This window comes from Janibacter sp. DB-40, assembly GCF_029510815.1.
Classification (GTDB): domain Bacteria; phylum Actinomycetota; class Actinomycetes; order Actinomycetales; family Dermatophilaceae; genus Janibacter.
In genome coordinates this window covers 1,417,270-1,473,415 of sequence record NZ_CP120360.1, presented here as the reverse complement: position 1 = coordinate 1,473,415, position 56,146 = coordinate 1,417,270, and the positions used below count along the sequence as shown (strand labels likewise).

Annotated in this window: 54 protein-coding genes (2 of these 54 running past the window's edge); 20 read left to right on the top strand and 34 right to left on the bottom strand. The window is 71.4% G+C overall.

Annotated features, from left to right (window positions below; genetic code table 11):
• From lpdA to PVE36_RS06895, 3 genes are all read left to right on the top strand, one after another.
• Nucleotides 1-37, top strand: the final stretch of a protein-coding gene (lpdA, locus tag PVE36_RS06905) for a dihydrolipoyl dehydrogenase (protein WP_277455475.1). It extends 1,373 nt beyond the left edge of the window; only the last 37 of its 1,410 coding nucleotides appear in the window; its start codon lies beyond the left edge, outside the window; it ends in the stop codon at nucleotides 35-37.
• 219 nt (nucleotides 38-256) lie between these two features.
• Nucleotides 257-2,182, top strand: a complete 1,926-nt coding sequence (sucB, locus tag PVE36_RS06900; RefSeq protein ID WP_277455472.1) for a 2-oxoglutarate dehydrogenase, E2 component, dihydrolipoamide succinyltransferase — start codon at nucleotides 257-259, stop codon at nucleotides 2,180-2,182.
• A gap of 1 nt (nucleotide 2,183) precedes the next feature.
• On the top strand, nucleotides 2,184-3,092 hold the full coding sequence (locus tag PVE36_RS06895; protein ID WP_277455471.1) for a TIGR01777 family oxidoreductase: 909 nt from the start codon (nucleotides 2,184-2,186) through the stop codon (nucleotides 3,090-3,092).
• 3 nt (nucleotides 3,093-3,095) lie between these two features.
• Here PVE36_RS06895 and PVE36_RS06890 read toward each other — a convergent pair whose 3' ends face one another.
• Together PVE36_RS06890 and PVE36_RS06885 are read right to left on the bottom strand one after the other, a co-directional pair.
• On the bottom strand, nucleotides 3,096-4,088 hold the full coding sequence (locus PVE36_RS06890) for a hypothetical protein (RefSeq protein WP_277455470.1): 993 nt from the start codon (nucleotides 4,086-4,088) through the stop codon (nucleotides 3,096-3,098).
• Nucleotides 4,089-4,315: 227 nt separating this feature from the next.
• Nucleotides 4,316-4,759 carry a hypothetical protein gene (locus tag PVE36_RS06885; protein ID WP_277455469.1) on the bottom strand — a complete coding sequence of 148 codons (444 nt, stop codon included), beginning with the start codon at nucleotides 4,757-4,759 and terminating at the stop codon, nucleotides 4,316-4,318.
• Between the two features lie 104 nt (nucleotides 4,760-4,863).
• Between PVE36_RS06885 and PVE36_RS06880 the strand changes: the two genes are divergently transcribed.
• The 7 genes from PVE36_RS06880 to PVE36_RS06850 all read left to right on the top strand — a co-directional run bounded on the left by PVE36_RS06880 (nucleotide 4,864) and on the right by PVE36_RS06850 (nucleotide 12,668).
• A complete protein-coding gene (locus tag PVE36_RS06880) occupies nucleotides 4,864-5,709 on the top strand; it encodes an aldo/keto reductase (protein WP_277455468.1) in 846 nt (281 codons plus the stop codon).
• A 75-nt stretch (nucleotides 5,710-5,784) separates the two neighbouring features.
• Entirely contained in the window at nucleotides 5,785-6,510 is a 726-nt protein-coding gene (locus PVE36_RS06875; protein ID WP_277455467.1) for a peptidase E, read from the top strand.
• 4 nt (nucleotides 6,511-6,514) lie between these two features.
• Nucleotides 6,515-7,171 (top strand): lipoyl(octanoyl) transferase LipB, encoded by a 657-nt coding sequence (lipB, locus tag PVE36_RS06870; protein WP_277455465.1) that lies wholly within the window; start codon nucleotides 6,515-6,517, stop codon nucleotides 7,169-7,171.
• A gap of 113 nt (nucleotides 7,172-7,284) precedes the next feature.
• Entirely contained in the window at nucleotides 7,285-9,423 is a 2,139-nt protein-coding gene (locus PVE36_RS06865; protein WP_277455464.1) for an acyltransferase family protein, read from the top strand.
• A gap of 105 nt (nucleotides 9,424-9,528) precedes the next feature.
• Nucleotides 9,529-10,584: a lipoyl synthase gene (lipA, locus tag PVE36_RS06860; RefSeq protein ID WP_277455462.1), complete on the top strand. Its 1,056-nt coding sequence runs from the start codon at nucleotides 9,529-9,531 to the stop codon at nucleotides 10,582-10,584.
• 36 nt (nucleotides 10,585-10,620) lie between these two features.
• Complete coding sequence (locus tag PVE36_RS06855; protein ID WP_277455461.1) at nucleotides 10,621-11,343, top strand: DUF4191 domain-containing protein; 723 nt, start codon at nucleotides 10,621-10,623, stop codon at nucleotides 11,341-11,343.
• Nucleotides 11,344-11,390: 47 nt separating this feature from the next.
• Entirely contained in the window at nucleotides 11,391-12,668 is a 1,278-nt protein-coding gene (locus PVE36_RS06850; RefSeq protein WP_277455459.1) for a M18 family aminopeptidase, read from the top strand.
• 139 nt (nucleotides 12,669-12,807) lie between these two features.
• On the opposite strand, the gene PVE36_RS06845 is transcribed toward PVE36_RS06850, so the two are convergent.
• The 8 genes from PVE36_RS06845 to PVE36_RS06810 all read right to left on the bottom strand — a co-directional run bounded on the left by PVE36_RS06845 (nucleotide 12,808) and on the right by PVE36_RS06810 (nucleotide 21,962).
• Nucleotides 12,808-13,953 (bottom strand): aminoglycoside phosphotransferase family protein, encoded by a 1,146-nt coding sequence (locus PVE36_RS06845; RefSeq protein ID WP_277455458.1) that lies wholly within the window; start codon nucleotides 13,951-13,953, stop codon nucleotides 12,808-12,810.
• Complete coding sequence (locus tag PVE36_RS06840) at nucleotides 13,950-15,215, bottom strand: aminoglycoside phosphotransferase family protein (RefSeq protein WP_277455456.1); 1,266 nt, start codon at nucleotides 15,213-15,215, stop codon at nucleotides 13,950-13,952. The genes PVE36_RS06845 and PVE36_RS06840 overlap by 4 nt, the downstream gene beginning before the upstream one ends.
• Complete coding sequence (locus PVE36_RS06835; RefSeq protein ID WP_277455454.1) at nucleotides 15,166-17,007, bottom strand: ABC transporter ATP-binding protein; 1,842 nt, start codon at nucleotides 17,005-17,007, stop codon at nucleotides 15,166-15,168. The genes PVE36_RS06840 and PVE36_RS06835 overlap by 50 nt, the downstream gene beginning before the upstream one ends.
• Nucleotides 17,004-18,200 (bottom strand): glycosyltransferase family 4 protein, encoded by a 1,197-nt coding sequence (locus tag PVE36_RS06830; RefSeq protein WP_277455453.1) that lies wholly within the window; start codon nucleotides 18,198-18,200, stop codon nucleotides 17,004-17,006. Before PVE36_RS06830 ends, PVE36_RS06835 begins: the two co-directional genes overlap by 4 nt.
• Entirely contained in the window at nucleotides 18,197-19,474 is a 1,278-nt protein-coding gene (locus tag PVE36_RS06825; RefSeq protein WP_277455452.1) for a glycosyltransferase, read from the bottom strand. The genes PVE36_RS06830 and PVE36_RS06825 overlap by 4 nt, the downstream gene beginning before the upstream one ends.
• Nucleotides 19,474-20,706: a glycosyltransferase gene (locus tag PVE36_RS06820; protein ID WP_277455450.1), complete on the bottom strand. Its 1,233-nt coding sequence runs from the start codon at nucleotides 20,704-20,706 to the stop codon at nucleotides 19,474-19,476. The genes PVE36_RS06825 and PVE36_RS06820 overlap by 1 nt, the downstream gene beginning before the upstream one ends.
• A gap of 76 nt (nucleotides 20,707-20,782) precedes the next feature.
• Entirely contained in the window at nucleotides 20,783-21,499 is a 717-nt protein-coding gene (locus PVE36_RS06815; protein WP_277455448.1) for an SGNH/GDSL hydrolase family protein, read from the bottom strand.
• A 52-nt stretch (nucleotides 21,500-21,551) separates the two neighbouring features.
• Nucleotides 21,552-21,962, bottom strand: coding sequence for an RDD family protein (locus tag PVE36_RS06810; protein WP_277455447.1), 411 nt, complete (start codon nucleotides 21,960-21,962; stop codon nucleotides 21,552-21,554).
• A gap of 209 nt (nucleotides 21,963-22,171) precedes the next feature.
• Here PVE36_RS06810 and glnA point away from each other — a divergent pair, with 209 nt between their 5' ends.
• Complete coding sequence (gene glnA, locus PVE36_RS06805; protein ID WP_277455446.1) at nucleotides 22,172-23,596, top strand: type I glutamate--ammonia ligase; 1,425 nt, start codon at nucleotides 22,172-22,174, stop codon at nucleotides 23,594-23,596.
• A gap of 187 nt (nucleotides 23,597-23,783) precedes the next feature.
• Nucleotides 23,784-24,173, top strand: a complete 390-nt coding sequence (locus tag PVE36_RS06800) for a hypothetical protein (protein WP_277455445.1) — start codon at nucleotides 23,784-23,786, stop codon at nucleotides 24,171-24,173.
• Nucleotides 24,174-24,176: 3 nt separating this feature from the next.
• Here PVE36_RS06800 and PVE36_RS06795 read toward each other — a convergent pair whose 3' ends face one another.
• The 8 genes from PVE36_RS06795 to PVE36_RS06760 all read right to left on the bottom strand — a co-directional run bounded on the left by PVE36_RS06795 (nucleotide 24,177) and on the right by PVE36_RS06760 (nucleotide 34,203).
• A complete protein-coding gene (locus PVE36_RS06795; RefSeq protein ID WP_277455444.1) occupies nucleotides 24,177-25,547 on the bottom strand; it encodes an FAD-binding oxidoreductase in 1,371 nt (456 codons plus the stop codon).
• Nucleotides 25,548-25,584: 37 nt separating this feature from the next.
• On the bottom strand, nucleotides 25,585-26,976 hold the full coding sequence (locus PVE36_RS06790) for an FAD-dependent oxidoreductase (protein ID WP_277455443.1): 1,392 nt from the start codon (nucleotides 26,974-26,976) through the stop codon (nucleotides 25,585-25,587).
• 2 nt (nucleotides 26,977-26,978) lie between these two features.
• Nucleotides 26,979-27,857 (bottom strand): ABC transporter permease, encoded by an 879-nt coding sequence (locus tag PVE36_RS06785; RefSeq protein WP_346780627.1) that lies wholly within the window; start codon nucleotides 27,855-27,857, stop codon nucleotides 26,979-26,981.
• Entirely contained in the window at nucleotides 27,854-28,711 is an 858-nt protein-coding gene (locus PVE36_RS06780) for an ABC transporter permease (RefSeq protein WP_277455442.1), read from the bottom strand. The genes PVE36_RS06785 and PVE36_RS06780 overlap by 4 nt, the downstream gene beginning before the upstream one ends.
• Nucleotides 28,708-29,874, bottom strand: coding sequence for an ABC transporter ATP-binding protein (locus PVE36_RS06775; protein ID WP_277455441.1), 1,167 nt, complete (start codon nucleotides 29,872-29,874; stop codon nucleotides 28,708-28,710). The genes PVE36_RS06780 and PVE36_RS06775 overlap by 4 nt, the downstream gene beginning before the upstream one ends.
• Before the next feature lie 41 nt (nucleotides 29,875-29,915).
• On the bottom strand, nucleotides 29,916-31,124 hold the full coding sequence (locus PVE36_RS06770; protein WP_277455439.1) for a spermidine/putrescine ABC transporter substrate-binding protein: 1,209 nt from the start codon (nucleotides 31,122-31,124) through the stop codon (nucleotides 29,916-29,918).
• A 26-nt stretch (nucleotides 31,125-31,150) separates the two neighbouring features.
• Nucleotides 31,151-32,683: a gamma-aminobutyraldehyde dehydrogenase gene (locus tag PVE36_RS06765; RefSeq protein WP_277455438.1), complete on the bottom strand. Its 1,533-nt coding sequence runs from the start codon at nucleotides 32,681-32,683 to the stop codon at nucleotides 31,151-31,153.
• Between the two features lie 182 nt (nucleotides 32,684-32,865).
• A complete protein-coding gene (locus PVE36_RS06760; protein WP_277455437.1) occupies nucleotides 32,866-34,203 on the bottom strand; it encodes an aspartate aminotransferase family protein in 1,338 nt (445 codons plus the stop codon).
• 112 nt (nucleotides 34,204-34,315) lie between these two features.
• Here PVE36_RS06760 and PVE36_RS06755 point away from each other — a divergent pair, with 112 nt between their 5' ends.
• Nucleotides 34,316-35,902: a PucR family transcriptional regulator gene (locus tag PVE36_RS06755; protein WP_277455435.1), complete on the top strand. Its 1,587-nt coding sequence runs from the start codon at nucleotides 34,316-34,318 to the stop codon at nucleotides 35,900-35,902.
• Nucleotides 35,903-35,930: 28 nt separating this feature from the next.
• On the opposite strand, the gene PVE36_RS06750 is transcribed toward PVE36_RS06755, so the two are convergent.
• Together PVE36_RS06750 and PVE36_RS06745 are read right to left on the bottom strand one after the other, a co-directional pair.
• Nucleotides 35,931-37,679: a SpoIID/LytB domain-containing protein gene (locus tag PVE36_RS06750; RefSeq protein ID WP_277455434.1), complete on the bottom strand. Its 1,749-nt coding sequence runs from the start codon at nucleotides 37,677-37,679 to the stop codon at nucleotides 35,931-35,933.
• A 236-nt stretch (nucleotides 37,680-37,915) separates the two neighbouring features.
• Complete coding sequence (locus PVE36_RS06745; protein ID WP_277455433.1) at nucleotides 37,916-39,109, bottom strand: acyl-CoA dehydrogenase family protein; 1,194 nt, start codon at nucleotides 39,107-39,109, stop codon at nucleotides 37,916-37,918.
• An 82-nt stretch (nucleotides 39,110-39,191) separates the two neighbouring features.
• On the opposite strand from PVE36_RS06745, the gene PVE36_RS06740 reads away from it, so the two are divergent.
• The 3 genes from PVE36_RS06740 to PVE36_RS06730 are packed head-to-tail and all read left to right on the top strand — an operon-like array spanning nucleotide 39,192 to nucleotide 42,243.
• Nucleotides 39,192-39,884: a TetR/AcrR family transcriptional regulator C-terminal domain-containing protein gene (locus PVE36_RS06740; protein WP_277455429.1), complete on the top strand. Its 693-nt coding sequence runs from the start codon at nucleotides 39,192-39,194 to the stop codon at nucleotides 39,882-39,884.
• Nucleotides 39,881-41,095: an L-2-hydroxyglutarate oxidase gene (gene lhgO / locus PVE36_RS06735; RefSeq protein WP_277455427.1), complete on the top strand. Its 1,215-nt coding sequence runs from the start codon at nucleotides 39,881-39,883 to the stop codon at nucleotides 41,093-41,095. The genes PVE36_RS06740 and lhgO overlap by 4 nt, the downstream gene beginning before the upstream one ends.
• The gene (locus tag PVE36_RS06730; RefSeq protein ID WP_277455426.1) at nucleotides 41,092-42,243 is read left to right on the top strand and encodes a CoA transferase; all 1,152 of its coding nucleotides are present in this window, start codon (nucleotides 41,092-41,094) and stop codon (nucleotides 42,241-42,243) included. Before lhgO ends, PVE36_RS06730 begins: the two co-directional genes overlap by 4 nt.
• A 105-nt stretch (nucleotides 42,244-42,348) precedes the next feature.
• On the opposite strand, the gene PVE36_RS06725 is transcribed toward PVE36_RS06730, so the two are convergent.
• From PVE36_RS06725 to PVE36_RS06715, 3 genes are read right to left on the bottom strand one after another with little or no spacing between them, the layout of a single operon-like run.
• The gene (locus PVE36_RS06725; RefSeq protein WP_277455424.1) at nucleotides 42,349-44,382 is read right to left on the bottom strand and encodes an FAD-dependent oxidoreductase; all 2,034 of its coding nucleotides are present in this window, start codon (nucleotides 44,380-44,382) and stop codon (nucleotides 42,349-42,351) included.
• A complete protein-coding gene (locus PVE36_RS06720) occupies nucleotides 44,379-45,500 on the bottom strand; it encodes a hybrid-cluster NAD(P)-dependent oxidoreductase (protein WP_277455422.1) in 1,122 nt (373 codons plus the stop codon). Before PVE36_RS06720 ends, PVE36_RS06725 begins: the two co-directional genes overlap by 4 nt.
• A complete protein-coding gene (locus PVE36_RS06715) occupies nucleotides 45,497-46,834 on the bottom strand; it encodes an aromatic ring-hydroxylating dioxygenase subunit alpha (protein WP_277455421.1) in 1,338 nt (445 codons plus the stop codon). The genes PVE36_RS06720 and PVE36_RS06715 overlap by 4 nt, the downstream gene beginning before the upstream one ends.
• Nucleotides 46,835-46,929: 95 nt before the next feature.
• Between PVE36_RS06715 and PVE36_RS06710 the strand changes: the two genes are divergently transcribed.
• The 4 genes from PVE36_RS06710 to PVE36_RS06695 all read left to right on the top strand — a co-directional run bounded on the left by PVE36_RS06710 (nucleotide 46,930) and on the right by PVE36_RS06695 (nucleotide 51,015).
• Nucleotides 46,930-47,862: a LysR family transcriptional regulator gene (locus PVE36_RS06710; RefSeq protein WP_277455420.1), complete on the top strand. Its 933-nt coding sequence runs from the start codon at nucleotides 46,930-46,932 to the stop codon at nucleotides 47,860-47,862.
• A gap of 11 nt (nucleotides 47,863-47,873) precedes the next feature.
• Nucleotides 47,874-48,965, top strand: a complete 1,092-nt coding sequence (locus PVE36_RS06705; RefSeq protein WP_277455419.1) for a DUF4236 domain-containing protein — start codon at nucleotides 47,874-47,876, stop codon at nucleotides 48,963-48,965.
• A gap of 76 nt (nucleotides 48,966-49,041) precedes the next feature.
• Entirely contained in the window at nucleotides 49,042-49,818 is a 777-nt protein-coding gene (locus PVE36_RS06700; protein ID WP_277455418.1) for an NAD(P)-dependent oxidoreductase, read from the top strand.
• A 27-nt stretch (nucleotides 49,819-49,845) separates the two neighbouring features.
• A complete protein-coding gene (locus tag PVE36_RS06695) occupies nucleotides 49,846-51,015 on the top strand; it encodes an MFS transporter (protein WP_277455417.1) in 1,170 nt (389 codons plus the stop codon).
• Between the two features lie 18 nt (nucleotides 51,016-51,033).
• Here PVE36_RS06695 and PVE36_RS06690 read toward each other — a convergent pair whose 3' ends face one another.
• The 11 genes in view from PVE36_RS06690 to PVE36_RS06640 are tightly spaced (at most 40 nt apart) and all read right to left on the bottom strand, a layout consistent with a single transcriptional unit that may run on beyond the window.
• Nucleotides 51,034-51,348, bottom strand: a complete 315-nt coding sequence (locus PVE36_RS06690) for a gas vesicle protein K (protein WP_277240515.1) — start codon at nucleotides 51,346-51,348, stop codon at nucleotides 51,034-51,036.
• Entirely contained in the window at nucleotides 51,345-51,569 is a 225-nt protein-coding gene (locus tag PVE36_RS06685) for a gas vesicle protein (RefSeq protein ID WP_277240513.1), read from the bottom strand. Before PVE36_RS06685 ends, PVE36_RS06690 begins: the two co-directional genes overlap by 4 nt.
• Nucleotides 51,566-52,315: a GvpL/GvpF family gas vesicle protein gene (locus PVE36_RS06680; protein ID WP_277455414.1), complete on the bottom strand. Its 750-nt coding sequence runs from the start codon at nucleotides 52,313-52,315 to the stop codon at nucleotides 51,566-51,568. The genes PVE36_RS06685 and PVE36_RS06680 overlap by 4 nt, the downstream gene beginning before the upstream one ends.
• A complete protein-coding gene (gvpJ, locus tag PVE36_RS16210; protein ID WP_346780626.1) occupies nucleotides 52,308-52,694 on the bottom strand; it encodes a gas vesicle protein GvpJ in 387 nt (128 codons plus the stop codon). The genes PVE36_RS06680 and gvpJ (PVE36_RS16210) overlap by 8 nt, the downstream gene beginning before the upstream one ends.
• Nucleotides 52,687-53,175 carry a gas vesicle protein gene (locus PVE36_RS06670; protein WP_277455413.1) on the bottom strand — a complete coding sequence of 163 codons (489 nt, stop codon included), beginning with the start codon at nucleotides 53,173-53,175 and terminating at the stop codon, nucleotides 52,687-52,689. The genes gvpJ (PVE36_RS16210) and PVE36_RS06670 overlap by 8 nt, the downstream gene beginning before the upstream one ends.
• Nucleotides 53,175-53,432, bottom strand: a complete 258-nt coding sequence (locus PVE36_RS06665) for a gas vesicle protein GvpG (protein WP_277455411.1) — start codon at nucleotides 53,430-53,432, stop codon at nucleotides 53,175-53,177. Before PVE36_RS06665 ends, PVE36_RS06670 begins: the two co-directional genes overlap by 1 nt.
• Before the next feature lie 6 nt (nucleotides 53,433-53,438).
• Nucleotides 53,439-53,594, bottom strand: coding sequence for a GvpL/GvpF family gas vesicle protein (locus tag PVE36_RS06660; RefSeq protein ID WP_277455409.1), 156 nt, complete (start codon nucleotides 53,592-53,594; stop codon nucleotides 53,439-53,441).
• Entirely contained in the window at nucleotides 53,561-54,175 is a 615-nt protein-coding gene (locus tag PVE36_RS06655; RefSeq protein WP_277455406.1) for a GvpL/GvpF family gas vesicle protein, read from the bottom strand. Before PVE36_RS06655 ends, PVE36_RS06660 begins: the two co-directional genes overlap by 34 nt.
• A gap of 2 nt (nucleotides 54,176-54,177) precedes the next feature.
• Nucleotides 54,178-54,612: a gas vesicle protein GvpJ gene (gvpJ, locus tag PVE36_RS06650; RefSeq protein WP_277455405.1), complete on the bottom strand. Its 435-nt coding sequence runs from the start codon at nucleotides 54,610-54,612 to the stop codon at nucleotides 54,178-54,180.
• A 40-nt stretch (nucleotides 54,613-54,652) separates the two neighbouring features.
• The gene (locus tag PVE36_RS06645; RefSeq protein WP_277455401.1) at nucleotides 54,653-55,843 is read right to left on the bottom strand and encodes an SRPBCC family protein; all 1,191 of its coding nucleotides are present in this window, start codon (nucleotides 55,841-55,843) and stop codon (nucleotides 54,653-54,655) included.
• 11 nt (nucleotides 55,844-55,854) lie between these two features.
• On the bottom strand, nucleotides 55,855-56,146 hold the 3' portion of the coding sequence (locus tag PVE36_RS06640) for a hypothetical protein (protein WP_277455400.1). The gene runs 653 nt beyond the window's last position; only the last 292 of its 945 coding nucleotides appear in the window; its start codon lies off the right edge, out of view; the stop codon is at nucleotides 55,855-55,857.

Sequence of the window (56,146 nt, the reverse complement as noted above, 5' to 3'; positions counted from 1 at the left end):
GCTCGCCGCTGGACGACCGCTGCACGCGCACGCATAGGCTGTACGGCAACACACGAGCGACGCGGAGACACATGAGCACCGAGACCTGCTCCACCCACCCGGGCAGTGCCCGGGTGCGGGTGCGTCGGGCCGCGGTCCGCCCCGTCCTGCGGCGACGTCGGGATCGGGCCGATACATGGCGAGCCCGTGAACCATCTGGACAAGGACTCATGAGAGTCTGTGACGTATCCCATCTCGATAGAAGGAGCAGAGGCGCATGTCTGAGCGGGTGACCATGCCGGCGCTGGGTGAGTCCGTGACCGAGGGCACCGTGACGCGATGGCTCAAGAACGTCGGTGACACGGTCGAGGTGGATGAGCCTCTGCTCGAGGTCTCCACCGACAAGGTCGACACCGAGATCCCCTCGCCCGTGGCGGGGACGATCCAGGAGATCCTTGCCGAGGAGGACGACACCGTCGAGGTCGGAGCCGACCTCGCGGTCATCGGTGACGGTGACGCCCCGGCCTCGTCCGGCGACGACTCCACCGACGAGTCCGAGGACGAGGAGACCGAGTCGTCCGAGTCGGAGCCCGAGGAGTCCGCTGACGAGGAGCCCTCCGAGGAGCCCTCCGAGGAGGAGCCGGAGCAGTCCGAGTCCTCCGAGGAGTCTGAGTCCTCCGAGGAGTCCGAGGAGACGGAGTCCGCGCCCGCCGCGGAGAAGTCGTCCGGTGACGGTGGCGACGGGACGACAGTCTCGATGCCCGCGCTGGGTGAGTCGGTCACCGAGGGCACCATCTCGCGGTGGCTGAAGTCCGAGGGCGACGAGGTCGAGGTCGACGAGCCCCTGCTCGAGGTCTCCACCGACAAGGTCGACACCGAGATCCCCTCCCCCGTGGCCGGCACGCTGACCAAGATCCTCGTCGAGGAGGACCAGACCGTGGAGGTCGGCGCCGACCTCGCGATCGTCGGTGGCTCCGGTGGCGGATCCGCCCCCGCGGAGGAGCCGAAGGCCGAGGAGTCCAAGAAGGAGCCGAAGCCCGAGCCGAAGGCCGAGGAGCCCAAGAAGGAGTCCAAGCCCGAGCCGAAGGCCGAGGAGCCCAAGAAGGACTCCAAGCCCGAGCCGAAGGCCGAGGAGCCCAAGAAGGACTCCAAGCCCGAGCCGAAGGCCGAGGAGCCCAAGAAGGACTCCAAGCCCGAGCCCAAGGCCGAGGAGCCCAAGAAGGAGTCCTCGAGCGGTGGCCCCTCCGACGCCGCCGCCTACGTCACGCCGCTGGTGCGCAAGCTCGCCGCGGACAACGACATCGACCTCGCGCAGATCGAGGGCACCGGCATCGGTGGTCGCATCCGCAAGCAGGACGTCCTCGACGCCGCCAAGGCGAAGAACCAGCCGCAGGAGGCTGCTCCGGCCGAGCAGGAGGCCCCGGCCGCATCCGCGCCGGCGGCACCCGCTGACGGCGCCGCCGTCCCCGCGGGCCTGGAGTCCAACGTCCCGCAGTCCAAGCGCGGAACCCGCGAGCCGATGTCGCGCCTGCGCAAGGTCATCGCCAAGCGGATGGTGGAGTCGCTGCAGGTCAGCGCCCAGCTGACCACGGTCGTCGAGGTCGACATGACCAAGGTCTCGCGCGTCCGGGACGCCGCCAAGGCGGAGTTCCAGCGTCGCGAGGGCACGAAGTTGTCGTTCCTGCCGTTCATCGCGCTGGCGACGGCCGAGGCGCTCAAGGCGCACCCCGGTGTCAATGCCAGCGTCGAGGACGAGGAGATCGTCTACCACAAGGACGAGAACCTCTCGATCGCCGTGGACACCGAGGGCGGTCTGATCACCCCGGTGGTCAAGAACGCCGGCGACCTCAACCTCGCCGGGCTCGCCCGCGCGATCGCGGACGTCGCCGACCGCACCCGCAACAAGAAGATCACGCCGGACGACCTGGCTGGTGGCACCTTCACCATCACCAACACCGGCAGCCGCGGGGCGCTCTTCGACACGCCGATCCTCAACCAGCCGCAGGTCGGCATGCTCGGCACCGGGTCGATCGTGCGCCGTCCGGTCGTCGTCAACTCGGAGGACGGAGGCGAGACCATCGCCATCCGCTCGATGATGTACCTGGCGATGTCCTACGACCACCGGGTCGTCGACGGTGCCGATGCCGCTCGTTTCCTCGGGACCGTCAAGGCCCGTCTCGAGGAGGGCAACTTCGAGGCCTGACATGCCCACATCCCGACAGCGCGTCGCCATCACCGGTTCCTCCGGCATGATCGGCGGCGCGCTGTCGCGTTCCCTGCGCGAGCGCGGCCACGACGTCCTCCACCTCGTGCGCCGGGAACCGACCGAACCCCACGAACGTCGGTGGAACCCGGACGCGGGTCACCTCACTCCCGGAGACCTCGCGGACGTCGACACGGTCGTGCACCTGGCCGGAGCCGGTGTCGGCGACCACCGCTGGACACCGGAGTACAAGGCCACGATCCACGCGTCACGCGTCGACGGCACCGACCTGGTCTCGCGGGTGCTGGCCGAGGGCGCCGGACCGACCCGGCTGGTGACCGCATCCGGGATCGCCATCTACGGCGATCGCGGCGACGAGGTCCTCACCGAGCACTCGACGCCGGCGACGACCTTCCTGGCCGGCGTCGTGCGCGACTGGGAGGGTGCGACCACCCCGGCGAAGGACGCGGGCATCCCCGTCGCGCACGCCCGCACCGGCATCGTCCTGACCCGGACCGGCGGAGCCCTGACGCCGATGCTGCGCGTCGGCCGGCTCGGCATCGGCGGGCCACTGGGGTCGGGACGGCAGTTCATGCCGTGGATCACCCTCGCCGACACCATCGCCGCCTACACCCGACTGATCGAGGACGACTCGATCACCGGCCCGGTGAACGTCACCGCGCCGCACCCCGTGCGCCAGCGCGAGCTGGCCCGGGCACTCGGCAGACGGCTGCACCGCCCGGCCCTCGTGCCGACGCCGCGCACGGCGATCCGCGCTGCCCTCGGCGAGTTCGCCGACGAGGTGCTCGCCTCCGCCAGGATCATCCCCGAGCGGCTCCAGCAGGCCGGCTTCGAGCACGCCCACCCGCGCCTCGACGACGCGATGGACTGGCTCTTCCCCCGCGACTGACCCTCACCGCACCTCCCGCACCCGCCACGCTCCGGTGTCCCAGACGAGCACGAGCTCGACCTGCTGACCGTGCGACCCCGGATGCTGCTCCTCCCCCTCCGGGCCGGCGACGGTGTAGGCAGCGGCATCGCTGGTCATCCGCAGTACCGCGACCCGTCCCCCGGCCCGCTCCAGCTGCGCCGAGCGCACGGCCAGGTCGACACCGCGGTAGCGCGAGCCGCTGGCGGTGAGCGTCTCGATCAGCTTGCGGTCCTGCTCGGCGGCCGGGGAGCCGGGCGCGTCGAGCCGCTCGAGCACACCGGTGTCCAGGTCGCGGACCATCTGCTCCCGCAGGGCGGTCAGCTCGCGGGCCAGCTGCGTCGGCGCGGTCCGCGGGGCCGACCTGTCGGTGCGGACCCCGGTCGCCGCCTGCTCCGCGCCGTCCGCGGCCACCGTCGTCTCGTGGGTCGCCCCGCCCCTGGCGTCGCCTGCGCTCGAGAGCTGCCAGGGCACGAGGCCCACGAGGACGAGACCGATCGCAACGGCGACGACGAGACCCACCCGGGCCGATACCGATCGCTCCGCGGCGTCCCGGGCGATCGCCCGGGGTGGGCTCAGCGGGGCCTCACGTACCGCCGGCGCGCCACGCGCGCCACGCCTGCCATGCCCCACATGTGCCGCACGCCTCCCACGGGCAGCCGGTGCCGTGACGGGCCCCGGTGAGGCATGCCGGGCCGATCGCGTCGGGGCGGTCGCCCCCTTCGTCCCGGGCCGGCGCTGCCACCAGCGACGGGTCGGGGTGGGCTCGGGCGCAGCCATGAGCTCCCGCTGCCACTGCGGCACCTCGAGGGAGTCCGCGGCGGCCGACTCGCGGATGCGGCGCGTCAGGCCGCTGGCGACATCGCCGGGCGAGGTCATGCGGATCGGCTCGGCGCGTGTGGAGTCGAAGACGGCGCGGGCGACCTCGTCGGCCTCGGGCCGGGCGGGCGGGCTGCTGACGAGGCACGCCTGGATCACGCGGACCAGCTCCGGGGCGTCGGGGACGAGGACCTGCAGGTCGGCACGCTCGGTGACGTGTCCGGGCGGGGAGCCGGTCAGGCACAGCCACGCCAGCGCGCCGAGGGCGTGGACGTCGCTGCCGCGGGTGGGGTCGCCGCCCTCGAGGACCTCGGGCGCGACGTAGCCGTCGGTGCCGTGGACCTCGCCGGGTGGCTCGCCGGTGAGGCGCGAGTAGCCCAGGTCGCTCAGCGTGGGCCGCCCGGTGGAGGCGAGCAGGACGTTGCCGGGGCTGAGGTCCCCGTGGACGATGCCCAGGTCGTGCAGTCCGCCGAGGGCCCGGGCGATGGGCGCGATGATCGTGACCGTCTCCCCCGGTGTGAGGTGGCCGCGCGCTGCGACGACCTCACGCAGGCTCCCCCGGAGAGCAGCTCGAGGACCAGGGCCGTCGCCGGGCCCTCCGGCCCCTCGAGGGCGAGGACCTCGTGGAGGGTGACCACGTGGTCACCCGCCGCCTGCTGCAGCAGGGTGAACTCGCGCACCGCCTCCTCACCGGCCACACCGGACAGGACCTTCACGGCGACGAGCTCGTCGTCGGCCTCACGTCGCGCGCGCCACACCCGGGAGGTCGCGCCGGTGCCCAGGAGTGCGGTCAGGCGGTAGCCGGGAACCTCGGGCGGGATGTCGTCCATACCCCCACGATGGCCGAGAGCCCGGCCCCCACCGTGAGGTTTTCCACATACCTCCTCGGACGCGCTCGTGGAATGAATCGCCGGCAACCGGTGATGTACCACCCATGGACATTCCCACCAGCCAGCTCAACGACGGCCACTCGATCCCCCAGCTCGGTTTCGGCGTCTTCCAGGTCCCGCCCGAGGACACGGCAGAGACGGTCCGCGCCGCGCTCGAGGTCGGCTACCGGCACATCGACACCGCCCAGATGTACGGCAACGAGGAGGGCGTCGGACAGGCGATCGCGGAGAGCGGCATCCCCCGCGAGGAACTCTTCATCACCAGCAAGCTGAACAACGGCAACCACCGGCCGGCTGACGCCGAGCGCTCCTTCGAGGAGACCCTGCGCCGCCTGGGGACCGACCGGGTCGACCTCTTCCTGATCCACTGGCCGCTGCCCACGCGCTACGACGGCGACTTCGTCTCCACCTGGCGGACCCTGACCGGCTTCCGCGAGGACGGTCGCGCCCGCTCGGTGGGGGTCAGCAACTTCCAGCCCGCGCACCTCTCCCGGATCATCGACGAGACCGGCGAGGTGCCCGCGGTGAACCAGATCGAGCTGCACCCCTACTTCGGCAACGAGCAGGCGCGCAGCGCCTCCCTCGAGCACGACATCCGCATCGAGGCGTGGTCGCCCATCGCCCAGGGGAAGGTCATCGACGACGCGGTCCTGACCCGGATCGGCGAGCGCCACGGCAAGACCGCCTCCCAGGTGGCCCTACGGTGGCACCTCCAGCGCGACCACATCATCTTCCCGAAGTCGATGCGCCGGGCGCGGATGCAGGAGAACCTCGAGATCCTCGACTTCGTCCTGTCCGGGGAGGAGATGGCCGAGGTCAGCGCGCTCGACCAGGGTGCGAGCGGACGGATCGGTCCCGACCCGGACACCTTCGACGTGGTGCCCGACTGACCCTCGGTACCGAACGGTGAACACCGGCCCGGGTGGTGACCACCCGGGCCGGACGCCTGCGTCTAGCCTGCGGTCATGACGCGACACCCCACGATCCTCGCCACCTCCGGTGGTTACACCCGACCGGACCGGGGGGATCTCGCCTTCGCCGGGCTCGTCCACCACGCGGTCGAGCTGTCCGGGACGACCTCCCGGCCGAAGGTGTGCACCCTCGGCACGGCGGGCGGGGACCAGCGGTGGTTCAACGCCTTCCTCGCCCAGGCCGGGACCGCCGCCGGCTTCGACCTGACCTGCCTGGACCTCTTCCCGATGCCGAGTGTCGAGGACGTCGAGGGACACCTGATGGAGCAGGACGTCGTCTGGGTCAACGGCGGATCGGTGGCCAACCTCCTCGCGGTGTGGCGGGTGCACGAGCTCGACGTGATCTTCCGCAGGGTCTGGGAGGCGGGCGTGGTCCTCGCCGGTGTGAGCGCCGGGTCGGTGTGCTGGTACCGCGGCGGGACCACGGACTCCTTCGGGCCCGAGCTGCGGCCGGTGACCAACGGCCTCGGCCTGCTCCCCCATGACAACGGGGTGCACTACGACAGCGAGCCCCGCCGCCGTCCGACCGTGCACGCCCTCGTCGAGGACGGGACCCTCGGGGAGACGCACTGCACCGACGACGGGGTCGGTCTCGTCTACCGCGGCACCGAGCTGGTCGAGGCCGTCGCCGAGGTGGACGGCAAGGGTGCCTACATCGTGACGAAGGGGGGCGACGGCCGGGTCGTCGAGGAGCGCCTCGAACCCCGCCGCGTAGGGTGATGCCATGCGCTTCGAGGAGCTCGGCTTCGCCCCCGACACCGTGGACTACCTGACCGCCTGGGAGCACCAGAAGAGGGTGCACGCGGCGGTCGTCGCCGGTGACCTCGAGGACACGACGCTGCTGCTCGAGCACACGACGGTCTACACCGCGGGCAAGCGCACCGAGCCGCACGAGCGGCCGATGGACGGCACGCCGGTCATCGACGTCGACCGCGGCGGCAAGATCACCTGGCACGGCCCCGGCCAGCTCGTCGGCTACCCGATCGCGCACCTGCCGGGACGCCGCGACGTCATCGCCCACGTGCGCCGTCTCGAAGAGATGATGATCCGCGTCGCCGCGGACGTCGGGGTGACCGCCACGCGTGTGCCGGGCCGCTCCGGCATCTGGGTGCCCGGGACCGACGGCAGCCAGGACCGCAAGCTCGGCCAGATCGGCATCCGGGTCTCCCGGGACGTCGCGATGCACGGCTTCAGCCTCAACGTGGACTGCGACCTGTCGTGGACGCAGACGATCGTGCCGTGCGGCATCCCGGACGCGGCCGTGTCCACGCTCGCGATCGAGACGGGGCGCGACATCACCGTCGCCGACATCCTCCCTTCGGCCAAGGCGCACCTCACCGAGGTGATGACGCAGGACCTCCCCCTGACGAAGGGGGCCTGACCCCCCTTCGTCCGTGGCGGGCGACACGGTCGGCCCGTCGGGACACGAAGGTCACAATGAGGTAACGTCGGCGGTTCGCCCGGTATGACCGCTATCCGGAGGACCTCCCCCCGATGACCGCCAGCGCGGAAGCCCCACCCCGACGTGGCACGGACTCCCGACCCGGCGCCCCGTCCGGCCTGCGGAAGGACATCCAGGGCCTGCGGGCCCTCGCCGTCACCCTCGTCGTGCTCTTCCACCTCTGGCCGGGGACCATCAGCGGCGGCTACGTGGGCGTGGACGTCTTCCTCGTGATCTCCGGCTACCTGATCACGACCCACCTGCTGAGGAAGCCCCCGCGCACCAGCCACGACCTCTGGGCGTTCTGGGCGCGCCGACTGCGGCGGCTGCTGCCGGCCTCGCTGGTGGTGCTGGCGACCACCGCCGTCGCCACCCGGCTCGTGGCACCGAGCACCGCGTGGGAGGAGATCTCCCGCCAGATCATCGCCTCGACCCTCTACGTGCAGAACTGGGCCCTGGCCTCCAGCTCGGTCGACTACATGGACGCCGGTGCCATGAGCAGCCCGGTCCAGCACTTCTGGTCGCTGTCCGTGGAGGAGCAGTTCTACCTCCTGTGGCCGCTGCTGATCTTCTTCGTCACCTGGGTGGTCCACCGGCGCAGGACGCGCATCGGCGCCGGCGGCCCGGGCGATGCGGCCGCGGGCGACCTCAGCCTCGTGCGACTGGCGCGCACGCTGATCGGCGCCGTGGTCCTCCTCTCGCTCGGCATCTCCGTCTGGGTCACCGCCGTGCAGCCGGCGGCCGCCTACTTCATCACCCCCACGCGCATGTGGGAGCTGGCCCTGGGCGGTCTCATCGCGACCCTCGCCGGCACGGGCGCTCGCGTGCTGCACGGGATCACGGGCGCGCTCCTCGCGTGGGCCGGGATCGCCGCGGTGCTCCTGTCGGCCTGGTGGTACACGTCTGCCACCCCGTTCCCCGGTGCGGCGGCCCTGGTGCCGGTGCTGGGCACGGCCGCGGTGATCGTCGCCGACTCCGACCACCACCTCTCCCCCACCGCACTGCTGCGCCACCGGCCGGTCCAGTGGCTCGGTGACGTCTCCTACTCGGTCTACCTGTGGCACTGGCCGCTGATCGCCCTCCTGCCGTACGCCAGCGGCGGCGACCTCGGGGTCCTCGACAACGTGGTCGTCCTCGCGGCGACACTCGCGCTCGCCGGGCTGACCAAGGTCCACGTCGAGGACCGCTTCCGCTTCCTCCGCCCGCAGGCACCGGTGCGCTACAGCTACCAGCTCTCCGCCGCCGGGATGGTCGCGGTGGCGGTCCTGGGCTCCGTGGGCTGGACCGAGACCGAGGTCCGCAACGAGGTGGCCAAGAAGGAGCTGGCCGCCGTCGAGCAGGAGGAGACCCCCTGCCTCGGGGCCGCGGCGCTGGCGAAGGGGGCGTGCACCGTCGCTCCCGACGGGGAGGTCGTCCCCACCCCGGAGCTGGCCAAGAAGGACAAGGCCGACATCGACGAGGACGAGTGCTTCCCGGAGGGCAGGTACGACCAGCGGCTGTCGTGCAGCTTCGGCTCCGGCGGGACGAAGATCGCCCTGGTCGGCAACTCCCACGCGCGGCACTGGCTGCCGGCACTGCGCGAGCTGGGCAAGGAGAAGGGGTGGACGATCGACACCTACATCATCTCCCGGTGCGCCGCGACCGACGCGAAGCAGGAGTTCGACACCGACAAGAAGAGCGAGGACTGCCACGACTGGGGCCAGTGGGCCCAGGAGGAGACGAAGGGGGACGCGTACGACCTCGTCATCACCTCCGAGCGCCAGTCGGCTCCCATCGACGGCTACAGCAGGGCCGACAGCGGTCCTCCCGCCACCGAGGGCTACGAGAGCTACCTGTCCACCTGGGCCGAGGCGGGCACCAACGTGCTGGCGATCAAGGACCCGACGAAGCCGACCTTCGACGTCCCCGAGTGCGTCGCGGAGAACCCCGACGACCTCGAGGAGTGCTCCGGCTCGCCCGAGGAGTGGAAGGTCGATCCCGACCCACTGGTCGAGGCCGCGAAGAACGTCGACCACGACAACGTCAGCCAGGTCAGCTTCGACGACCTCGTCTGCTCCTCCGACCGGTGCCGGGGAGTCACCGGCGGGGTGATCACGTACTACGACTCCTCGCACCTTTCGGCGACCTACGTGAAGACGATGGCCCCGTACATGGCCGGCCCCATCGAGAGGGCGCTGGCGAAGGGGGATTGACCCCGGCCGCCCCGAGCACCCGTTGGTCTCCCCCGTCCGCCGCGGCGTACGCTGGGAGTGAGCCCGGCCACCTCCCGGGCCGTCGATCAGTGCCAGGAGAGTTGCGTGACCGTCGCACCCGAAGGACGTCGTCTGCTGCGTGTCGAGGCACGCAATGCCGAGACCCCCATCGAGCGCAAGCCGGAGTGGATCCGGACGACCGCCAAGATGGGCCCCGAGTACAACGCGATGAAGGGCCGCGTCAGCGGAGCGGGCCTGCACACCGTGTGCCAGGAGGCCGGCTGTCCCAACATCTTCGAGTGCTGGGAGGACCGCGAGGCGACCTTCCTCATCGGTGGTGACGTGTGCACCCGCCGCTGCGACTTCTGCGACATCGCCACGGGCCGCCCGACGAGCCTGGACATGGATGAGCCGCGCCGCGTCGCCGAGTCCGTCCAGGAGATGGGCCTGCGCTACTCCACCGTCACCGGCGTCGCCCGGGACGACCAGCCCGACGGCGCCGCGGGCCTCTACGCGGAGACGATCCGGCAGATCCACGCGCTCAACCCCAACACCGGGGTGGAGATCCTCCCGCCCGACTTCGGTGCGAAGCCCGAGCTGGTCCAGCAGGTCTTTGACGCCCAGCCGGAGGTCTTCGCGCACAACCTCGAGACGGTCCCGCGGATCTTCAAGCAGATCCGCCCGGCCTTCACCTACGACAAGTCCCTCAAGGTCCTCTCGATGGCCCGCGAGGCCGGCCTGGTGACCAAGTCCAACCTCATCCTCGGGATGGGCGAGGAGGGGCACGAGGTCGAGCAGGCGATCAACGACCTCGTCGACGCGGGCTGCGACATCCTCACCATCACCCAGTACCTGCGCCCCTCGAAGCTGCACCACCCGATCGACCGGTGGGTCAAGCCCGACGAGTTCCTCCACTGGAGCACGGTCGGCGAGGAGCTCGGCCTCAAGGGCGTCATGGCCGGCCCACTCGTGCGCTCGAGCTACCGCGCCGGTCGTCTCTACGCCACGGCGATGCGCAAGTGGGGTCGCCCGATCCCCGAGCACCTCTCCCACCTCGCCGACGCCATCGACGAGCCGGCCCGCCAGGAGGCCTCGACGCTGGTGGCGAAGAGCCGCGCCCAGGAGATCCTCGACCAGCCGGCCACCGGCACCGACGGCTGACCGGGGCACCCCGGGAAGGAACTAGACTCACCCCTCATGGCCCGTAAGTCCGACAAGCCCAAGAAGCCGAAGCGCGAGAACCCGTTCAAGAGGTTCTGGTCCGTCTACAAGACGATCAAGCAGATCGACCCGCAGGTGAACCTGTGGATGCTGCTTGCCTTCGTCGGCGTGCTCGCCGTCGGCGCGGCCATCGGGCTGATCATGGGTCACATCTGGTCCTCGCTGCTCATCGCCCTGCCGGTCGGCATCCTCGCCGCCATGATCGTCCTCTCCCGTCGTGGTGAGCGTGCGGCCTTCAGCCAGATGGACGGTCAGCGCGGCGCCGCCCTCGGTGGTCTGTCGGCGGTCAAGCGCGGCTGGTACTACGACCAGGAGCCGGTCGCCGCCGACGCCACCAAGCCGAACGACGTCCAGAACGCCGCGATGGTCTTCCGCGCCCTCGGCCGCCCGGGCGTCGTGCTGCTCGGCGAGGGTCCGAAGCACCGTGTGGACAAGCTCTTCGCCAAGGAGAGCAAGAAGGTCAGTCGGGTCGCACCGGGCGTGCCGATCCACACCTACATCGTCGGCACCGGCGAGGGGGAGCTCCCCGCCCGCAAGATCCGCACCACCCTGGTCAAGCTGCGGCCGCACCTGTCCAAGGAGGAGCTGTCGGTCGTCAACAAGCGGCTGAAGTCCCTCCCCGGCCTGCGTCAGGGCATGCCCGCCGGCGTCGACCCGAACAAGGCCCGGATGGACCGCAAGGCCCTGCGCGGACGCTGACCCTGCGAGCACGACCGCACCCGTCCGACCCCTCCAGGAGAGCACCCGTGCCCGCAGCACCGATCGCCCACGCCGAGGACCTCGCCGCCTTCGTCGACGCGTCCCCCTCCAGCTACCACGCGGCTGCCGAGGTGGCCCGCCGGCTGCGCGACAGCGGCTTCACGGCCCTGGACGAGACGAGCGACTGGCCGCGCACCCCGGGCAAGTACCTCGTCGTGCGCGACGGGGCCGTCATCGCCTGGGTCGTTCCCGCGTCGGCGACACCGACGACACCGGTGCGCATCTTCGGCGCGCACAGCGACTCCCCCGGCTTCAAGCTCAAGCCGCAGCCGAGCACCGGCAGGCACGGGTGGCTGCAGGCGGGCGTGGAGATCTACGGCGGCCCGCTGCTGAACTCCTGGCTCGATCGTGAGCTGCGCCTGGCCGGACGACTGGTCCTCGACGACGGGAGCGAGGTCCTGGCCGACTCCGGTCCGCTGCTGCGGCTGCCGCAGCTGGCGATCCACCTCGACCGCGAGGCCAACGAGCGCTTCGCGCTCGACAAGCAGTCGCAGACGCAGCCGGTGTGGGGCGTGGGCGCCGCGGACTCCGCCGACCTGCTCGCCGAGCTGGCGGACTCCGCCGGCGTCGACGCCTCGCGCATCCGCGGGTACGACGTCGTCACGGCCGACAGCGCTCGTGGTGTCGTCTTCGGCCGCGACAACGCCTTCCTCGCGGCGGGGCGCCTGGACGACCTCGCGAGCGTGCACGCCGGCACCGTCGCCCTGACGGCCGTCGGCGACGACCTCGCCAGCGACCACATCCCGGTCCTGGCCGTCTTCGACCACGAGGAGGTCGGCTCCACGACCCGGTCGGGCGCGGGCGGCCCCTTCCTGGAGGACGTCCTCGAGCGTTTGGGGATCGCGCTGGGCGCGGACCGGTCCGAGCGCATGCGCGCCCTCGCGTCGTCGTGGTGCGTCTCGAGCGACGTCGGCCACTCGGTGCACCCGAACTTCGCCGACAAGCACGACCCCCACGTGCGCCCGCTGCTCGGCTCCGGGCCGATCCTCAAGCTCAACGCCAACCAGCGCTACGCGAGCGACGGCGCCGGCGGTGCCGCCTGGCACGGGTGGTGCGAGGCCGCCGGGGTGACCAGCCAGGACTTCGTCTCCAACAACACCGTGCCCTGCGGGTCCACGATCGGCCCGATCACCGCCACCCGGTTGGGGATCCGCACCGTCGACGTGGGCATCCCGATCCTGTCGATGCACTCTGCCCGCGAGCTCGCCGGCACGAGCGACCTGCTCGACCTCACCCGGGTCGCGCAGACCTTCCTCCGCGGCTGACCCCGCGCCCCCCTTCGCAGGAGCCCAAGCAGCTGCGAAGGAGGGGGCCGGTTTTCGCAGGAGCCCAAGCAGTTGCGCGCCCTCCCTTCGCAGGAGCCTAAGCAGTTGCGAAGGGAGGGGGCCGAGTTTTCGCAGGAGCCTAAGCAGTTGCGAAGGGAGGGCGCGTCGGGAGGTCTCCCGGTCGGAAGGCGTAGAGCGCCCGCAGTCGTGCGTGGGTGAGCGCGCGGTACCCGGCCGCCGCTGCACGCGTACGGGCGTCGGGTCGGTACCCGGCGAGGATCTCGTCCTCGACGACGGCGGCGGTCTGGCGCGTCGTCCATCCCTGCTCCACGCGCAGGTCGAGGTGGGCGAGCAGGTTGCCCAGGTCGAGCGCCGGGTCGCCCAGCCCGAGGGTGTCGACGTCGAGCATCCCGACGGCGTCCCCGTCCACGAGCAGCTGCTTGTCGTGCAGATCGCGGTGGAGCAGGCTGCGCCGGGTGGCCGGACCGGCCAGCGTGATCGTCGTCGCGGCCCGCTCCACGTCCCGCCACAGCGTCTCGAGGACGCGTGACCCGAGGGCCTGGTGCGTGCGCGCCAGCTCGATCAGGCCGCGGGTCACGTCCACCTCGGCTGCGAGGTCGTGGGCGGGGACCCCGTCGACCTGCGGGGCGGTGTGCAGGGTACGCACCGCGGCCCCGATCCGCGCGGCGGCCTCGGGGACCCCCTCGACGAGCAGGTCGTGGAGCGTGCGTCCCGGGAGGGTGGACATGCGCACCGTCCCCGCCGTCTCGTCCGCCGCGACGACGCGAGGGACGTCCAGTCCCGGCACCGCGGCGGCCTGCTGCATCCGACGCACGAGGTCGGTGGTGCGCCGCGGACGGACGACCTTGGTGTAGACGACGTCGGGTGGAGGTGGACTCGCCGACGCTCCACCCGCGCGTTCACCTCCACCGGGCGGCAGGTGGGGGACGCGGGTGCGCACGACCGCTCGTCGCTCGGGCCGGTGGACGACCAGCTCCGCGCCGTCGGCGACGAGCGCGGCGAGTGCGGGCAGACGACGGTCCGCTCCCCCGTCCTGCAGCACGAGGTGCTCACCGAGCCGGCGCACCCGCCCGGGGGCGACGGCCTCGGTGGCGGCGGCGACCTGCTCGGCCCCGTCGACGATCCACTGCCCGATGACCCGGCGCCCGTCGGCGTCCATGAGGTCGAGATGCAGCCGGTCGGGACGCGGATGGGCGCGCACGAGTGACAAGCCGTGCTCGGCGACCGTCGCCCCGACCGTGGGGAACGGGATGACCGGGGTCACGCGACGACCCTGCCCGCGGCGAGCGCCCCTGCGAGGGAGACCAGTTCGCGGGTGACATCCGGCCAGTCGGGCTGACCGGACCGGAAGGGTTCCGCGGCCCGGTCGAGTACGGCGAGCGCGGTCCGCGGTCCGAGGTCATCCCCGAGCGGGCCGGACCACGTGCTCGCGTGGCCGGCGACGAGGGGGCCATGCAGCCGCTCGACGAGCTCGGCAGCCGCGGGGGCCCCGCCGGAGGGCAGGGCCTCGAGCCCGGCCACGGCGAGCAGGCTCGCGAGGTCGTCGAGCGGGTTGCCCACCCGTACCCGGTCGAGATCGATCAGCCCGAGGACGTCCCCGTCGGCGATGACCTGGTCGAGGGAGAGGTCGCCGTGGATGATGCTTCCCGGGGACGGGCGAAGGGCGGCGCTCGCCCCCGCCGCGATGGCGTCGGCCTCGTCGACGGCCGGGCCGAGGACGGGCGCGAGGACGTCCAGGCCCGTTCCGGCGGGCTGGCGCTCGACCGGCTCGATCTTGGTGGGCCCGCTCGCGTGCAGCTCGCCGAGGCAGGCGCCGAGGCGACGCACCGTGGCCGGATCGACGCGGCTGTCGAGGGTACGACCGGGCAGGTGGGTCAGGGCGAGGAGCCCACGGCGGTGGGTCCCCAGCACGCGCGGCAGGGCCACCGAGGGGCAGCTCGCGGGGTCGAGGAGTCCGTGTGCGGCCAGCGCCGCCTGATACCCGTCGCGGTCGTAGGCCCGCAGCACGACGTGGCCACCGGCACGCTCGCCCGCCAATGGGACTCGTCCGACCCACCGCCGAGCGGGCTTGTGCGCGAGGGTCTGCACCCTCACGTCGGGATCGACGGGGAGGCCGCGCTTGGTCAGCCACCCGGCCAACCGGTCGGTGCGCACGACGTGGCGCAGCGCTCCGAGGTGCCGGTCGGCCATCGCATCGACGACGAGCAGCCCCTCGCTCGGGTTGTCGAGCAGGACGTCGCCGGGCTCGACGTACTTGAGCGCCTTGGCACGCTTGTCCTCCCGGACCACCGGTCGGGCGGTGGCGATGGCCGCGCGGCCGTCGACGTCGACGAGCGCGATGGCACTCGTGCCCGTCTTGTACCGCAGGTAGCTGCGGGCCGACGGCGCACCGAGGCGCTCGCCGAGGATGTCGTCGTCGAGGACCGCGGCCAGTCCCGGCAGGGCGGTGTCGTGCGCCGCGAGCGCCGCGTGGGCGTCAGCCGACGACATCGAGCGCACCCCCTTCGACCCCGATCTGGTCCTCATGGCGGGCGAGCACCTCGTCCGGCCGACCGGAGTCGACGATCCGGCCGGCCTCGATCCACACGAGCCGGTCGGCGCTGCGGGCCGCATCCATGTCGTGGGTGATGATGATCGTCGTGCGGCCCTGCGTCAGCCGGTCCAGGGCGGCGGTCACCTCGACCTCGGTCTCCCCGTCGAGGCCGGTCGTCGCCTCGTCGAGGATGATGACCGGCGCATCGCGGACGACGGCCCGGGCAATGGCGATCCGCTGCCGCTGGCCGCCGGAGAGGGTCGTGCCCCGCTCGGAGACGACGGTGTCGTAGCCCTGCGGCAGGGTGGTGATGAAGTCGTGGGCCCCCGCGACGCGGGCAGCGGCCACGATCTGCTCGTCGGTGACCGTGTCGGCTCCCTCCGGTGCGCCCATGGCGATGTTGTCCCGGATGCTCGTGGCAAAGAGCAGGCTCTCCTGGAGCACCATCGCCACCTGGCTGCGCACGTCGTGGATGGTCAGGTCCTGCAGGTCCCACCCGTCGAGGCGCACGGAGCCGGAGTCCGGGTCCTGCATCCGCAGCAGCAGGCCGGCCAGCGAGGACTTGCCCGCGCCGGATGGACCGACGAACGCGACCCGCTCCCCGGGCCTGACCCGCAGGTCGACTCCCCTGAGCACGGGGTGGCCGGGGACGTAGGACAGCCACACGTCGGACAGCTCGACGTACCCCTGCAGTCGGCGACCCGGCCGCGCCCACGAGGAGTCCCGCACCGTCGGCTCGGTCTCGAGCAGGTCGACGACGCGCTCGGCCGAGGCCGCGGCCTGCGAGATGCGGCCGGTGTACTTCGCCAGGTCACGCATCGGCTTGAAGGCGGCCTTGAGGTAGGTGACGAAGACGACGAGCTCACCGGGGGTCAGCGCGCCGGCGATGACACGCTGCGCGCCGACGTAGAGCACGAGCGCCGTGGCGACGCCGACGAGGACGTCGGTGGAGCGCTCGAGACCGGCGGACAGCTTCTTCGCCTTGACCCCGTCCTTGAGGGTCTTGACGTTGTCGGAGGCGAAGCGCGAGGCCATCTCGCTCTCGAGCGTGTAGGCCTGGACGACCTTCATCGACCCGAGGGTCTCGGTCGCGAGCGTCGCGAGGTGCCCCTCGGCCTTGCGCTGCTTGCGGGAGACGTCGTGGATCTTGCCGGAGGCACGACGACCGGTGAGCAGGAAGATCGGGAAGACGACGAGCATGCACAGCGCGAGCTGCCAGTCGAGGACGAACACCACGCCGAGCATGGCCACGAGCATCAGGACGTTGCCGATCAGCGGCAGCGCCGCGGTGACGGCGACCTCCTTGAGCCGACCGACGTCACTGGTGATGCGCTGGACGAGGTCGCCGGTGCGCGCCTTGTCGTGGAATCCCAGGGACAGCTTCTGCATGTGGATGAAGGCGTCCGCGCGCACCGAGGTGAGCAGTCGGTTGCCGGCCAGCGCGAAGCACACGGTCATGGCGTAGCTGGCCGCGGCCCGGAGCAGCACGACGACGAGCAGTCCGAGGCAGGCCAGGACCAGCACCTGCTGGAGGTCGTCGGGCGCACCGCCGGCACCGATGTCGGCGCCCAGCGCACCGATGACGCCGTCGAGGATGAACTTCATCGGCCACGGCTCGAGCAGGCGCATGACGACCTCGAGCGCCATGGCGCTGCCGCCGCCGGCGATGAGCAGGCGCTGCCGGCGCAGGTGCGGGCGCACGTGCGGCACGAACCGCTTCAGCCCCGGCAGGGCCTCGCGCAGGCCCTTGGGCTTCCTCGTCCGCGGCAGTGCCCGCTCGCTCATGAGCCCTGCCCGAGGAGGTCGTCGGCGAGCGAGCGAGCCCGGGTGGGGACCGTGGCCAGGATGCGCGAGACGACGCGGCTCCAGTCGTGTCGCGCCACGGCCGCGTCCCGACCGGCCCGGCCGAGATCGGTGCGCATGAGGTCATCATGACGCAGGCCGGCCAGGACGGCCGCGAGCTCGGTCACGTCGCCGGGGGTGACGAGCATCCCCAGGTCGCCGTCGTCGAGGATGTCGGCGCACGGACCGATGTCGCTGGCGACGACGGGCAGGCCCGCGGCGAGGTACTCGTAGATCTTCAGCGGGGAGAAGTAGAAGTCGGGCAGCTGCGGGTACGGCGCGACCGCGACGTCCATGGCGGCGAGCTCGGCGGGCATCTCCTCCGGCGCCACGGCACCGACGAGGTCGACGCGGTCGGAGATCCCCAGCTCGGTGGCACGGGCGCTCAGCGCTTCGCGCTGCGGTCCGTCACCGACGAGCCGCAACCTGGCGTCCGCGTCGGTGCGGACGAGGCGGGCGAAGGCCTCCAGCAGCACCTCGACCCCGTGCCAGGGCTTGAGGGTGCCGACGAAGCCGACGGTGAAGCCGTCGGCGTCTCGAGACGCGGAACCGCCCGGCGTGATGTACGCGGTGTCCACGCCGTTGGGCACGACGGTGACGTTGCGGTTGCTCGTGCGCTCGGCGACCCAGTCGGCGACCGGGCCCGAGACGGTGACGACCGAGGTGGCGGAGTCGAAGGCCTGCCCGGCGATGGTCTCGGCGCCGGCCCGGTCGGCGAGGACCCGGTGCTGCGCCTGCTCGTCGATCAGGGGTGCGTTGACCTCCAGCACGCCGTCGACCTCGTGGTACCGGGTCCAGGTCATGGCGGCATCCGACCACAGGGAGTAGCGCTCGTACACCAGGTCGAGCGGCTGCTCGCCGTGCAGTCCGGCCAGCACCCCGGCAGCGGCCGCGGCCGAAGCCCGGGCGGAGGCCTCCCGCTCGGCACCGGGCTCCCCGGTGATCTTCGGCAGCTCGTGGACGACGACGTCATCGAGCCCTCGGGGACGGTCCCCGCCGACACGGGCGGCGACCAGGTGCACCTCGCACCCGCGTCGCAGCAGCTCGCGCACGACGGCCTGGACGTGGACGGAGGCACCCTTGCTCCCGAAGACGGGTACCCCCGGATCGGTGCTGACGTAGGCGACGCGCCTCATGCCCGGGCTCCTGACGTGCTGACGGCGGCCCGCCCGGCGGCCTCGCCGGTACGGGAGGCGATCGCCCGCCGGAAGATCCCCTGCAGGGTCACCGCGTGGTCGCGGAAGTCGAAGTCGGCCTCGAGCAGCTCCCGGGCGGCCAGGGCCCTGCGGACCGACTCTGCCGGCTCGTCGACGATGCGTGCGATCGCCGCGGCGAGGGCACTCGGGTCAGACTCGGGGACGAGCAGGCCGGTCTCCTCGTCACGCACGATCTCGGGGATGCCGGTCACCGGGGTGGACACCGCGGGCGTGCCCAGGGCGAGCGCCTCGAGCAGCACGGTCGGGAGGCCGTCGCGGTTGCCGTCGGCCCCGATGACGCACGGGGCGGCGAAGACATCGGCGGCGGCGACGATCTCGCGCACCCGGGTCTGCGGCAGGGCGCCGTGCATGGTCACCACCTCGCCCAGACCGAGCGTGTGCACCTGCTCACGCAGGGTTGCCTCGAGCGGTCCGGTCCCCACGAGATCGAGGTGGACCTCCCGGCCGTCCGCCACGAGTGCCGCGACGGCGGTGAGCAGGTCGCCGAAGCCCTTCTTCTCCACCAGCCGACCGACCGCGGCGACGCGGACGGGGCCGGGGGTGACCCCCTTCGCCGTGAAGGGGAAGGCCGCGAGGTCCACGCTGTTGTACAACCGGACCACGCGGTCGGCATCGTCGCCGAACGTCTCCTGCAGGTGGCGCAGGTTGAAGTCGCTGACCGTCACGGTCGTGTGCGCCTCGCGCAGCCTCGTCGCGAGGGAGGCCGGGTCGACCTCCTCGTGGAAGATGTCCTTGGCGTGCGCGGTGAAGGACCAGGTGATGCCGGCCAGCCGGGCCGCCAGGCGCGCCACCTCGGCGGCGATGGAGCCGAAGTGCGCGTGCAGGTGCTCCAGCCCCGAGCGACGGATGGCGCCGGCGAGCTGGACGGCGGCCAGTGCCTCGTCCTCCTGTGCGGCGAGCAGCTCGTCGAGGTGGTCGGTGATCGTCGGCACCTCGAGCGCCGCCTCCCGCAGGGCGGTCCAGAACTGGCTGACCTTGTGCTCGCGCGACAGGTAGGTCACCGGCGCCTGCACCCGGGCGAGCGACTCGTGGAAGCGTCCGTCGATCGGCAGGCGCAGGGAGAAGATCTCCACGTGCGTCCCTGCGGCCTCCTGCTGGAGGATCTCGTGGACGATGAAGGTTTCGGAGAAGCGCGGGTACATCTTCAGCACGTACCCGACGCGGGGGGCGGAGTCGGTGGTCGTGGCGGTCATCAGCTGGCCATCTCCTGCAGGACGTCGGACGGTGCCGAGGCGGAGTGCAGCTCGGCGACGAAGGTGGGGACGCGACGCAGCCCGTCGAGGGCGATGACGCCACGGTCCCGTGCGGCGGGGGCGCTCACGACGCCGGCGAGCCAGGCGGACAACCGCTCGGGCACGACGTCGTCGGGGTGCATCGAGTCGACCAGGCCCAGGCAGCTCAGGCGCTCGGCGCGCACGAGCTGCTCGCGGCGGGGCCGCACCCGCGGGACGACGAGCGCGGGGACGTCCTCGGTGAGCACCTCGCAGACCGTGTTGTAGCCGCCCATGGACACGACCGCCCGGGCACCGGCGATGAGCTCGATGCTGTTGGTGACGAAGTCCCGGACGACGAGGTCCTCGCGCTCCTCGGCGATCGCGGTGAGGCGCCGCCGGAGCGAGGGCTGCATGTACGGACCGGTCACGATGACACCGGTGTGCCCGGCCGGGTAGGTGGTGCGGGCGAAGGCGAGTGCCGTGTCGTAGCCGTCCTGGCCGCCGCCGACCATGCACAGCACGTAGGGGCGCGGGACGGGACGGCGACGCGGCTCGTCACGGGGGGCGACCAGGCCCTCCGAGCGGCCCTCGGCGAGGTAGCCGGTGTAGCGGATCTTGGCAGCGACGGCGGCCGGCAGGTCGTAGTCGCGGGCCACGTCGACGACCGACCGGTCACCGTAGACCCACACCTCGTCGTAGTGGTCCTCGATCACCTGCGTGGTGCCGGCGGTCCGCCACTCGCGGATGGCGGTGAGCGGGTCGTCGAGGATGTCGCGCAGGCCGAGCACGACGCGCGGACGGGCGCCGGTGGTGTGGCCGCGGACGGCGCGCAGGGCGGCCAGGCCCTGCTCGAGCTCACCGTCGAGGCCGCGGGCGACCTTGTCGACGACCACGACGTCCGGGGCGAAGGCCATCAGGGCTGTCGTGATGAGGTTCGAGCGCAGGGTGAGCACCGAGGTGAGGTCCATCGCGAAGGTCCCGGCGGCGTAGCGCCCGTCGGCGTCCTTGGCCACGGTCGGGACGGTGACGACCTCGGTGTTCGGCGGGAGGGGCAGGGACGTGGCCTGTGGTGCGCCGGTGAGGATGAGGACGTCCGTGCGCGGTTCGGCGGCGACGATCGCCCCGGCGAGCGCGATGTTGCGGCGGATGTGGCCCAGTCCCTGGGTGTCGTGGGAGTAGAACGCGATCCGGCGCCGGCGTGGGGTGGTCATGGCTCCACTGTGGGACCCGGTCGTGAGATGAACGTGAAGCGAAGATGAGGAAGCCCTCATCTGTCCGCCGGGCGGCTCAGCGCTCGGCGACCAACCGCACGACGTCGGGGTGCTTCGCGCTGCGCCCGTCCCCCGACGAACGCCCGCGGAGGCGACGCCACGTCCAGGGCCAGACGTAGCGCCGCGTCCAGGTCACCTCGGTGCGCAGGGTCCGGCGGGGCGGCCGCCCCTCGGGCAGGCTCGCCCAGTCGATGGTGGCCGGCACCCCCAGGAGCTCGGCCGCCGCGACCGACAGGCGGGTGTGTCCGAGCTCGGAGAGGTGCAACCGGTCCTCGGCCCACGCGCGCCGGTCCTCGAAGACCGTGCCGGTCGTCACCGTCGGCGGGATCATCCCGTGCTCCTCGCTCAGGTGGCGGTAGAGCCCGTTGAGCAGCAGCCGCCGACTCTGCAGCAGCCGTCCGGCCGGGGTGACGCCGCGGATGTCGGGGATGGGGACGACGACCACGCGGACCCCCTTCGCGGTGAAGGGGGCGACGATCTCGACCAGCCGTTGTTGCAGCGCCGCCACGTCCAGTCGCGGACGCAGGATGTCGTTCATGCCCGCCGTCAGGGTGAGCACATCGGGCTCGAGTGCGAGCGCGGGCTGCACCTGCGTCGCGAGCACCTCCGAGGACCGGTGCCCGCGCACGGCGAGGTTGGCGTAGTCGACCTCACCGTGGTGGCCGGCCAGCAGCTCGGCCAGCCGGTCGGCCCAGCCGCGCGGCGTGCCGTCGGGCCACGGGTGGTCGCCCACCCCTCGGAGAGGCTGTCGCCGATCGCGACGTACCGCAGGGTCCGCTCCGTGCTCATCGGGTGCGCAAGATGCGGGTGCCGGCGGCACGGTCGTGCAGGCCGCGGCCGTCGTCGGTCAGGACGACGATCGGTGGGATCACCAGGCACAGCAGGGCGGCCCGCACGGCTGAGCGAAGGGGGGTGACCCACTCCCCGTGCACCGGCACCACCCGTAGCCCCAGGAGACGGTGGCCGAAGGAGGCGCCGCCGAGGGTGACCCCGATGAGGTGGACGAGGAAGAGCAACCCGAGCGGGAGGAAGGAGAAGGCGGCCGGGCTGAGCTCGACGAGCCGGCCGACGAGGCCGTTGGTGATCAGCAGGCACGCGGCCCAGTCGATGGCCAACGCGATCAGGCGACGTCCGAAGGGGGCGTGGCTGCCCCCTTCGCCGTGGTCGGCTCCGCGACGGCCCGTGCTGCTGCTCACCGGAGCAGACTATGTGTCCCGGTCGTGGTCACTCCCACCGCCCGCCGTCCCCACTCGGTATGTTGTCCCGCACCAGACGTGTCCCAGGACGCGTGTAACACCGGTGAAACATCAGGGTCATGGTCGGGAAACGGCCGGTCCCTAGTGTCAGCGCCGACACCAGTTGCGGCAGGTCACCGTGGGCTGCCGCCCCACCCCAGGAGGATGGTTTGTTCAGCTCCCCTGACGAGGTTCTTGACTTCATCAAGGCCGAGGACGTCAAGTTCGTCGACATCCGGTTCTGCGACCTGCCCGGCATCATGCAGCACTTCAACGTGCCCGCCGAGAGCGTCGACGAGGACTTCTTCACCGAGGGCCAGATGTTCGACGGGTCCTCGATCCGCGGCTTCCAGGCCATCCACGAGTCGGACATGAAGCTCGTGCCGGACATCGCCACGGCGTACCTGGACCCCTTCCGCGAGGAGAAGACGCTCATCGTCAACTTCTCCATCGTCGATCCCTTCACCGGTGAGCAGTACAGCCGCGACCCGCGCAACGTCGCGGCGAAGGCCGAGGCGTACCTGGAGTCCACGGGCATCGCCGACACGGCCTTCTTCGGCGCCGAGGCGGAGTTCTACGTCTTCGACGACGTGCGCTTCGACACCCAGCCCCAGGGCAGCTACTACTTCCTCGACTCGATCGAGGCCGCGTGGAACTCCGGGCGCAAGGAGGAGGGCGGCAACCAGGGCTACAAGACCGCCTTCAAGGGTGGGTACTTCCCCGTCCCGCCGGTCGACCACTTCGCCGACCTGCGCGACAGGGTCTGCGTGAACCTCAAGTCCGTCGGCATCAACGTCGAGCGCAGCCACCACGAGGTCGGCACCGCCGGCCAGCAGGAGATCAACTACCGCTTCAACACCCTGCTGAAGTCCGGCGACGACATCATGAAGTTCAAGTACGTCGTCAAGAACACCGCGTGGGCGGACGGGCGGACGGCGACCTTCATGCCGAAGCCGATCTTCGGGGACAACGGCTCGGGGATGCACACCCACCAGAGCCTGTGGAAGGACGGCGAGCCGCTCTTCTACGACGAGACCGGTTACGGCGGCCTGTCCGACATCGCCCGCTGGTACATCGGTGGCCTGCTCAAGCACGCCCCGGCGCTGCTCGCCTTCACCAACCCGACGGCCAACAGCTACCACCGCCTGGTGCCGGGCTTCGAGGCGCCGATCAACCTCGTGTACTCGGCGCGCAACCGCTCGGCCTGCATCCGCATCCCGATCGCGGGCAACTCCCCCAAGGCCAAGCGTGTGGAGTTCCGCATCCCGGACCCCTCGAGCAACCCGTACCTGTGCTTCGCCGCGCAGCTGATGGCCGGCATCGACGGCATCAAGAACCGCATCGAGCCCCCGGAGCCGATCGACAAGGACCTCTACGAGCTGCCGCCGGAGGAGCACGAGGCCATCGAGCAGGTCCCCACGACCCTGCCCGAGGTGCTCACGGCACTGGAGGCGGACCACGAGTTCCTGCTCGAGGGTGACGTCTTCACCGCCGACCTCATCGAGACCTGGATCGCGTGGAAGCGCGAGAACGAGGTGCTCCCGCTGCAGATGCGTCCGCACCCGCACGAGTTCGAGATGTACTTCGACATCTGAGCCGAGCGCCAGCGAGGCCAGATGTCGAACGACAACACAGCGACATCTGAGCCGGATCGCGAAGCCGAAGGGCGGGACCTCGACCAGGAGGTCCCGCCCTTCGTCATGTCCGACGGGGGTGTGCCGGGCCGACCCGCACGCGTGCGCGGACCTCAGCGTTGTCACACCTCGCTGGGAGAATCGGAGCATGAAGGACAGCCGGTTCACCTCGCTCTGCGAGGACGCGACGGAGCTCGTCGATGGGCTGGACGTCGACGAGCTCGACGACCTGGAGACCATGCTGATGTTCCTCCTGAAGCGACCGGTGACCGTCGTCCAGGAGGATGAGGACTCGATCCTCGTCACGGTCTGGTCCGACGCAGTCGGCTTCGGGTGCCTCACCGAGTTCCCGACGACCGTCGCCGAGCTCGCCGTCTACGCCGCCGAGTCCGCGGTCGAGGCCGGCCCGCACGAGGGCAGGGCCGACTCGGTGCAGGCGGGATCCGATGTCCTCGCGATGGGTGAGGACGAGCTGGTCCCCGCCCTGCAGCATGCCCTCGGGATGGTTCGCGTCTTCAACACCCTCGACGACGAGTAGCCCTCAGCCCCCGATCAACGGCCGCATCAGTCGCGCCACTCCGCTGGGCCGGCCGGTCCAGCGCTCCTCGACGTCGGCCAGCTCCATGGCCTTCAGCCCGGCGTTGATCCCCAGCCACCGCAGCGGCTCCGGCTCCCACACCGGTGAGCGGTGACCGACCCAGGGCAGCCGGACCAGGTCGGTGTCGCGCCGCAAAATGAGGTCACTCAGGGTGCGACCGGCCAGGTTGGTGGTGCTCAGACCGTCGCCGACGTAGCCACCGGCACGGGCGGCACCGGTCTGCGGGTCGAAGGCGACCGACGCGCACCAGTCCCGGGGCACCCCCAGCGCGCCTCCCCAGCGGTGGGTGATCGTCGCGTCGGCAAGCACGGGGAACAGGTCGACCAGCGTGGACCGCAGCGCCGCGAACACCCGGGGCTCGTCCTCGAAACCTGCGCGGACCCGGGAGCCGAAGTGGTACGGCGCGCCACGGCCGCCGAAGGCGAGCCTGTCGTCCGCGGTCCGCTGCCCGTAGATGATCACGTTCCGGAAGTCACTGAAGGTCTGGCGCCGCTCCAGACCGATGCGCTCCCACACGTCCGCGGGCAGCGGCTCCGTGGCGACCATCAGTGAGTAGACCGGTGCCACTGCCCGGCGCTGACCACGGATGCTCGGGGTGTACCCCTCGGTGGCGCGCACCACGACCTCGGCGCGCACCGTGCCGCGGGTGGTCGTGACCCGGCCGGGGGCGAGGGCGATGGCCGGCGTCTGCTCGTGGATCACCACGCCCCGCGCCTCGAGCACGCGGGCCAGACCGCGCACCAGCTTCGCCGGGTGCAGTGCGGCGCAGTGCGGGGTGTAGGTCCCGCCCTCTGCGCCGGCGATGCGCACGTGCTGCCGGAGCTCCTCGCCCGTCAGGAGTGCCAGATCGTCCGGTGTGTCGCCCCAGCGGCGCGCGTCGGCGACCTCCGCGTCGGCGCGCCCGCGCTGGGCCGGCCCGCGGGCGGCCACGACGGTGCCGCCCTTGGCGAAGTCGGCGTCCAGCCGCTCCCTGCGCAGCACATCGGCCACCTCGTCCACGGTCGCGCGCATGGCTGCCGTCATCGCGACCGCGGCCTCGGGCCCGGCCATGCCGGCGAGCGCGGCGGTCGAGCGGGGGAAGAGCGCGGAGCACCAGCCGCCGTTGCGCCCGGAGGCGCCGAAGCCGGCGATCTCGGCCTCGACCACGACCACCCGCAGCGTCGGGTCGACCTCGGTGAGGTAGTAGGCGGTCCAGAGGCCGGTGAGACCGGCCCCGACGATGACGATGTCGGCCTCGCGGTCACCGGGCAGTGGTGGGCGCGGGGTCCAGTCCTCGCCGGCGGTCTCGAACCACAGCGATTGGTCGTAGGCCATGGGAATCAGCGCGCTCCTCGTCGGTTGCTGCACGGGATCATGAGTCGAAGCCCAGCCCGAGACGGTCCAGGGTGCGCAGCCACACGTTGCGGTGCCCCTGGCTGCGGTCCGCGCGGTCCATCGACCACCGGGTCAGCTGCACCGCCCCGTAGCGCAGCGGCTCGGGCGGGAAGGGGGTGGGTCGGGAACGAACCATCCCCAGCCGGGTGCGTTCGGTGTCCCGGCCGTCGATCAGGTCGAGCATCACCCGGGCGCCGAACCGGCTGGCTCCGACCCCGAGGCCGGTGTACCCGAGCGCATAGCCCACCCGGCCCTCGTGGGCGGTCCCCCAGAAGGCGGAGAACCGGGTGGAGGTGTCGATCACCCCGCCCCAGGCGTGGCTGAAGTCGACGTCGGACAGCTGGGGGAAGGTCTCGGCGAAGTGGCGGGCGAGCAGGGCGAAGGTCTCGGGCCGCTGCTCGTGCTCGGGCCGCATCCCGTTGCCGTAGTGGTAGATCGCGTCGTAGCCGCCCCACAGGATCCGGTTGTCCTCGGTGAGCCGGTAGTAGTGGAACTGGTTGCCGGCATCGCCGATGCCCTGCCGGTGGGGCCACCCCACCTCGGCGAGTCGATCGCCGAGCGGCTCGGTGACCAGCGCGTAGTCGTAGACCGGCACGACGTGCAGCCGCAGTCGGCGAAGGAGGGGCCGGAAGGCGTTGGTGGCCAGCGCGACCTTCCGCGCCCGCAGGCTGCCGTAGCCGGTGGTGAGCACCTCGGCCGCACCGTCCCGGTGCAGTGCGGTGACCTCGGTGCGTTCGTGGATGCGCACCCCGAGCCGTTCGCACGCGGCACGCAGCCCCCAGGCCAACCGCGCCGGGTCCACCAGCGCCACGTCGGGGTCGAAGGCCGCTCCCCGGTAGATCGGGGAGTGCACCTGTGCGCGCACCTCGTCGGCGTCCAGCCACCGCACCTTCTCCCCCACCTGCTGGGCCTGCGCGACCCACTCCTGCAGCTCAGGGACCTGCCACTCCTCCGTGGCGACGTCCAGCTCCCCGGTCCGTCGGAAGTCGCAGTCGATGTGGTGGCGCCGCAGCGTCTCCTCGATGGCGTCGAGGTTCTCGCGGCCCAGTCGCAGCAGTGTCGGCATCTCCTCCGGCCACCGCGCCATGCCGTTGGCGAATCCGTGGGTCAGGCTGGCGGCGCAGAACCCGCCGTTGCGGCCGCTGGCCTCCCCGCCGCACTCCCCCGCCTCCAGCAGCACCACGTCCCGCGAGGGGTCCTCCTCCTTGGCGAGCAGTGCCGCCCACAGCCCGGTGTAGCCGCCCCCGACGACCGCGAGGTCGCAGCTGTCGTCCCCGGCCAGTCGGGCCAGCGGGTCGGGCCTGCGGTGTGGTTGGTCCAGCCAGTACGGCGTCGGTACGGCATGGCGCAGTGCACGGCCGGCGTCCACGGTCACCTGCTCCGGTGTCGCTGGGCGGCGGCCCACTGCCCACCGACCACGGCCAGCAACGCGACGACGAACATCAGGGTGCCGATGACGTTGACCTGCGGTGGCACGCCGCGACGCGAGGCACCCCAGACGAACATCGGGAAGTTCACCTCGTTGCCGGCGTTGAAGTTCGACACGATGAAGTCGTCGAAGCTCAGGGCGAAGGCCAGCATCGCGGCCGCCATGATGCCGGGCAGGGCCAACGGGAAGGTGACCCGCCAGAACGTCGACCACGCGTTGGCGTACAGGTCGCGGGCGGCCTCCTCCAGGTTCGGGTCGAGGCCCGACAGCCGGGCCTTGACCGTCACGACCACGAAGCTCAGCGTGAACATGATGTGGGCGATCAGCAGGGTCCAGAAGCCCAGCCTCATCTGCATCGACACGAACAGCGTGAGCAGCGAGGACCCCATCACCACCTCCGGGGTGGCCATCGGCAGGAAGATGAGCATGTTGATGCTCGAGCGTCCTCGGAAGCGGTGCCGGACCAGGGCGAAGGCGATGGCGGACCCGAGGACGGTGGCGCCGATGGTTGCCAGGACCGCGATCTGCAGGCTGAGGACCACCGAGTCGCACATCCCACCCGCAGCACACATGTTCGTCCAGTTCGAGAGGGTGAACTCGTTGAACGAGGTGTTGTAGCGGCCCGCCGGCTTGTTGAACGACTGCAGGATCACCACGGCGATGGGCAGGAGCAGGTACGTCAGGGATCCGACCGCGGCGACGACCACCACGTGTCGTCCGGCAAATTGCACGGCGGCGCGCAGCGGGGAGCGCGGGCCGCTCGGGCGCGACGAGGTGCCCTCACCCCTGGTGTCCCTGGCCGCGGTGTCGGTCGTGCTCACAGGAGCTCCTCCGTTCCTGCCTTGCGGACGTAGACCACCACGAGGGCCACGATCGTCGCCATCAGCATCACCGACAGCGCCGACGCCGTCGGGTAGTCCGTGACCTGCAGGAACTGGCTCTCGATGACGTTGCCGATCATGTAGGTCGAGGGCGTGCCGAGCAGGGCCGCGTTGATGAAGTCACCAGCCGCCGGGATGAATGTCAGGAGCGTGCCCGCGACCACACCCGGAAGCGACAGCGGGAAGGTCACCCGCCGGAAGGCCTGCGTCCCCGAGCAGTAGAGGTCCTGGGCGGCCTCGATCACCCGGTGGTCGATCTTCTCGAGGCTGGCGTACAGCGGGAGGGTGGTGAACGGGAGGAAGTTGTAGGTGATTCCGGCGATGACCGCCACCGGTGTGGCCAGGAGCCGACCGGTGGGGTCCATCAGTCCGACGGCCTGCAGCGTCTGCACCACGAAGCCGTCGTCGGCCAGGATGGTCGTCCAGGCCAGGGTCCGGACCAGGAAGCTGGTGAAGAACGGCGCGATGACCAGCACGAGCAGCACGTTCTTCCAGCGGCCGGCCTTGAACGCGATGGTGTAGGCCAGCGGGTACCCGATGACCAGGGCCAGCACGGTGGCGGTGCCGGCATAGGTGAAGGATCGACGGAACTGCGGCCAGTAGGCCTGCAACGCCTCCGCGTAGGTGGCGAAGTGCCACGTCATCCGGTACCCCTCGCGCAGCGAGCCGCTCGGGTCGTACAGCGAGGTGGAGACAAGGGTGACGAGCGGGACCGCGAAGAAGAGCCCGAGCCACATCAGGCCCGGCAGGAGCAGCAGGTACGGGGTCACCCCCCGGCGCGCGCTGAGGCTCATGAGGTGACCTCGGCGTCGAGGCGCCCCTCCTGCTCCTCCTCGAGCTCGCCGGCGCGGGCATCCTGGGAGGCGTCCAGGCCGAAGGCGTGCTCGGCCTCCCAGCGGAGGGTGACCTCGTCGCCGGGGCGCAGGCGGGTGCCGGACAGGTTCTGGGCGAAGACCACCATCTCCTGCCCCCAGGCGAGGCGAACGAGGTACTGGGTGCTCATCCCGGTGAAGCTGGAGTCGGTGACCACCCCCTCCAGCTGGTTCTCCTCGGACGAGGCCTCGACGCGGGGCCCGATGTGGATCTTCTCCGGCCGGACCCCGAGGAAGAGGTCGTCTCCCCCGGCGGCGCACCGGGAGGCCCGCAGCCGCAGCACGCGGTCGCCCGCCACCGCCACCACGTCGTCGCCCGTGCGGGACCTCACCCGTGCCCGGATCAGGTTGGACTGGCCGAGGAAGTTCGCGACGAAGGTGCTGTGGGGGTTCTCGTAGAGCTCCTCCGGATGACCGAGCTGCTCGACCCGTCCGCCGTTCATCACCGCGACGGTGTCGGCCATCGTCATGGCCTCCTCCTGGTCGTGGGTGACGTGGATGAAGGTGATCCCGATCTCGGTCTGGATCCGCTTCAGCTCCAGCTGCATCTGGCGCCTGAGCTTCAGGTCGAGTGCACCCAGCGGTTCGTCGAGCAGCAGCACCTTGGGCTTGTTGATCAGGGCGCGCGCCAGCGCGACGCGCTGCTGCTGCCCCCCGGAGAGCTGGGTGGGCCGTCGCCCGGCGTACCCCTCCAGCTCGACCAGCTCCAGCATCTCGCCGACCTGCGCATCGACCTGCTTGATCCCCCGACGTCGCAGGCCGAAGGCGACGTTCTCCCCGATCGTCAGGTGCGGGAAGAGCGCGTAGTTCTGGAACACGGTGTTCACCGGCCGCTTGTGGGGCTTGCGTGCGGAGATGTCCTCACCGTCCAGCAGGATGCGGCCGGCCGTCGGCGTCTCCAGGCCCGCGACCATCCGCAGGGTGGTCGTCTTGCCGCAGCCGGACGCGCCGAGCAGGGCGAAGAAGGATCCCGCGGGGACGCTGAGGTCGATGCCGTCGACGGCCGTGAAGCTGCCGAACCTCTTGGTCAGCCCGATCAGCTCCAGAGCGCCCCCTCCGGTGGGAGGACCGGCGTGCTCAGGCATCCTCGACTCCTGTCTCTGCGGGTTCGTCGTCACAGGCATCGTCAGAGCCCGATGGTCTGGGTGTACTGCTCCACCAGCTTCTCGCGCTCCTCCCACGACGGGAGCATGAAGCCGTGCACCTTCGACAGGGTCTGCTCGGAGGGGAAGATCAGCTCGTTGTCCGCGAGCTCCGGGTCGATGTCGCGCATCGCCTCCTTGGCGCCCTCGACCGGGCAGATGTAGTTCACCCACGCGGCGACCTCGGCCGCGACCTTGGGGTCGTAGTAGAAGTTCATCAGCTTCTCGGCGTTGGCCTTGTGCGTGGCGAGGGCCGGCACCTGCATGTTGTCGGACCAGAGCATGCCGCCGGCATCCGGGATCGCGAACGTCACCTTCGGGTCCTCGAACTGCAGCTGGATGATGTCGCCGGACCACGCGATGCAGGCGGAGATGTTGCCCTTGGCCAGCTGGGGCGCGTAGTCGTTGCCGGTGAACTGCCGGACCTGGCCGGCGTCCACCGCGTCGGTGATCCTCTGCATCGCCCTGTCGAACTCGCCCTGGCTGAAGTCCTCGGGATCGATGCCCATCTCGAGCATGATCAGGCCCACGGTGTCGGTCATGTCGGTCAGCAGCGCGATCTTGCCCTTGAGGTCGGGTGCCGTGAGCAGCTCCTCGATCGAGGTGATCTCCCGACCGGTGACCTTGGTGTTGGTGCCGATGCCGGTCAGTCCCGACTGCCACGGCAGGGTGTACTTGCGGTCGGGGTCGAAGGAGGGCGACTGCAGGCTGGCGATCAGGTTCTTGGCGTTCGGGATGTTGGCGGTGTCGATCTCCTGGACGAAGTCCTCCTCGATCATGCGCGCGGCCCAGTCGTTGGAGAAGACGACGACGTCGGATCCGGTGGGCTGGCCGGACGAGAGCTGCGGGCGGATCTTGGCGTAGAAGTCGGCGTTGCCGTTGATCTCCTCGACGTAGTCGACCTTGATCCCGGTCTCCTTCTCGAACTGGACCAGGGTCGGGTGCTTCCCACCGTCGTCGGTGTCGATGTACAGCGGCCAGTTGGAGAAGTTGACCACCTTCTCCTTCGAGGAGACGTCCTCGGCCTCCTGCGTCTCCTGGCCCTGGGTCCCTTCGGTCCCGCAGGCGGAGAGCAGGCCGGCCCCCGAGACGGCCATCCCGCCGACTCCGACGGCGCGGAAGAAGTCTCGCCGGGCGAGCCCCGGGTGGTTGATCCCGGTCGGGCGAGGGTTCGTGGACAGTGGTTTGGTCATGATGGTTCCTTCCAGGTGGCGGGGGCTCAGGACCCTCGGAGAACGATGTCGTGCCAGTCCTTGTGCGCCTCGCCCGTACCGTCGAACATCACGTGCTTGACGACGGTGTACTCCTCCAGGGAGTACGTGGACATGTCCTTGCCGAAGCCGGACGCCTTGACGCCTCCGTGCGGCATCTCGCTGATGATCGGGATGTGGTCGTTGACCCAGACGGTGCCGGCCGACAGCGTGCGCGTCGCCCGGAGGCAACGGTGGACGTCGCGGCTCCACACCGAGGCGGCCAGTCCGTAGCGCGAGTCGTTCGCCAGCGCCAGGCCCTCGTCGTCGCCGTCGAAGGGCAGCACCACCAGGACCGGGCCGAAGACCTCCTCGCGGACGATCGGGTCGGTCTGCTCGACCCCGGTGATGAGCGTGGGCTCGTAGTAGGCACCCGCGGCCAGCGGCCCCTGCGGCACCCCGCCGCCGACCACGACCTTCGCCCCTCGGTCACGGGCCCCCTCGACGTGGGCGGAGACGCGATCCTGCTGTTGACGCGAGATCAGGCTGCCCATGTCGGTGGCGGGGTCGCTGGGGTCCCCCAGCCGCACGTGCGACATCAGCTCGGCCACTCGGTCCACGAAGTCGTCGTACAACGGACGCTGCACGTAGGCCCGCGTGGCCGCGGTGCAGTCCTGCCCGGTGTTGATGAGTGAGCCGGCCACGGCCCCTCGTGCCGCGGCCTCCGGGTCGGCGTCGTCGAAGACGAGGAAGGGGGCCTTGCCGCCGAGCTCGAGCTGGACGCGCTTGGGCGTCTGCGCGGCCACCGCCATCACCCGGCGCCCCACCGCGCTCGACCCGGTGAAGGAGACCATGTCGACGTCGGGATGCCCCACCAGGTGCTCCCCGACCTCGGCCCCCGTCCCCGTCACCACGTTGAACACACCGGGAGGCAGGCCGGCCTCGGTGGCCGCCTCGGCGAACAGCAGCGAGGTCAGGGGGGTGAGCTCACTGGGTTTGAGCACGACGGCGTTGCCGGCGGCCACCGCGGGCAGCACCTTCCAGGCCGCCATCTGCAGCGGGTAGTTCCACGGGGCGATCGAGCCGACGACTCCGACCGGCTCACGGCGCACCATCGAGGTGTGGTCGGGCGAGTACTCACCGGCGGCCTTGCCGCCCAGGTCACGGGAGACACCGGCGAAGAAGGAGACGTTGTCGATGCTGCCGGGGACGTCGAAGTCCCGGGCGAGGCGGATCGGCTTGCCGCACTGGCGGGTCTCCGCCACGGCCAGGTCCTCGGCGCGCTCGGTCAGCAGGCGGGCCCACCGGGTCATCACTTCGGCCCGCTCCACGGGAGCTGCCGCGGCCCACTCGGGGAAGGCCGTTCGGGCAGAGGTGACGGCGTCGTCCACATCCGTGGCGGCGGCCATGCGGAACCGGGCCAGGGTCTCCCCCGACGCGGGGTCGCTCAGCGTCGCCTGCTCACCCCGGCCCGCGACCCGCCGGCCTGCCAGGTAGCTGAAGGCCCCGGCACTCCTGCTGTCGACTCCTGGGATCGCATCCCCGGGACTGTCACCGCCCATCTTCGGCTCCTTCCCCGATCCGTGGCCGTCGGCGTGCATGACGCATGATTTTTACAGAGCGTGATCCACTGCACAAGGGATTCCGTGTCATTCGTCGCATCGTGCAAGCGAATTCGTAATCGACGCCCGCGTGGTCACCCAGGGCGCGGGCTGCGGGAGCGGTCGGGAGGAGGCCCGTCGGGTCACATGAACTCACCGTGCGCCTCCCCCAGCGCCGTGTCGAGGATGCCGATCCCTTCCCGGACCTCCTCGCTCGTGGAGGTCAGCGGCGGGACCAGGTGGATCCGGTTGTTGCTGGCCAAGGGCAGCAACCCCCGTCGCTTGCAGGCGGCGAGGATCGCGCCCATCTCCGGGCTGTCCCCTGCGTACGGGGCGAGCGGCTCGCGCGTGCCGCGATCGCGCACCATCTCCAGGGCCCAGAAGACACCCGTGCCGCGCACCTCGCCGACCCACTCGTGCTTCTCCGCGACGGCATGCAGCTCGGGCCCGAAGACCTCCCGCCCCAGCGCGGCCGCGTGCTCCACGACGCGGTCCTCCTCCATGGCCCGGATGGTCGCGACGGCCGCCGCGCAGGCCAGCGGGTGTCCGGAGTAGGTCAGCCCACCCGGGTACACCCGGTCGGTGAAGGTCGCGTGGATCTCGTCGCTGATGGCGACCCCGCCCATCGGCACGTACCCGGAGTTGACCCCCTTCGCGAAGGTCAGCAGATCCGGCACGACTCCCCCGTGCTCGATGGCGAACCACCGACCGGCCCGGCCGAAGCCGGCCATCACCTCGTCGGCGATCAGCACGATGCCGTGCCGGTCGCACAGGTCGCGCACGCCCCGCAGGTACCCCGGTGGGGGCAGCATGATCCCCGCGGTGCCGGGGATGGGCTCCAGCAGGACCGCCGCGATCGTCGACGCCCCCTCGAGGGTGATCACCTGCTCGAGGTGCTCCAGCGCCCGCTGCGACTCCTCCTCCTCGGTGACCGCGTGGAAGGCACTGCGGTAGAGGTAGGGGCCGAAGAAGTGCACCGTGCCGGTGGAGGCGGTGTCGTTGGGCCACCGGCGGGGGTCGCCGGTGGCGTTGACCGCGAGCTGGGTCCCCCCGTGGTACGAGCGGTAGGTCGAGAGGACCTTCTGCCGACCGGTGTGCAACCGTGCCATCCGGATCGCGTGCTCGTTGGCGTCCGCGCCCCCGTTGGTGAAGAACACCCGGTTCAGGTCGCCCGGGGTGTGCGAGGCGATGAGCCTGGCCGCCTCGGAGCGCGCGGCGTTGGCGTGCTGGGGCGCGACCGTGCACAGCGTCTCGGCCTGCTCACGGATCGCGGCGACGATCGCGGGGTGCTGGTGGCCCAGGTTGGTGAAGACCAGCTGCGAGGTGAAGTCGAGGTACCGGTTGCCGCCGTCGTCCCAGACGTGAGAGCCCTCCGCCCTGCTCACGACCATCGGGTCGAGGGACCCCTGGGCGGACCACGAGTGGAAGACGTGCGCCCTGTCCAGGTCATAGGCACGGTCGACGTCGGTCGTCTGCGTCATGGATGGATCCCTTCATTGCGATCTGCACCCCATCGTCCTCGCCACACACCCAACCGGCGCCATCATTTCGTAGGATCACTGCACTGATGTCGACAGAATGTCGGGGTACGACATGGCCGTCACCGTCGCGGACGTCGTGGGCATGCCGGTGCTGCGTCGCTCCGGCGCGCGCGTGGTGGCCGGTCACGCCGGCCTGGGCCGCGACGTGCGGTGGGCGCACGCCGCGGAGCTGGTCGACATCGCCTCGCTCCTGCGGGAGGGCGACCTGCTCCTGAGCACCGGGATCGCGATGCCCGACACGGGCGACGAGCTGCGGGCCTTCGCCACCAGCCTGCAGGACATCCGGGCGGCCGGTGTGGTCATCGAGCTCGGTCGCCGCTGGCAGGAGCTGCCGCCGGCGCTCGTGGCCGGCTGTGACGATCTCGGCCTGCCGCTGGTCGCGGTCTCCCGGGAGGTCGGCTTCGCCGCCGTCACCCAAGCCATCGGTGAGCGCATCCTCGCCGAGCAGCTCGCCGAGCTGCGTCAGGCCCAGCGGGTGCACGAGACCTTCACGAGCCTGAGCATCGCCGAGGCCGGACCGGAGGCGATCCTCGAGGCCGTCCAGCGGCTCTCCGGCGCAGCCGTCGTCATCGAGGGCGAGCAGCACCAGGTGCTGGACTACCGCTCCGGACCCGATGACATCGGTGGGGTGCTGGCGGACTGGTCGACGCGCTCGGCCGCGGTGCGGCTGGAGGGCCGCACCACGTGGGACGAGGACAACGGGTGGCTGGTCACCCGCGTCGGGCGAAGGGAGCGGGGCTGGGGGCGTCTCGTCGTACACCTCGCCACGCCCCCCTCGGAGGGGATGATCGCCATGGCCGAGCGGGCGGCCGCGGCCCTGGCCCTGCACCGCCTGCACGACCGGCAGCGCGACAGCGCAGTGCGCCGGACCCACCACGAGCTGATCGTCGGCCTGCTCGCCGATCCGAACGATCCCGACCTGCTGCGCCGGAGCGAGCTGGCCGGGATGCCAAGTGCCGGAAGGACACTGGTGGGGCTCTCCCTTCGCCCGCTCGTGGAGCGACCGACCGGGAGCACCGGACGCACCGGCCGGGTGGACGAGGTGATCGCCGCCACCGTGCACGCCGCGCAGGAGGCGCGGGTGCCCGCGCTGGTGTGCGACGTCGAGGGCGATGTGCGCGCCCTGCTGTCCCTGCCGCCCACCGCGGACGTCGACCGGGTCGTCGACGACCTCGCCGCCCACGTGTGCCGCCGCCACCGCGCCGTCGTGGGCGCCGGCCGGCCGGCCCTGCGCGCCGCGGACATCGACAGGACACTCCGGGAGGCTCAGCACGTGGTGGAGTCGGTGCGCACCGTCGACGCCCGGCCGGTGCACCGGCTCGAGGACGTCCATCTACGCGGGCTGCTCGCCCTCCTGGCCTCCGACGACCGCGTCCGCCTGTTCAGCGAGCGTGAGCTCGAGCAGCTGCGCCGGCACGACACCGAGCACGATGCCCAGCTGCTGGAGGCCGTCCGCGCGCTGCTGCTGCACCCCACCAGCAAGTCGGCCGCCGCAGGCAGCATCCACCTGTCCCGTCCGGTCTTCTACGACCGCCTGGCCAGGGCCGAGCAGGTGCTCGGCCGGGACCTGGACGACCCGGACGTGCGCTCCTCGCTCCACGTCGCCCTGCTCGTGGACGAGATCACCACCGGCGGCTGAGGACCGGCGACACCAGCCGGCCGGTGCACTACAGCATGGTCCGCGCGCGGTACAGGAACGCCGCCATGGCCTCGCGGGTGATCTTGCTCTTCGGGCGGAACGTCCCGTCGGCATGGCCCGTGGTCAGGCCCCGGTCCGCGATCCAGGCGATGTGGTCCTCGAACTGGGTCCCGGCGATGTCACTGAACTGGTAGGGAGCGGTGGCGTCGGGCGGGCGCCTGTCCAGCAGGAACCGCGTCATGAAGGCCGCCATCGCCTCACGGGTGATCCTCCTCTTCGGACCGAAGGAGCCGTCGGCGTACCCCGTGGTGATGCGCTCGTCCTGCAGCCAGGCGATCTCCTTGGCGAACGCGCTCGAGGAGTTGACGTCCGTGAAGTCGGGCGCGCTCTGCACCGGTGGCCTGCCCGCCGCCCGGTACAGGAAGGCCGCCATGGCCTCGCGCGAGATGTTGTCCTTCGGGCCGAAGGTCCCGTCGGGGTAGCCCGTCGTGATCCCCTCGTCCTTCAGCCAGGCGATCTCCGTCGTGAAGGCGGTCGTCTGCGGGGTCACGTCCGGGAAGGGCCACAGGTTGGTCCCCGTGATCGGGGAGGCCACGTAGGTGCTGTAGAGGCCGAGCTGACGACGCATCTTCTCACCCGTCAGCGTCGCCCGCGTGCCCGTGATGGACGTCGCGACCACCTCGGCGACGCCGTCACCAGTGGTCCGGCGCGTGATCTCCAGTTTCACGACGTCCCCCAGCCCGAACGCCTCGTCGACCCTCGCCCCCGGGACATCGATGGTCCACGACCTGCGCGGGTTCTCCGGCCGCAGGGAGTACGGGTCGTCGACCGAGCGCAGGTACGGCACGTAGCCACCCCACACGTCCTCGCTGTCCTGCGTGCGGCCACCGCTGCTGGAGGAGTACACCGCCTCGATCAGGGCGCCCCCGTACCGCGGGACCATGCCCGTGGTGCTCGTCCCATTGGCTCGCACCGCAGCCTTCCACCGGTCCCACCCGGCCGCGCCCGCGCCGGTCGGGTGGCTGCCGAACACCTGGTCGCTGGTGCCGTCGTAGACGTGGCACTCGCAGGCCGAGCGGATGGGTTTGTTGACCTTGCGCAGCGCGTACCCGCGCGCGGCGGCCGCCTGCGCCTGCAACGCCGCCGCCGGCCACGACCAGGGCATCTCCTTGACGTTGTCCAGGTACTCGTCGTGCAGGCGCACCTTCATCACCGCGTGCACACCGCCGCTCGAAGCGGGCACCACCTGCGCCGACCCCGACAGGTAACTCTTGTCCTCGATCGACAGCAGCGTCCTGTCGTCATCGAAGGCGACCTCCGCCGAGGGGCCGGTGGCCTTGACGGTCTTGGTGCCGTTCGTGCGCGACACCTCCACCTTCGAGTCAGAACGCTTCACCTTCACGACCGAGGACGTCGACGCCGACAGGGTCCTGTCGCCGACCGTGACCGTGAACGAGCCGCCGCCGGAACCTGTCGCAGTGGTCCGCAGCGTCACCGACGGACGAGAAGCGGCGACGTTGACGTGCACCGTCTTGTCGTCGCGCACCCGGTCGACGGTGATGCCCTGGTAGTAGTACTTCAGGATCTGTGCGGCGCTCCTGCCGTCATCCGCCAGCGCCTTCGCGCCGTACTGCGACATCCCCACCCCGTGACCGAAGCCCTTGCCGGAGAAGGTCCACGTCGGGTCCGAGGCGGTCTGTGCCACCTGGGCGGCCTGGACGGGTGCCGTCCCGCCTCCGAGCACCAGCCCCGCCACCACGGCAGCGACACCTGCCACACGCACTGATCGAACGACCACAATGGACCAACCTTCGCGCGCCAGATGCGCAGCAGACGACAGGGAGATGCCGCCGGTCGGCGGCTACAGCAGGAACCCCACAACAGCGCGGGGCCGAGGCGCGAGTGCGCCCCGTCTTCTCCGCACGGGTGAATGATCCCCCAGGCGGAGCGAAATTGCCACCCCGTGCGCATCTTTGCTCACTCGGCACCCATCTCACGGTGGCGCCCTTCGGTTCAGCGGAAGGCGGCGACTCCGGTCAGCGCCTTGCCGATCGTCAGCTGGTGCACCTCCGAGGTGCCCTCGTAGGTGAGCACGGACTCGAGGTTGTTGGCGTGCCGCAGGACGGGGTACTCGAGGGTGATCCCGTTGGCGCCCAGCAGGGTCCGGCACTCGCGCGCGACATCGATGGCCTCGCGGACGTTGTTCAGCTTGCCCAGGCTCACCTGCTCGGGGCGGAGGGTCCCGGCGTCCTTCATCCGGCCCAGCTGGACCGCCAGGAGCATGGCCTTGCCCAGCTCGAGGGTCATGTCGGCGAGCTTGGCCTGGGTCAGCTGGTAGGCCGCGAGCGGCTTGCCGAAGATCTCGCGGTCCCCCACGTACGACAGGGCCGTGTCGATGCAGTCGCGGGCCGCACCGACCGCGCCGAAGATGATCCCGAAGCGGGCCTCGTTGAGGCAGGACAGCGGGCCGGAGAGCCCGGCCGCCTCGGGCAGCATCGCCGAGGCGGGCAGCCGCACGTCCTGCAGGACGATCTCACCGGTGATCGAGGCACGCAGCGAGAGCTTCTTGGTGATCTCCGGGGCGGAGAATCCGGGGGTGTCGGTCGGGACGACGAACCCGCGGATGCCACGCGAGCCCTCCCCCTCGTCGGTGTTGGCCCAGACCACGGCCACGTCGGCGATCGGCGAGTTGGTGATCCACATCTTGGTGCCGTTGAGGACCCAGTCGTCACCGTCGCGCACTGCACGCGTGCGCATCCCGCCGGGGTCGGAGCCGAAGTCCGGCTCGGTCAGCCCGAAGCACCCGATGGCCTCGCCCGCGGCCATCCGCGGCAGCCACTCCTGCTTCTGCTCCTCGCTCCCCCAGCGGTGGATGGCGAACATCGCCAGTGACCCCTGCACCGAGACCAGGCTGCGCAGACCGGAGTCGGCCGCCTCCAGCTCCAGGCACGCGAGGCCGTAGGCCGTGGCGCTGGTCCCGGCGCAGCCGTACCCCTCCAGGTGCATGCCGAGCACGCCGAGGTCACCGAGCTCCCGGGCGAGCTCCCGCGCCGGCAGGTTCCCCGCCTCGTACCAGTCGGCGAGGTGGGGCCGGAGTCGGTCGGTGCAGTAGCGGGCCACGGTCTCCTGCATGGCCCGCTCCTCCTCCGTGAGCAGCGTGTCGACGCCGAACAGGGACATGGGGGTCTGCGGTGCGCTCATCGTCATCTCCAAGAGGTCCAAACGGTGTTAGGTTTGTGCGGTGCGGTAACCTTATACCGTTAGGTTCCGAACGCGAAAGGCCTGCTCCGTGGCTCGTCCCAGCACACCGCTCCTGAGTCGTGAGCGCATCCGCGACACCGCCCTGCGGCTGATCGACGAGGACGGCCTCGCCCAGTTCTCCATGCGCGGCCTGGCGCGCGCCCTCGACGTGCAGGCCCCCTCCCTCTACAGCCACTACGCCAACCGCGACGAGGTCCTCGACGCGGTCGCCAACCTGCTCACCCGCCAGGTCGACACCAGCGGCTTCGCCGACGGCACATGGCGAAGGGGGGTGGAGACCTGGGCGCGCTCGTACCGGGCGTCGCTGGCGGCCCACCCGAACGCCGTGCCGCTCGTCGCCTCGGGCGCCGGGCGGCGCGAGGACTTCCTCGCGATGTCGGAACGAGTCCACGCCGGCCTGCTCGCGGCCGGATGGCCGGCTCGCTACGCGACCGAGATCGCCGGCTCGGTGAAGTACCTCGTCGTCGGGGCCGCATCGACCCCCTTCGCCAGCGGTTTCGCCGACGACGCCCGGGTCTACCTCGACCGCTACCCCGCTCTCGCACAGGCGCACCGACTCCCGGAGGTCGCCGAGGAGATCGACAGGGAGAGCTTCGAACTCGGCCTGGCATGCCTGCTGGACGGGCTGGCCGCGCGGTACGACACAGTGGTCGCGGGTACGGATCGCACAGCGTCTGTCCATGCCACCACGAGCGTCATCGAGGACAAGGAGAGGACATGAGTCCCACCAGCTACGCCGTCGTCGGCGGCGGGATCCTCGGAGTGGCCGTCGCCCGGCGGATCCTGCAGCTGCAACCGGGCGCCGAGGTCACCGCGCTCGAGAAGGAGGCGGCCCTGGCCGCCCACCAGACCGGCCACAACAGCGGCGTGGTGCACGCCGGGCTCTACTACGTGCCGGGCTCGCTCAAGGCCCGGCTGTGCCGCCGCGGGGTCCACCTGCTGCAGGAGTTCTGCTCCGAGCACGAGCTGGCCTACGACGAGTGCGGCAAGGTCCTCGTGGCCCTCGACGAGGCCGAGAGCTCCCGCCTGTCCGACATCACCGCGCGGGCCCGCGCCAACGGGGTGCCGGGTGTGCGCGAGATCGGCCCGGACGAGCTGCGCGAGATCGAGCCGCACGTCACCGGTGTGGCCGGTCTGCACTCACCCCACACGGCGATCGTCGACTACGCAGCGGTCACGCGCGCGATGGCCCAGGACATCACCGCGGCCGGCGGGAGCGTGCGCACCTCCTTCGAGGTCACCGGCATCCGGCCGGACGGGGACCGGACGATCGTGACCGGCGCCGACGGCCAAGAGGTCCGCGCGGAGCGAGTCGTGCTCTGCGCCGGGCTGCAGGCCGACCGGGTCGCGGCCCTGGCCGGGGACGAGGCGGACCCGCGCATCGTCCCCTTCCGGGGCGAGTACTACCTGCTGCGTCCCGAGCGCCGGGACCTCGTGCGCGGTCTGGTCTACCCCGTCCCCGATCCCCGCTACCCCTTCCTCGGCGTGCACCTGACTCCTCGCGTCGACGGTGAGGTGATGGTCGGTCCGAATGCCGTCCTCGCCCTGGCCCGCGAGGGTTACGGCTGGTCGCATGTCTCCGCGGCCGACCTGCGTGACGCCGTCGCCTGGTCCGGCTTCCGCCGCTTTGCTGCCCGGCACTGGCGCACCGGGATCACCGAGATGCTCGGGTCGGCGAGCAAGCAGCGCTTCGTCGGGGCGGCCCGCCGCTACGTCCCCGAGCTGACGGCCGACGACGTCGTCCCGGGGCCGCGCGGCGTGCGCGCCCAGGCACTGGGTGTCGACGGCGCCCTCGTGGACGACTTCCGCATCACCCGCCGCGGGCCGGTCCTGGCGCTGCGCAATGCGCCCTCCCCCGCGGCCACGTCGTCGCTGGCGATCGCCGAGCACGTCGTCGACATCCTGCTCGGCCGGACGGACGCACCTGCATGAGCGACGCCCTGGCCGGCCTGAAGGTCGCCGACTTCTCCCGGGTCCTCGCGGGCCCCTTCGCCACCATGGTGCTGGCGGACTTCGGCGCCGACGTCATCAAGATCGAGCGACCCTCCGGTGACGACACCCGCAGCTGGGTGCCGCCAGTGGACGAGTTCGGGGTCGGCACCTACTTCTCCAGCGTCAACCGCAACAAGCGCTCCATCACGTGCGACCTGGGCACCGCCGAGGGCCTGGCGACCGCGACCACCATCGCGATGGAGGCCGACATCGTCGTCGAGAACTTCCGGCCCGGGGTCATGGAGCGCTACGGACTGGACTTCGACACCCTGCACGCGAGCCGGCCCGAGCTCGTCTACTGCTCGATCACCGGCTTCGGCAGCGCGGGCGGGGCGACCCTGCCCGGGTACGACCTGCTCGTCCAGGCCGTCGGCGGGCTGATGAGCGTGACCGGCTCCCCCGACTCCGAGCCGAGCAAGGTGGGGGTGGCCCTCGTCGACGTCGTCACCGGGCAGAACGCCGTCATCGGGATCCTCACCGCCCTGCGGGCCCTCGACGAGACCGGCGTCGGTCAGCGCGTCGAGGTCAACCTGCTCTCCTCGCTGCTGAGCGGGTTGGTCAACCAGGCGTCGAGCACGCTGGTGACCGGGCTCGCGCCGCAACGGATGGGCAACGCGCACCCGAGCATCGCGCCCTACGAGACGCTCGCGACCGCCGACGGACCACTGGCCGTCGCGGTCGGCAACGACAAGCAGTTCCGGGCGCTGACCCGGGTGCTGTCCGTCCCCGAGCTGGGGACGGATCCGCGCTTCGCCGACAATTCCAGCCGGGTGACCCACCGAGACGAGCTGAAGGCGCTGCTCGAGGACCGGCTGCGCACCGGGTCCGCCGCGGACTGGGCCGACCGACTCACCGCCGCGGGGGTCCCCGCCGGGAAGGTGAACTCGGTCGTCGAGGCGCTCGGGCTGGCCGAGACCCTGGGCCTGGAACCCGTCGTCGAGATCGCCGACCCCGACGGCTCCCGCACCAGCCAGCAGGTGTCCAACCCGATCCGGCTGTCGGGCACGCCGGCTCGCTACCGACGTGTCCCCCCGCTGCTCGGTGAGCACTCGGGCGCCACCTTCGGGCATCCGCCCACCGACGGTTGAGGAGGTCGCCCCACCACCGTCTCGCCACCGACGGCTGAGGAGGTCGCTCCGCCACCGTCTCGCCACCGACGGCTGAGGAGGTCGCCCCGCGACCGTCTCGAAGCCTCAGATCGCTCGGCACAGCCGCGCGGCGTCGAGCATCGCCGCGTGGACGTTGCGGCTGGACACCGCGTCCCCGATGCGGAAGAGCCGGAAGGCGCCGTCCTCGTTGCGCACGATCGTCTGGGCACGCAGCCCCAGCAGTGCGTCCAGGTCCACCGCGCCGTGGTTGGTGGAGTGGCCGACGAGGTCGTCGTAGACGTCGTGGACCGGCTCGGTGCCCATCTCGGCCACCACGGCGTCGACGGTACGGCTCTCCCGGAAGTCCGACCCGTCCACACCGAGGTCCACCGCCACCCGTGACCCCGACCGGCGCGCGCCGGTCAACCGCCGCAGCACCGTCACCGGCACCTCGGCGCGGGCGAGTGCGTCGATGTAACCGGCCGCGCTGATCGCTCCGACGTCCGGCGAGAGCATCCGCTCCGGCGTGACGAGCTCGACGTCCGCACCACTGCGCAGCAGCGCCTCCACGGCGTCGAGCGCCTGGTGGCCGCCGTGGTCGTCGTAGACGAGGACCCGGCCGTGCGGATGACGGGCCCCGGACAGCACGTCCCAGGTGTCCAGCAGCAGCTGCGCACCGGGGACCTGCGGAGCCGCGGGCACTCCCCCGGTCGCGACGACGACGTCGTCCCACTGCTCCTCCAGCAGGGTCTGCGCGTCGACGAGGCTGCCCAGGTGCACCGCGGCGCCGAGCCGGGCCAGCTCGTCGCGCCGCCAGTCGATGATCCCGCGCAGGTCGCGACGGCGGGGTGAGGCCGAGGCGAGCAGCAGCTGTCCACCGACCCGGTCGGCGGCCTCGTGCAGCACCACCTCGTGCCCGCGCTCGGCCAGCACCCGCGCCGCCTCCAGACCGGCCGGACCGGCGCCGACGACGGCCACGCGTCTGGTCGTGCGGGCCCGCTCGACGCGCTGCGGCACCTCGAGCTCGCGACCCGTCGAGGGGTTGTGGATGCAGTACGCGGCACCCGAGGCGTAGATGCCGTCGATGCACATGTTCGCGCCGACGCACGGACGGATCCGGTCCGAGCGCCCCTCGCGCACCTTGGTGGGCAGCTCGGGGTCGGCCATGAGTGCCCGGGTCATGCCGACGAGGTCGAGCAGCCCCTCGCGGATCGCGTGGCGCGCGGTCTCCACGTCGGCGATCCGGGCCGCGTGCATCACCGGGACCGAGAGCTTCCGCCGGATCTGCCCGGCGAACTCCAGGTGCGGGGCGGCCGGTGTCCCCATCGGCGGGATGACCCTGGCGAGCTCGGCGTCGGTGGCGATCGTCCCCCGGATCACGCTGAAGAAGTCCACCCCTGCCGCCACGAGGTCCTCGGCCACGCCCAGGGACTCCCCGGGGCCGAGCCCGCCCTCGCGCTCCTCGTCGAAGCTCATCCGGACACCGACGACGAAGTCCGGGCCGACCGCCTCGTGCACGGCCCGCACCACGCGCAGCGGGAAGCGCATCCGGTTGTCGTGGCTGCCGCCGTACTCGTCCTCGCGGTGGTTCCACGTCGGGCTCCAGAAGGCGTCCAGCAGGTGCCCGTAGGCCATCAGCTCGATGCCGTCGAGGCCGGCGGCCCGGCACCGCTGGGCGACGGTGACGAAGTCGTCGACGACCCGGTCCATGTCCCACTCCTCGGCCGCCCGGGTGAAGGCCCGGTGCGCCGGCTCGCGCACGGCACTGGCCGAGACGGCCGGCAACCACTCGTGGGCGTAGTTGCTCGTGCGGTGCCCCAGGTGGGTCAGCTGGGTCATCACCGCCGCACCCTGCTCGTGCACCTCGTCGGCCAGCTGCCGCAGCAGCGGCTCGGACTCCTCCCGCCACAGCTGCAGGTTGCCGAAGGCCGGCGCCACCTCCCGGCTGACCAGCGCGCTGCCACCGATCATGGTCAGGCCGACGCCACCGCGCGCCTTCTCGACGTGGTAAGCGCGGTACCGCTCCCCCGGCAGCCCGTCCTCGCTGTAGGACGGCTCGTGCGAGGTGCTGACGATGCGGTTGCGCAGCCGGACCCCCTTGAGGACGAAGGGGGTCAGCAGCGGGTCCTCGGCGCTCATGCGTCCACCACCACGTCCTCGAGCGGGGTGGAGCAGCAGGGCAGGATCTGGCCCCGCGCCACCTCCCGCGGGCGGATGCCGCCCGCGTGCTGCATGTCGACGCGGCCGTCGAGCAGGGTGAGCTTGCAGGTGCCGCACATCCCCTCCTCGCACGACGAAGGGAGCGTCACCCCCGCCCGGCGCGCCGCCTCGAGGATCGTCGAGTCGGCGTCGCACTCCACGACCCGTCCGCTGCGCCGCAGCTCGAGCCGGTATGTCGCCGTGACGCGGTCGGCGCCTGCCTGCCCGTCGGCGTTCGTCCGGCCGTCGGCGGCCGGCGGCCCTGTCGACGTCGCGCTCTCGAGGACGAAGGACTCCTCGTGCGCGCGGCGGGGGTCACCCCCTTCGCCCTCGAGCAGCTCGCGGACCGCCGCCATGAAGGGTGGCGGACCACAGGTGAAGACCTCGCGGCGGCGCAGGTCCGGAGCGACCTGCCGCAGCGCGGCCGCGTCGAGCCGGCCGCGCAGGCCGTCCCAGTGCTCACCCGGGGAGTCGTCCTCGCACAGGACCGCGACCGTGACGCCGTGCCGGGTGGACAGCTGCGCGAGCTCGCTGCGGAAGACGATGTCGTCGGGGGTGCGGGCGCAGTGGACGAGGACGATGTCGACTGCGGCACCGGTGTCGCACAGGGTCCGCACCATCGACATGGCCGGGGTGATGCCGCTGCCCGCCGTGAGGAAGAGGTGGCTGTCGGCGGGGTGCAGCTCGTGGCTGAACTGCCCGCACGGCCCGCTCGCCTCGACGACGTCCCCGGGCCGCAGGTGCTCGTGCAGCCACGGGGAGACGACCCCGCCGGGCACCCGCTTGACGGTGATCTCCAGCAGCTCGGGCCGGGTCGGTGCGGAGGAGATGGTGTAGCAGCGCGAGACCGGCCGGCCGTCGACGACGACGCGGAAGGTCAGGTACTGGCCCGGCAGGAACCGCAGCATCCGGCCACCGGGAGGCGCGAAGGTGAAGGTGCGCACGTCGTGGGTGAGGTCCACGACGCCGGTGCACGTGAGCGGACCGTCGATCGTGTCGGTCCACGCTCCCCCGGTGTCCGCTCCGGGCCCCGCTGGGCGGACCAGCATGTCGGTCATCCGAGCTCCTCCGCCAGCCGCTCGACGTACCAGGTGACGAAGGCGTCCACGTCGCTCTCGGAGGGCGAGTAGGGGCCGGGCTCGTACGCGGGGTCGCTGATCCCGGCCTGGGCGCGGGAGACGAGGCCCGCGTCCTGGGCATTGGTCCGGTGCCACACGTCGGTGAGTGTCGCCAGGTCGTAGTCGACGCCCTCGACGGCGTCCTCGTGGACCAGCCACGTGGTGCGCACCAGGGTGCGGTCGGCCGCCAGCGGCAGCGCGGTGAAGGTGACGGCGTGGTCACCGACGACGTGGAACCACGAGTTGGGCTGCAGGTGGATCGACAGTCGGCCCAGGCGGCGGACGTCCAGGTCCCCCAGCAGGCGCTCGCAGACGGCCCGCCCGTCGCGGGTGTAGGACTCCCCCGCACCGTCCAGCGGCCCCCGGTCCACCCGGAACGCCGTCGGCCGGCCGGACACCTCACGGATCAGCGCGGTGGGGATGTCGCGCGTGCGACAGGTCTCCTCCAGCTCGGCCGTCGCACCCAGGTACCGCTCGTGCGCCGGCAGGAGCCGGCGCGGGATCTCGTCCTCGGCGTATCCCCACGTCGGGAAGAACGTGCGGGTGAGCTCCGGGTGGCCGGCCTCGCAGTGGTAGCACTCGCGGTTGTTCTCCATCACCAGCTTCCAGTTCGCGTGCTCGACCAGGTCCTCCCGGGCGGCGACCTTCGTGCGGGCCAGCCGGTGGGGCGCGAGGTAGGGCCGCAGCCGGGCAGCGACGTCGTCGATGTCCGAGGGCGGGTCGGGCGCCAGGCAGACGAGGACCAGCCCGTCCACGGAGCGCACGTGGAGCTGCTTCAGGCTCCAGCAGCCGGCGTCGAAGCCGGATGACTGCTGCCCGGCGTGCAGCAGGCGCCCGTCGGTGGCGTAGGTCCACTGGTGGTAGCCGCACACGAGGTTGCCCACGGACCCGGAGGCCTCGGGGAGCAGTCGTGCGCCGCGGTGCCGGCACACGTTGTGGAAGGCGCGCACCTGCTCCTCGTCGTCGCGCAGCACGATGACGGAGTACGGACCGATGTCGACGGTCACGTAGTCACCGGGCTCGGGGATCTCCGGCTCCGTGGCGACGAAGACCCAGTGGCGAGCGAAGACCGCCGCCACGTCGAGGTCGAAGACCTCCGGGCTGGTGTAGAACGGCGCCTCGAGCGACCGGCCGGGCGCGCGCCGCGCGACGAGCTGCGCCAGCCCGGCGGCTCCGAGGTCCCCGGCGGCGGTCCGGCCGTGGACGCGGCGGCCGTGTCCGGGGTGGTCGGTGGTTGGGGCCGGGTGGTTGCTGCCTGCGCGGTCACGGTGCACTCCTCGATCCGATCGGGCGTCCCACGTCGATTGTGACCCGGATCACTGGTGAGGAGAAGCGCACGTTCTTGCACGGCGTCGTGCAAGATCGTTGCATGATCGATCGCCGTCTCAACGTGCTGCGCGTCGTCGCCTCGCACGGCACCGTGACCGCCGCCGCCCAGGCGCTCGGCTTCTCCCCGTCCGCGGTCTCGCACCAGCTGCGCTCGCTGTCCGCCGAGCTCGGTGTGCCGCTGCTGGAGCAGGACGGGCGCGGGATCCGGTTGACCGAGCCGGCCCGGATCCTGCTGGAGCACGCCGACGACCTCTTCGCGCTCTGGGAGGAGGTCCGCGCCGACCTGGAGCAGACCGACCCCGACCAGGTCAGGTCGCTGCGGCTGTGCGGTTTCGCCACCGCGGCGTCCGCGCTGCTGCCCTCGGTGGCTGCACAGGTGCGCTCCATCCACCCGCGGTGCAGCGTGCGGATCATCGAGGCCGACCCCGAGGAGTGCTTCGACCTCCTGCTGGCCCAGCAGGCGGACCTGGCGGTGGTCGTCGCGACCGCGACGATCCCGACGAGCACCGATCCCCGCTTCGACCAGAAGGCCCTCCTCGACGATCCGCTGGACCTGCTCGTCCCGGCCGACCACCCCTTCGCCACCAGACCCTCGGTCCTGCTGCGCGACGCCGCGCAGGAGCCGTGGATCCTCGACCGCCCCGGCCGGCCGCACCACCGCCTGGTCCTGGCCGCCTGCGCCGCCGCCGGCTTCACTCCGTCAGCGGCCCACGAGACCTCCGAGTGGGACACCGGCGCCGCCCTCGTGAGCGCCGGACTGGGTGTCGCCCTGATCCCCCGGCTCGCCCGCCTGCCCACCGGGGAGCGGACCGTGCGCGTCCCCCTGCGCGGCGAGCCGGCTCCTGCGCGTCACCTCCTGACTGCCGTGCGCCGGGGCGGCCGCAGGCAACCCGCTGTCGCCACCGCCCTCGGGGCCCTCGACGCCGTCGCCAGTCGTCGTGTCGAGCGGCCCGGGGCGGGCGGGACTCACTAGGGTTGGGGTGTATGGGTTTCTACTTCAGGGTCGCGCCCGGGGTCCGGGTGCGCCTGACCGGCCGTGGGGTGCGCACCAGCCTCGGGCCGCGGGCTGCGCGCGTGCACGTCGGTGCAGGCGGGCCCGGGGTCTCCACCGGTGCCGGCCCGGTCAGCTACTACCACGGCCTCGGTGGGTCACGGCCGCGTCGGCGCGGCTCGACCGGGCAGCGCAGTCGCTCCCTCGCGGCGGCGACCAAGGCCGAGCAGGCCGAGCAGATCGCCCGGGCGATCGACGCCGTCCTCGAGCTGCACCGACCACACTTTCCGCCCGCCGAGCGGCCCGAGGCCGAGCGGTGGGACGTGCTCCCCCTGGGCGAGCTGATCCGGCGCCGGGAGAAGGCAGCCGCCGCGGAGCACTGGCTCTTCGCCGTCCGCAAGCGCCGGGCCGCCCGCAAGCGCGCCCGGGCCACGGCGATCGCCGAGCACGCGGCGCTGGTGCGCTCGGCGGACGTCCAGCAGGAGCAGGACCAGCTGGTCCTGGACGCCTGGTGGCACCGGCTGCTGGACAACGACCACGACGCCGTCCTCGCGGCCCTCGCACGAGCGCTCGAGGACAACGACGCCGAGTCCGCCCCGGTGGGCGTTGAGGCGGACGTTGCGTCGGTGGTCGTGCGGGTGCCCGACGCCGAGGCGCTGCCGGAGCGGATCCCCGGCACCACGGCAGCGGGCAATCTCTCGCTGCGCAAGGCGACCAGGAGCCAGTGGAACGCCCTCTACTCCCACATGGTCGCCGGGTACGTCGTCGTCACGGCCAAGGAGGTCCTGGCCACCGCCCCGTCGATCCGGGAGGCCGGCGTGGTCGCCGTCCGCCGCACCCCGGCCGATGCGTACGGGGACCGGGAGCCCGAGGCGCTCATGGCGGCACGGTTCACCCGGGAGACGCTCGAGGGCGTCCGCTGGGAGGAGGCCGACGCGATGCAGGTGCTCACCGACGCCTCCACCGAGTACGTCCTGGAGCAGAAGGGCATCGCGCGTGAGATCCAGGCGCTGGACACCGACGACCACCCGGACATCGCCGCCGCCGTCAGGGTCATCGACCTCGACGACGACGACGACGAGTGAGGTCGACGACCCGGCGACCACGCGCGAAGGGGCGGCCTGCGTTGCCGGGTGCACCGGGCCGGGGCAGAGTGAGGACATGACCAAGCGACGCATCCTCATCACCGGATCGGCAGGCGGCGTGGGCTCGATCCTCACGCAGCGCCTCCAGCACGAGTACGAGATCACCGGACACGACCTGACCGCCGTGCCGGACGCGGACCCGGTGGTCCTGGGGGCGGACCTCGCCGACTACGAGGCGGTGCGCACCCTGATGTCCGGCATCGACACGGTCGTCCACCTCGCCGGCGCCGCCTCCCCCGAGTCCTCCTGGGACGCGGTGCTCGGGGCGAACATCATCGGCTCCCGCAACGTCCTCGAGGCGGCGCGTGATGCCGGCGTGCGGCGGGTGGTCTTCGCCTCCTCGAACCACGCGATGGGCATGTACGACCGTCACGAGGAGTGGCCGGTCTACCCGGACAGCCCTCCCCGCCCGGACTCGCTCTACGGGGTCTCGAAGGTCTTCGGCGAGGTCCTCGGCCGCTACTACCACGACGAGTACGGGCTGTCCTTCATCGCGTTGCGCATCGGGTGGGTGGCCGGCGACCCCACGACCGTGGACGCCGACGTCCTGCACGCGATGTGGCTCAGCGAGGACGACACCGTCCAGGTGGTGCGGCGGGCCATCGAGGCGGAAGTCGAGTTCGGGACCTACTACGCGATCTCCGACAACCCCAACCGCCGCTGGTCGATGACCAATACCAACCTCGAGCTGGGCTACCGGCCGCAGGACTCCTGGTCCGACCTCGCCCCCGAGGACGAGCCCGTCATCGAGGGCGGGGCCCCCGTGGACGACAGCTGGCCCGAGGGCTCGTGATGACGCGGAGGTGAGAGACTCCGCCCGGTGAGCAGTGTGTGGACCGCGCGGGGGATGCCCTCGCTGCTGTGGGCGACCTTCCTCGGGTTCAGTGGCTTCGCGGTCCTCCTGCCGGTCGCCCCTCTCTGGGCCGTGCACGGCGGCGCGGACGAAGGGGGCGCCGGCCTCGTCAACGGCGTCCTGCTCCTCGTCACGGTCCTCACGCAGTTCTCCGTCCCGGCGCTGCTGGGTCGCTTCGGCTGGGGACCGACGCTCGCCGCCGGTCTGGTCCTGCTCGGAGCGCCGTCACTCGGCCTCATCGCCACCGACTCGTTGGCAACCATCCTCGGGCTCTCGGCCGTGCGCGGCGTCGGCTTCGGCATCCTCACCGTCACCGGGAGCGCGGCCGTCGCGGAGCTGTCCGACCCGAGCACGCGCGGCAAGGCCGTCGGCGCCTACGGCCTGTCGATCGCCGGGCCCCAGGTCGTCCTGCTGCCGCTGGGCTCGTGGGTCGCCGAGACGGTCGGCTTCACGCTCGTCTTCGCCGTCGGCGCCCTACCGCTGCTCGGGGTGCCGGCGGCCCTGGCCCTCGGACGTGCGCTCCAAGCCTCCCCCCAGCACGACGAGGTGGCCGACGCCCCCGACGGGCCCAGCACGCCACGCGTGGCACTGACGCTCCTGCGTCCGATGGTCCTGCTCGTCGGCGTGACGATCGCCGGCGGGGCCGTGCTCACCTTCGGTCCCCAGATGGTGCGCGACCCGGCCGTCGTCATCCCGGCCCTGGCCTTGCTGGAGCTCATGGCCGCGATCCTGCGCTGGTGGATCGGCGGCGTCGCGGACCGGTACGGCGCGGAGCGGTTCGTCGCCCCCTTCGTCGTCCTCACCGTGGTCGGGGTCAGCGCGATCGCCTGGGCGGTGCACGTGCAGTCCGTGCCGCTGCTCCTCCTGGGCGCGGTCCTGCTCGGCAGCGCCTACGGCGCCCTGCAGAACCTCACCCTCGTCATCTCCTTCGCCGCGGTGACCCGCCGGCACATCGGGCTGGCCAGCTCGATCTGGAACGTCGGCTTCGATCTGGGCACCGCCGTCGGGTCCGTGACCGTGGGCGCGATCGCCGTGCGGTACGACTTCTCCGTGGCGCTGCTCGTCACCGCGGCCTTCGCGCTGCTGACGCTTCCGCTCACCCTGCTGCACCGACCAGCTCGTCGACCCGTCACCTGAGTGCCGGGCGCCGGCCCGTCAGAGGATGGTGCCCAGCGGTCCGAGGTCGAGGTTGAGGTCCTCGGCGGTGAGGTCGAAGCGCTCCTGCAGGTCGGTCATCGCCTCCTCGAGGCGCATCAGGGCGGTGCCCAGCTCCTCGACCTGGTCGTCGCTGAGGTCGCCCTCGTCGACGCGTCGCAGGGCCTGCTTCTCCATCAGCTGGCGCACGAGCTCGACGATGGTCAGCACGAGCTTGATCAGGTCGCGCTCGACGGAGTCGGCGTCGGTCTCCATCCGCCGGGGAAGGGAGTACGCCTGCCCCTGCCCGGGTGGGTCGCCCTCTGGGTCGCTCATGCGCCGTCCCTGCTCATCTCGCTGCGCACGGAGGTGATGAGCGCGTGCAGGTGCACCTCCACGAGGTCGACCCCCGCGAGGGAGATCACGAGGTCGCCGGAGAGGACGACTCCCTGCCCGAGCAGCCGGTCGAGCAGGTCGACCAGCGCCACGGGCGCCAGGGCGGCCTGGGACCGCTGGTGCACCTCCCCGGGGCGACGGTCGTCGGCGGGCAGGCTCATCCCTGCTCCAGCACGGCGAAGGAGTACGGGGGCCACGGGCCCTCGACCGTGAAGCGCAACCCGGCGGGGGCCGGACGCTCTTCGACGAGCCCGCGGAAGCGCTCGGCGTCCTCGTCGCCCACGAGGTAGGCGGCATTCATGATCATCTCGCCGGTGTACCCCCCGAGCTGCCGGTCCTGGGCGCTGAGGTGCCGTCCGGCGAGGGCGAGCTGGGCCAGCTCACCGTGCAGTGCCTCCACCGCGTCGACGTGCCGCTCGGACGCCGTCTCCCTGGCCTGGGCCTGCTGCTTGCGGCGGGCGAGGTAGTCCCGTCCGGAGAGTGGCTTCTCCTCGCCCTCCGGCGCTGCATCGCCCCGCTCGCTGAAGGCCTTGACGCTCCACTCGCTGCGGCCGTCGACGCGGTCGAGGACCTCCGTCAGCTCCGCCGCCATGCCGGCCAGGCGCTCGACCACCGAGTCGGCTCCGAAGAAGACGGTCGCCAGCCGCATCGGTGCGACGGGACCGGCCTGGGCCACCTCGCGCACGACGTCGTCGTGGGCGAAGGCGACGTCGCGCACCCAGTCCAGGTCCTCCAGGTGCCGGCGCAGGCCCTCCTCGCCGAACTCCTCGAGATCCACCGTGGAGACGAGCGCCGCGAGGCCCTCGTGGGTGACGGTCGTGACCGGGGCGCCGTGGATCCCGGTGGTGGCGACCCGGTCCGCGACGTCCGCCCGGGTGAGGGCGTACGCGTAGAGACCATCAGCCACGGTCGGCCTCCAGCTGCTCGAGACGACGGCGCAGCTCGGCGTTCTCCTGCTCCAGCGAGTCCGAGCGCTCCCGGCCCGCGTCGATCTCCTGGCGACGGGCCCGGGAGCTGAGCATCGGGTCGTTCTCCCACCAGTCGATGCCCATCTCCTTGGCCTTGTCCACCGAGGCGACGAGCAGCCGGATGCGGATCGTCAGCAGCTCGACGTCGACGAGCGAGACGGAGATGTCGCCGGCGATGACGATGCCCTTGTCCAGCACCCGCTCGAGGATGTCGGCGAGGTTGGCGTTGCGCGGCTCCATCTGTCGCTGCATCGCGCCCTGGAAGGCTTGCGGCGGTGCGGCGGGCTGCTCCCGCTGCGAGGGCTGGTCCTCAGCCACGCGTACCGCCACCCTCGGTCTTGCCGCGGATGTAGCGCTCGAGGCGCTCGTAGCCCTCGATCTCCCCGTCGTCGTCGAGCTCGACGCGGTAGATCGCCAGCACGTCCGTGGTGTCGGGGATGCGGCGGGTCTCGACGACCTCGAGGTCGACCTCCCAGCCGTCGTCGGTGCGCTGGACGCCGATGACCGTCTCGCTCTCCTTGTTGAGCAGCTCGGCGAGCTGCTGCTTGGCCGAGCGGGCGATCTTCACGGCGTTCAGCCGCGAGCCACGACCCGAGGACGAGCGCGAGTCGCCGTCCGAGGACGAGCGCGAGTCGCTGTCGTCCGAGGTCGACTTCTTCGTGGAGACGGCGCGCTTCTTCGGTGCCGACTTCTTCGCCGTCGTCTTCTTGGCGGTCGACTTCTTGGCCGGGGTCGTCGAGTCCTCCGACGTCGTGCTGTCGGTCTCCTCCTGGGCGGCTGTCTCGCTCTGCTCGGCCATCAGTGTCCTCCTCCTCGGGCGCCGGGTCGGCGCCTGCTCTCGATGAGTCGCTCGATGAGCGCATCCTCCCACTCCTCGGCGGCCTCATCGCTGATCTGCCCGGTGCGCCGCAGCTCGTCCACCTGCTCGATCTCGCGACGGATCAACCCGGGGTTGTAGTAGTCCTCCTCGGCCTTCTCCAGCACGCGCTCGGCCACCCAGACCGTCCCGCGAAGGGGGGCGGCGGGCAGCAGGAGCACCTCCTTGATCAGGCCCATGGGCGCTCAGTCGGTCGGGACGAAGTCGTACATCGCCATCGGTCCGACCAGGCTCACCCGGGCCCAGGGGTGGGCCTGCTCGGCGAGCTCCTCGGCGGCCGCCTCGAAGTCGGCGACCTGGTCGGTGCTCAGCGCGAGTGCCAGCTCCGCGAGCCCGTCCATGCCGCCCACGTCGCGGGGGCCACGGCGGTGACCCATGGCTCGATGCGGGAGCGCACCCACTCCGCGTCCTGCCCCTTGCGGGCCTCCATCGCCTGCGAGACCAGCTCACCGAGCCGCACGCGCTCGTCGTGCCGCTCCTCGTCGGGTCGCCCCCGCGTGCGCTCGCGCAACCGGGCGATCTCCGGGTCGGAGTCCACCAGCTGCGCGAGCGCCTCGTCGAGGTCGTACTGAGCCCTCAGGACGTACTGGCTCAGGCCCTCGAGCTCGGCGAGCCGATCGGCGTACCAGCCCGGGTCTGCACCGAACAGGTCGACGACGGCTTGGCCGTCGTCCGCCAGCACCGAGCCGAACTGCAGGGGCAGGACCGGGCCGTCCTGCGCCAAGCGGTTGAGCAGATCGGTGTGCGCGGTGAGGTGCCGCTTCTTCGCGAGGTTCGCCTGCAGGTCGACCCACTCGCCGACGACGGCCACGGGCCCGACGGCCGCAAGGTGCGGCTCGTCGAAGCCCATGCCCGTGTCCGGCAGGTCGGTCCGACTCGAGGGGACGATGCCGTACGCGTAGAAGCCCCGCGTGGTCTCCACGGTCACCGACTGGATCGCGCCGCCTGCTTGCGGGGACGGCTGGAGGAGCTGCTGGAACGACGGGGACGCGACTGCTCGCCGTCGTCGTCGTCATCGTCGTCGTCGCCGAAGACGGCGTCCTTGGCGCCCTCGAGGGCGCCCTTCGTCTTGCCCTTGGCCCCGCTCTCCATGGTGCCGCCGACCAGGTCCTGCAGGTCCTTGGACTTCGCCTCCAGGTCGAGTCGGTTGGTCGCCTCCGCGAAGCGCAGGTAGGTGTCGACCGAGGCGATGACGATGCGCGCATCGATGGTCAGCACCTCGATGCCGATCAGGGAGACGCGCACGTACGCATCGATGACCAGTCCCTTGTCCAGGATGATCTCGATGACGTCCGCCAGGCCGCTCGGTTCGGGTCGGGACAGGTAACCGCCGCCGGAGCGGCCGGATGTCACGGTCATGGTGTGTCCTTTCGTCGGGCGAATCTATGGACGCGCAGGCTCAGCGCTCGCGCTCCTCGTCCAGCTCTTCCTCGGGCTCGTCCTCGACGGGCTCGACGTCGTACTCCTCCTCGTCGGCGTACTCGCCTTCTTCCTCGGCGGGCTCCTCCTCGGCGTACTCGCCTTCTTCCTCGGCGTACTCGCCTTCCTCCTCGGCGGGCTCCTCCTCCGCGTACTCGCCTTCCTCCTCGGCAGGCTCCCCCTCGGCGTACTCGCCTTCTTCCTCGGCGTACTCCTCCTCGGGGTACTCCCCCTCGTCCTCGTAGTCTTCCTCAGGTGCCTCGTCCTCGGCCACCTCGTCGTCGGAGTACTCGTCCTCGGGAGGTGCCTCGCTCCCTTCGTCGCGCTGCTGCTGCTCCTCCTCCACGACCTCGTCGTGGTCCGCGACGACCTCCTCGTCGCGGATCTCGCCGCGCCAGCCCTCGATCTCGTCGGCGTCCTGCAGGATGCTGCGGGTCTGGACGTGGCGGGCGTAGTGGCGCAGGTCCGAGCGGGCCCGGCGGCCCTGGGCGCGCCAGAGGTTGGCGGTCTTCTCGAAGAAGCCTCCGGGGTAGTACTCGAGGACGACGATCACCTTCGTCAGGCGCGGAGCCAGCTCGTGGAAGCTGATCGTCCCGTCGACGTGGCCCTTCTCCCCCTCGGAGCGCCAGACGATGTGCTGGTCCGGGACCTGCTCGATGATCGTGCCGGTCCAGGTGCGCTTCGACAGGAAGATCTTGGCCGTGTACTTGACCTGGTTGTCCTCGGGCGTGTCGACGTTCTTGACCTTGCGCATGTAGTCGGCCTGCTCGTGGAAGAGCGTCCACTGGTTGTAGGCGACGCTCAGCGGCACGCCGACCTCGACCGACTCGATGATGTTGGTCGAGTGCGAGGGGTCCTTGTCGCCGCCGGTGAAGACGGAGACGATCTTGTCCTTGACCCCCTTCGCGCCTCCGGCGATGGCCCCCTTGACGGGCGAGTCACCCTTGGCGGCCGCCTCGGCGCCCTCCTTGGTCGCCCGTCCGACGACACCTCCACCCTCGGTGATGTCGTTGAGGGAACCGGTCGCCTGCTTGACCTTGTCCCCCGCTGACGAGATCGCCTTGTCCCCGGCAGCGCCGAGGGCGTTCTTCGCCTCGTCCTTCAACCGGTCCAGCGGCAGGTTGCCGCCGATCTCCTTGAGGACCTTGCCTGCATTGTCGCGTGCGCTCATCGTTGCTCCCTTCAGGACTTCTTCGTCGACGACCGGCGGCGCCCGTTACCGGACGACGCGGTCTTCTTGCGGGGAGCGCTCTTCTTCGCCGAAGCCTGCTTGCTGGCGGACTTCTTCGCCGGGGCGGACTTCGACGCGCTCTTCTTGGCCGGCGCCTGCTTGCTGGCGCTCTTCTTGGCGGAGGCCTGCTTGCTGCTGCTCTTCTTGGCCGGCGCCTGCTTGCTGGCACTCTTCTTGGCGGAGGCCTGCTTGCTGCTGCTCTTCTTCGCCGGCGCCCGCTTGCTGGCCTTCTTGGCCGGTGCC

Coding starts and splice junctions, on each gene's coding strand:
- sucB (WP_277455472.1), top strand. CDS start 257: ATGTCTGAGCGGGTGACCATGCCGGCGCTGGGTGAGTCCGTGACCGAG.
- PVE36_RS06895 (WP_277455471.1), top strand. CDS start 2,184: ATGCCCACATCCCGACAGCGCGTCGCCATCACCGGTTCCTCCGGCATG.
- PVE36_RS06885 (WP_277455469.1), bottom strand. CDS start 4,759: ATGGACGACATCCCGCCCGAGGTTCCCGGCTACCGCCTGACCGCACTC.
- PVE36_RS06880 (WP_277455468.1), top strand. CDS start 4,864: ATGGACATTCCCACCAGCCAGCTCAACGACGGCCACTCGATCCCCCAG.
- PVE36_RS06875 (WP_277455467.1), top strand. CDS start 5,785: ATGACGCGACACCCCACGATCCTCGCCACCTCCGGTGGTTACACCCGA.
- lipB (WP_277455465.1), top strand. CDS start 6,515: ATGCGCTTCGAGGAGCTCGGCTTCGCCCCCGACACCGTGGACTACCTG.
- PVE36_RS06865 (WP_277455464.1), top strand. CDS start 7,285: ATGACCGCCAGCGCGGAAGCCCCACCCCGACGTGGCACGGACTCCCGA.
- PVE36_RS06855 (WP_277455461.1), top strand. CDS start 10,621: ATGGCCCGTAAGTCCGACAAGCCCAAGAAGCCGAAGCGCGAGAACCCG.
- PVE36_RS06840 (WP_277455456.1), bottom strand. CDS start 15,215: ATGAGGACCAGATCGGGGTCGAAGGGGGTGCGCTCGATGTCGTCGGCT.
- PVE36_RS06835 (WP_277455454.1), bottom strand. CDS start 17,007: ATGAGCGAGCGGGCACTGCCGCGGACGAGGAAGCCCAAGGGCCTGCGC.
- PVE36_RS06830 (WP_277455453.1), bottom strand. CDS start 18,200: ATGAGGCGCGTCGCCTACGTCAGCACCGATCCGGGGGTACCCGTCTTC.
- PVE36_RS06825 (WP_277455452.1), bottom strand. CDS start 19,474: ATGACCGCCACGACCACCGACTCCGCCCCCCGCGTCGGGTACGTGCTG.
- PVE36_RS06820 (WP_277455450.1), bottom strand. CDS start 20,706: ATGACCACCCCACGCCGGCGCCGGATCGCGTTCTACTCCCACGACACC.
- PVE36_RS06800 (WP_277455445.1), top strand. CDS start 23,784: ATGAAGGACAGCCGGTTCACCTCGCTCTGCGAGGACGCGACGGAGCTC.
- PVE36_RS06795 (WP_277455444.1), bottom strand. CDS start 25,547: ATGGCCTACGACCAATCGCTGTGGTTCGAGACCGCCGGCGAGGACTGG.
- PVE36_RS06780 (WP_277455442.1), bottom strand. CDS start 28,711: ATGAGCCTCAGCGCGCGCCGGGGGGTGACCCCGTACCTGCTGCTCCTG.
- PVE36_RS06775 (WP_277455441.1), bottom strand. CDS start 29,874: ATGCCTGAGCACGCCGGTCCTCCCACCGGAGGGGGCGCTCTGGAGCTG.
- PVE36_RS06770 (WP_277455439.1), bottom strand. CDS start 31,124: ATGACCAAACCACTGTCCACGAACCCTCGCCCGACCGGGATCAACCAC.
- PVE36_RS06765 (WP_277455438.1), bottom strand. CDS start 32,683: ATGGGCGGTGACAGTCCCGGGGATGCGATCCCAGGAGTCGACAGCAGG.
- PVE36_RS06760 (WP_277455437.1), bottom strand. CDS start 34,203: ATGACGCAGACGACCGACGTCGACCGTGCCTATGACCTGGACAGGGCG.
- PVE36_RS06755 (WP_277455435.1), top strand. CDS start 34,316: ATGGCCGTCACCGTCGCGGACGTCGTGGGCATGCCGGTGCTGCGTCGC.
- PVE36_RS06745 (WP_277455433.1), bottom strand. CDS start 39,109: ATGACGATGAGCGCACCGCAGACCCCCATGTCCCTGTTCGGCGTCGAC.
- lhgO (WP_277455427.1), top strand. CDS start 39,881: ATGAGTCCCACCAGCTACGCCGTCGTCGGCGGCGGGATCCTCGGAGTG.
- PVE36_RS06730 (WP_277455426.1), top strand. CDS start 41,092: ATGAGCGACGCCCTGGCCGGCCTGAAGGTCGCCGACTTCTCCCGGGTC.
- PVE36_RS06725 (WP_277455424.1), bottom strand. CDS start 44,382: ATGAGCGCCGAGGACCCGCTGCTGACCCCCTTCGTCCTCAAGGGGGTC.
- PVE36_RS06720 (WP_277455422.1), bottom strand. CDS start 45,500: ATGACCGACATGCTGGTCCGCCCAGCGGGGCCCGGAGCGGACACCGGG.
- PVE36_RS06710 (WP_277455420.1), top strand. CDS start 46,930: ATGATCGATCGCCGTCTCAACGTGCTGCGCGTCGTCGCCTCGCACGGC.
- PVE36_RS06705 (WP_277455419.1), top strand. CDS start 47,874: ATGGGTTTCTACTTCAGGGTCGCGCCCGGGGTCCGGGTGCGCCTGACC.
- PVE36_RS06700 (WP_277455418.1), top strand. CDS start 49,042: ATGACCAAGCGACGCATCCTCATCACCGGATCGGCAGGCGGCGTGGGC.
- PVE36_RS06690 (WP_277240515.1), bottom strand. CDS start 51,348: ATGAGCGACCCAGAGGGCGACCCACCCGGGCAGGGGCAGGCGTACTCC.
- PVE36_RS06685 (WP_277240513.1), bottom strand. CDS start 51,569: ATGAGCCTGCCCGCCGACGACCGTCGCCCCGGGGAGGTGCACCAGCGG.
- PVE36_RS06670 (WP_277455413.1), bottom strand. CDS start 53,175: ATGGCCGAGCAGAGCGAGACAGCCGCCCAGGAGGAGACCGACAGCACG.
- PVE36_RS06665 (WP_277455411.1), bottom strand. CDS start 53,432: ATGGGCCTGATCAAGGAGGTGCTCCTGCTGCCCGCCGCCCCCCTTCGC.
- PVE36_RS06660 (WP_277455409.1), bottom strand. CDS start 53,594: ATGGACGGGCTCGCGGAGCTGGCACTCGCGCTGAGCACCGACCAGGTC.
- gvpJ (WP_277455405.1), bottom strand. CDS start 54,612: ATGACCGTGACATCCGGCCGCTCCGGCGGCGGTTACCTGTCCCGACCC.
- PVE36_RS06645 (WP_277455401.1), bottom strand. CDS start 55,843: ATGAGCGCACGCGACAATGCAGGCAAGGTCCTCAAGGAGATCGGCGGC.